The sequence below is a fragment of the Pseudoduganella sp. GW821-FHT05F09 genome, from assembly GCF_059419605.1.
This window is the reverse complement of the sequence record NZ_JBWKSD010000003.1, coordinates 449,454-505,607: the sequence shown is the minus strand read 5'-3', so window position 1 is coordinate 505,607 and position 56,154 is coordinate 449,454. Positions and strand designations below refer to the sequence as shown.

The 56,154-nt window shown below is 66.5% G+C and carries 53 protein-coding genes (2 of these 53 running past the window's edge); 23 read left to right on the top strand and 30 right to left on the bottom strand.

What is annotated here, in order from left to right; all coding sequences use genetic code 11:
* Positions 1–527 carry the 3' portion of an argininosuccinate lyase gene (gene argH, locus AC07S4_RS12105; RefSeq protein WP_494986886.1) on the top strand. It extends 871 nt beyond the left edge of the window, so 527 of the gene's 1,398 nt are visible here — the last part of the coding sequence; the start codon falls outside the window, past its left edge; the stop codon is at positions 525–527.
* A gap of 7 nt (positions 528–534) precedes the next feature.
* Here argH and AC07S4_RS12100 read toward each other — a convergent pair whose 3' ends face one another.
* Positions 535–1,164 carry a hypothetical protein gene (locus tag AC07S4_RS12100; protein ID WP_494986885.1) on the bottom strand — a complete coding sequence of 210 codons (630 nt, stop codon included), beginning with the start codon at positions 1,162–1,164 and terminating at the stop codon, positions 535–537.
* On the opposite strand from AC07S4_RS12100, the gene AC07S4_RS12095 reads away from it, so the two are divergent.
* The 9 genes from AC07S4_RS12095 to AC07S4_RS12055 all read left to right on the top strand — a co-directional run bounded on the left by AC07S4_RS12095 (position 1,163) and on the right by AC07S4_RS12055 (position 16,802).
* Positions 1,163–1,315, top strand: a complete 153-nt coding sequence (locus AC07S4_RS12095) for a hypothetical protein (protein ID WP_494986884.1) — start codon at positions 1,163–1,165, stop codon at positions 1,313–1,315. The two genes, AC07S4_RS12100 and AC07S4_RS12095, sit on opposite strands and share 2 nt — an antisense overlap.
* 503 nt (positions 1,316–1,818) lie before the next feature.
* Positions 1,819–4,089: a M4 family metallopeptidase gene (locus AC07S4_RS12090; RefSeq protein WP_494986883.1), complete on the top strand. Its 2,271-nt coding sequence runs from the start codon at positions 1,819–1,821 to the stop codon at positions 4,087–4,089.
* A 57-nt stretch (positions 4,090–4,146) separates the two neighbouring features.
* Positions 4,147–5,397, top strand: coding sequence for a M24 family metallopeptidase (locus AC07S4_RS12085; RefSeq protein ID WP_494986882.1), 1,251 nt, complete (start codon positions 4,147–4,149; stop codon positions 5,395–5,397).
* 78 nt (positions 5,398–5,475) lie between these two features.
* Positions 5,476–7,140, top strand: coding sequence for a DUF1800 domain-containing protein (locus AC07S4_RS12080; RefSeq protein ID WP_494986881.1), 1,665 nt, complete (start codon positions 5,476–5,478; stop codon positions 7,138–7,140).
* Positions 7,140–8,489 (top strand): DUF1501 domain-containing protein, encoded by a 1,350-nt coding sequence (locus AC07S4_RS12075; RefSeq protein WP_494986880.1) that lies wholly within the window; start codon positions 7,140–7,142, stop codon positions 8,487–8,489. The genes AC07S4_RS12080 and AC07S4_RS12075 overlap by 1 nt, the downstream gene beginning before the upstream one ends.
* A 6-nt stretch (positions 8,490–8,495) precedes the next feature.
* Positions 8,496–11,102: a DUF4214 domain-containing protein gene (locus AC07S4_RS12070; protein ID WP_494986879.1), complete on the top strand. Its 2,607-nt coding sequence runs from the start codon at positions 8,496–8,498 to the stop codon at positions 11,100–11,102.
* Positions 11,103–11,186: 84 nt separating this feature from the next.
* Entirely contained in the window at positions 11,187–12,851 is a 1,665-nt protein-coding gene (locus tag AC07S4_RS12065) for a DUF1800 domain-containing protein (protein WP_494986878.1), read from the top strand.
* Positions 12,848–14,179 carry a DUF1501 domain-containing protein gene (locus tag AC07S4_RS12060; RefSeq protein ID WP_494986877.1) on the top strand — a complete coding sequence of 444 codons (1,332 nt, stop codon included), beginning with the start codon at positions 12,848–12,850 and terminating at the stop codon, positions 14,177–14,179. Before AC07S4_RS12065 ends, AC07S4_RS12060 begins: the two co-directional genes overlap by 4 nt.
* A gap of 4 nt (positions 14,180–14,183) precedes the next feature.
* Positions 14,184–16,802, top strand: coding sequence for a DUF4214 domain-containing protein (locus tag AC07S4_RS12055; protein ID WP_494986876.1), 2,619 nt, complete (start codon positions 14,184–14,186; stop codon positions 16,800–16,802).
* 5 nt (positions 16,803–16,807) lie between these two features.
* Here AC07S4_RS12055 and paaZ read toward each other — a convergent pair whose 3' ends face one another.
* From paaZ to paaA, 17 genes are read right to left on the bottom strand one after another with little or no spacing between them, the layout of a single operon-like run.
* Positions 16,808–18,853, bottom strand: a complete 2,046-nt coding sequence (paaZ, locus tag AC07S4_RS12050; protein WP_494986875.1) for a phenylacetic acid degradation bifunctional protein PaaZ — start codon at positions 18,851–18,853, stop codon at positions 16,808–16,810.
* Positions 18,854–18,872: 19 nt separating this feature from the next.
* Positions 18,873–19,484 carry a phenylacetic acid degradation protein PaaY gene (locus AC07S4_RS12045; RefSeq protein ID WP_494986874.1) on the bottom strand — a complete coding sequence of 204 codons (612 nt, stop codon included), beginning with the start codon at positions 19,482–19,484 and terminating at the stop codon, positions 18,873–18,875.
* A 10-nt stretch (positions 19,485–19,494) separates the two neighbouring features.
* Positions 19,495–20,232, bottom strand: a complete 738-nt coding sequence (locus AC07S4_RS12040; RefSeq protein WP_494986873.1) for an ABC transporter ATP-binding protein — start codon at positions 20,230–20,232, stop codon at positions 19,495–19,497.
* Positions 20,233–20,240: 8 nt separating this feature from the next.
* Positions 20,241–20,996: an ABC transporter ATP-binding protein gene (locus AC07S4_RS12035; protein WP_494986872.1), complete on the bottom strand. Its 756-nt coding sequence runs from the start codon at positions 20,994–20,996 to the stop codon at positions 20,241–20,243.
* Positions 20,989–21,990, bottom strand: coding sequence for a branched-chain amino acid ABC transporter permease (locus AC07S4_RS12030; RefSeq protein WP_494986871.1), 1,002 nt, complete (start codon positions 21,988–21,990; stop codon positions 20,989–20,991). Before AC07S4_RS12030 ends, AC07S4_RS12035 begins: the two co-directional genes overlap by 8 nt.
* On the bottom strand, positions 21,987–22,862 hold the full coding sequence (locus tag AC07S4_RS12025) for a branched-chain amino acid ABC transporter permease (protein WP_494986870.1): 876 nt from the start codon (positions 22,860–22,862) through the stop codon (positions 21,987–21,989). Before AC07S4_RS12025 ends, AC07S4_RS12030 begins: the two co-directional genes overlap by 4 nt.
* Positions 22,863–22,878: 16 nt before the next feature.
* On the bottom strand, positions 22,879–24,030 hold the full coding sequence (locus AC07S4_RS12020; RefSeq protein WP_494986869.1) for an ABC transporter substrate-binding protein: 1,152 nt from the start codon (positions 24,028–24,030) through the stop codon (positions 22,879–22,881).
* Between the two features lie 34 nt (positions 24,031–24,064).
* Positions 24,065–25,270 carry a 3-oxoadipyl-CoA thiolase gene (gene pcaF / locus AC07S4_RS12015; RefSeq protein ID WP_494986868.1) on the bottom strand — a complete coding sequence of 402 codons (1,206 nt, stop codon included), beginning with the start codon at positions 25,268–25,270 and terminating at the stop codon, positions 24,065–24,067.
* 9 nt (positions 25,271–25,279) lie between these two features.
* Positions 25,280–26,605: a phenylacetate--CoA ligase PaaK gene (paaK, locus tag AC07S4_RS12010; RefSeq protein ID WP_494986867.1), complete on the bottom strand. Its 1,326-nt coding sequence runs from the start codon at positions 26,603–26,605 to the stop codon at positions 25,280–25,282.
* Positions 26,606–26,651: 46 nt separating this feature from the next.
* Positions 26,652–27,125 carry a hydroxyphenylacetyl-CoA thioesterase PaaI gene (paaI, locus tag AC07S4_RS12005; RefSeq protein WP_161072799.1) on the bottom strand — a complete coding sequence of 158 codons (474 nt, stop codon included), beginning with the start codon at positions 27,123–27,125 and terminating at the stop codon, positions 26,652–26,654.
* Positions 27,118–28,683 carry a 3-hydroxyacyl-CoA dehydrogenase PaaH gene (gene paaH / locus AC07S4_RS12000; protein WP_494986866.1) on the bottom strand — a complete coding sequence of 522 codons (1,566 nt, stop codon included), beginning with the start codon at positions 28,681–28,683 and terminating at the stop codon, positions 27,118–27,120. Before paaH ends, paaI begins: the two co-directional genes overlap by 8 nt.
* A 2-nt stretch (positions 28,684–28,685) precedes the next feature.
* Positions 28,686–29,477, bottom strand: a complete 792-nt coding sequence (gene paaG, locus AC07S4_RS11995; protein ID WP_494986865.1) for a 2-(1,2-epoxy-1,2-dihydrophenyl)acetyl-CoA isomerase PaaG — start codon at positions 29,475–29,477, stop codon at positions 28,686–28,688.
* Between the two features lie 21 nt (positions 29,478–29,498).
* Positions 29,499–30,575, bottom strand: a complete 1,077-nt coding sequence (gene paaE / locus AC07S4_RS11990; protein ID WP_494986864.1) for a 1,2-phenylacetyl-CoA epoxidase subunit PaaE — start codon at positions 30,573–30,575, stop codon at positions 29,499–29,501.
* Positions 30,576–30,588: 13 nt separating this feature from the next.
* Complete coding sequence (gene paaD / locus AC07S4_RS11985) at positions 30,589–31,140, bottom strand: 1,2-phenylacetyl-CoA epoxidase subunit PaaD (RefSeq protein ID WP_494986863.1); 552 nt, start codon at positions 31,138–31,140, stop codon at positions 30,589–30,591.
* The gene (gene paaC / locus AC07S4_RS11980; RefSeq protein ID WP_494986862.1) at positions 31,141–31,893 is read right to left on the bottom strand and encodes a 1,2-phenylacetyl-CoA epoxidase subunit PaaC; all 753 of its coding nucleotides are present in this window, start codon (positions 31,891–31,893) and stop codon (positions 31,141–31,143) included. It abuts the gene before it with no gap.
* Between the two features lie 13 nt (positions 31,894–31,906).
* Entirely contained in the window at positions 31,907–32,191 is a 285-nt protein-coding gene (gene paaB / locus AC07S4_RS11975) for a 1,2-phenylacetyl-CoA epoxidase subunit PaaB (protein ID WP_161072805.1), read from the bottom strand.
* Positions 32,192–32,202: 11 nt separating this feature from the next.
* A complete protein-coding gene (gene paaA, locus AC07S4_RS11970) occupies positions 32,203–33,192 on the bottom strand; it encodes a 1,2-phenylacetyl-CoA epoxidase subunit PaaA (protein ID WP_161072806.1) in 990 nt (329 codons plus the stop codon).
* A gap of 202 nt (positions 33,193–33,394) precedes the next feature.
* Here paaA and paaX point away from each other — a divergent pair, with 202 nt between their 5' ends.
* Entirely contained in the window at positions 33,395–34,321 is a 927-nt protein-coding gene (paaX, locus tag AC07S4_RS11965; RefSeq protein ID WP_494987139.1) for a phenylacetic acid degradation operon negative regulatory protein PaaX, read from the top strand.
* On the opposite strand, the gene AC07S4_RS11960 is transcribed toward paaX, so the two are convergent.
* The 6 genes from AC07S4_RS11960 to AC07S4_RS11935 all read right to left on the bottom strand — a co-directional run bounded on the left by AC07S4_RS11960 (position 34,318) and on the right by AC07S4_RS11935 (position 39,405).
* A complete protein-coding gene (locus AC07S4_RS11960; protein ID WP_494986861.1) occupies positions 34,318–36,171 on the bottom strand; it encodes a hypothetical protein in 1,854 nt (617 codons plus the stop codon). The genes paaX and AC07S4_RS11960 overlap by 4 nt on opposite strands.
* Entirely contained in the window at positions 36,168–37,112 is a 945-nt protein-coding gene (locus tag AC07S4_RS11955) for a glycosyltransferase family 2 protein (protein WP_494986860.1), read from the bottom strand. The genes AC07S4_RS11960 and AC07S4_RS11955 overlap by 4 nt, the downstream gene beginning before the upstream one ends.
* A gap of 74 nt (positions 37,113–37,186) precedes the next feature.
* Complete coding sequence (locus tag AC07S4_RS11950) at positions 37,187–37,648, bottom strand: cache domain-containing protein (protein ID WP_494986859.1); 462 nt, start codon at positions 37,646–37,648, stop codon at positions 37,187–37,189.
* A 92-nt stretch (positions 37,649–37,740) separates the two neighbouring features.
* Positions 37,741–37,995, bottom strand: a complete 255-nt coding sequence (locus AC07S4_RS11945) for a DUF2442 domain-containing protein (protein WP_494986858.1) — start codon at positions 37,993–37,995, stop codon at positions 37,741–37,743.
* Entirely contained in the window at positions 37,964–38,137 is a 174-nt protein-coding gene (locus AC07S4_RS11940; protein WP_494987138.1) for a DUF4160 domain-containing protein, read from the bottom strand. Before AC07S4_RS11940 ends, AC07S4_RS11945 begins: the two co-directional genes overlap by 32 nt.
* Before the next feature lie 179 nt (positions 38,138–38,316).
* Positions 38,317–39,405, bottom strand: a complete 1,089-nt coding sequence (locus AC07S4_RS11935) for a TRAP transporter substrate-binding protein (protein WP_494986857.1) — start codon at positions 39,403–39,405, stop codon at positions 38,317–38,319.
* Between the two features lie 139 nt (positions 39,406–39,544).
* Between AC07S4_RS11935 and AC07S4_RS11930 the strand changes: the two genes are divergently transcribed.
* From AC07S4_RS11930 to AC07S4_RS11900, 7 genes are all read left to right on the top strand, one after another.
* A complete protein-coding gene (locus AC07S4_RS11930) occupies positions 39,545–40,672 on the top strand; it encodes a M14 family metallopeptidase (RefSeq protein ID WP_494986856.1) in 1,128 nt (375 codons plus the stop codon).
* 60 nt (positions 40,673–40,732) lie between these two features.
* Positions 40,733–41,038 (top strand): hypothetical protein, encoded by a 306-nt coding sequence (locus AC07S4_RS11925; protein ID WP_494986855.1) that lies wholly within the window; start codon positions 40,733–40,735, stop codon positions 41,036–41,038.
* Positions 41,039–41,042: 4 nt separating this feature from the next.
* The gene (locus AC07S4_RS11920; RefSeq protein WP_494986854.1) at positions 41,043–41,519 is read left to right on the top strand and encodes a DUF4351 domain-containing protein; all 477 of its coding nucleotides are present in this window, start codon (positions 41,043–41,045) and stop codon (positions 41,517–41,519) included.
* Positions 41,520–41,806: 287 nt separating this feature from the next.
* The gene (locus AC07S4_RS11915; RefSeq protein ID WP_494986853.1) at positions 41,807–44,008 is read left to right on the top strand and encodes a TonB-dependent receptor plug domain-containing protein; all 2,202 of its coding nucleotides are present in this window, start codon (positions 41,807–41,809) and stop codon (positions 44,006–44,008) included.
* 90 nt (positions 44,009–44,098) lie between these two features.
* Positions 44,099–44,272: a type II toxin-antitoxin system HigB family toxin gene (locus AC07S4_RS11910; RefSeq protein WP_494986852.1), complete on the top strand. Its 174-nt coding sequence runs from the start codon at positions 44,099–44,101 to the stop codon at positions 44,270–44,272.
* 10 nt (positions 44,273–44,282) lie between these two features.
* Positions 44,283–44,660 (top strand): helix-turn-helix domain-containing protein, encoded by a 378-nt coding sequence (locus AC07S4_RS11905; protein ID WP_494986851.1) that lies wholly within the window; start codon positions 44,283–44,285, stop codon positions 44,658–44,660.
* 86 nt (positions 44,661–44,746) lie between these two features.
* Positions 44,747–45,877: a hypothetical protein gene (locus AC07S4_RS11900; RefSeq protein ID WP_494986850.1), complete on the top strand. Its 1,131-nt coding sequence runs from the start codon at positions 44,747–44,749 to the stop codon at positions 45,875–45,877.
* A 40-nt stretch (positions 45,878–45,917) separates the two neighbouring features.
* Here the strand turns inward: AC07S4_RS11900 and AC07S4_RS11895 are convergent, their stop codons facing one another.
* Positions 45,918–47,006 (bottom strand): TRAP transporter substrate-binding protein, encoded by a 1,089-nt coding sequence (locus AC07S4_RS11895; RefSeq protein WP_494986849.1) that lies wholly within the window; start codon positions 47,004–47,006, stop codon positions 45,918–45,920.
* A gap of 72 nt (positions 47,007–47,078) precedes the next feature.
* Positions 47,079–48,431, bottom strand: a complete 1,353-nt coding sequence (gene pmbA, locus AC07S4_RS11890) for a metalloprotease PmbA (RefSeq protein ID WP_494986848.1) — start codon at positions 48,429–48,431, stop codon at positions 47,079–47,081.
* 92 nt (positions 48,432–48,523) lie between these two features.
* Between pmbA and yjgA the strand changes: the two genes are divergently transcribed.
* The 4 genes from yjgA to AC07S4_RS11870 are packed head-to-tail and all read left to right on the top strand — an operon-like array spanning position 48,524 to position 51,321.
* Positions 48,524–49,129 (top strand): ribosome biogenesis factor YjgA, encoded by a 606-nt coding sequence (gene yjgA / locus AC07S4_RS11885; protein WP_494986847.1) that lies wholly within the window; start codon positions 48,524–48,526, stop codon positions 49,127–49,129.
* Entirely contained in the window at positions 49,119–49,742 is a 624-nt protein-coding gene (gene mog, locus AC07S4_RS11880) for a molybdopterin adenylyltransferase (protein WP_494986846.1), read from the top strand. Before yjgA ends, mog begins: the two co-directional genes overlap by 11 nt.
* A gap of 9 nt (positions 49,743–49,751) precedes the next feature.
* Complete coding sequence (locus AC07S4_RS11875) at positions 49,752–50,420, top strand: alpha/beta hydrolase (protein WP_494986845.1); 669 nt, start codon at positions 49,752–49,754, stop codon at positions 50,418–50,420.
* A 13-nt stretch (positions 50,421–50,433) separates the two neighbouring features.
* Positions 50,434–51,321 carry a M14 family zinc carboxypeptidase gene (locus AC07S4_RS11870; RefSeq protein WP_494986844.1) on the top strand — a complete coding sequence of 296 codons (888 nt, stop codon included), beginning with the start codon at positions 50,434–50,436 and terminating at the stop codon, positions 51,319–51,321.
* A gap of 10 nt (positions 51,322–51,331) precedes the next feature.
* Here AC07S4_RS11870 and AC07S4_RS11865 read toward each other — a convergent pair whose 3' ends face one another.
* On the bottom strand, positions 51,332–51,883 hold the full coding sequence (locus AC07S4_RS11865; RefSeq protein ID WP_494986843.1) for a carboxymuconolactone decarboxylase family protein: 552 nt from the start codon (positions 51,881–51,883) through the stop codon (positions 51,332–51,334).
* Between the two features lie 84 nt (positions 51,884–51,967).
* On the bottom strand, positions 51,968–52,591 hold the full coding sequence (locus AC07S4_RS11860) for a PEP-CTERM sorting domain-containing protein (protein ID WP_494986842.1): 624 nt from the start codon (positions 52,589–52,591) through the stop codon (positions 51,968–51,970).
* 278 nt (positions 52,592–52,869) lie between these two features.
* Here AC07S4_RS11860 and AC07S4_RS11855 point away from each other — a divergent pair, with 278 nt between their 5' ends.
* On the top strand, positions 52,870–54,192 hold the full coding sequence (locus AC07S4_RS11855) for an aspartate aminotransferase family protein (RefSeq protein ID WP_494986841.1): 1,323 nt from the start codon (positions 52,870–52,872) through the stop codon (positions 54,190–54,192).
* Between the two features lie 64 nt (positions 54,193–54,256).
* Here the strand turns inward: AC07S4_RS11855 and AC07S4_RS11850 are convergent, their stop codons facing one another.
* The gene (locus AC07S4_RS11850; protein WP_494986840.1) at positions 54,257–55,108 is read right to left on the bottom strand and encodes a fumarylacetoacetate hydrolase family protein; all 852 of its coding nucleotides are present in this window, start codon (positions 55,106–55,108) and stop codon (positions 54,257–54,259) included.
* Positions 55,053–56,154 carry the 3' portion of an MFS transporter gene (locus AC07S4_RS11845; protein WP_494986839.1) on the bottom strand. Its footprint extends 293 nt past the window's final position, so 1,102 of the gene's 1,395 nt are visible here — the last part of the coding sequence; the start codon falls outside the window, past its right edge; its stop codon occupies positions 55,053–55,055. The genes AC07S4_RS11850 and AC07S4_RS11845 overlap by 56 nt, the downstream gene beginning before the upstream one ends.

Sequence of the window (56,154 nt, the reverse complement as noted above, 5' to 3'; positions counted from 1 at the left end):
AAAACCCGGACGTGCCGGAACTGGCGCGCGGCAAGACCGGCCGCGTGTACGGCCACCTGATGGGCCTGCTGACCCTGATGAAAGGCCAGCCGCTGGCCTACAACAAGGACAACCAGGAAGACAAGGAACCGCTGTTCGACACCGTGGACACGCTGATGGACACGCTGCGCATCTTCGCCGACATGGCCGGCGGCATCACCGTCAAGCCGGAGAACATGCGCGCGGCGGCCCTGCAGGGCTACGCCACCGCCACCGACCTGGCCGACTACTTGGTGAAGAAGGGCCTGCCCTTCCGCGACGCGCACGAAGCCGTGGCGCACGCGGTGCGTGCCTGCGTGGACCTGGGCATCGACCTGTCCGAGATGTCGCTGGAGCAGCTGCAGGCCTTCTCCAAGCTGATCGAGCAGGACATCTTCCAGGTGCTGACCCTGGAAGGCTCCGTGGCCGCGCGCGACCACGTGGGCGGCACCGCGCCGAACCAGGTGCGCGCAGCCATCGCCCGCGTGCGCGGGCAGCTGGCCGGCTAAGCCGCCGTCACTGCGCCACCAGGCGCGACAGCACCGCAATGGCGGCGCCGGTCTGGCGCTGCTCCAGCAATATCGTCAGCTCGGTGTGGGTGCAGATCATGTTGACCAGGTTGATCTTGTCCCACGCCAGCTTCTTCAGGATGCCGTGGTAAATCCCCGGCATGTTGAAAGTCTCCGGGTCCAGGTGCAGCGTCACCGCGTTCAGGCTTTCCAGCCGCGCCAGCTGGCGCTCGGTGACGAAGACTTCATCTATGGCGCTCGTCAGCGAGCGGCTGCACACCACCATCACCTCATGGATGCCGCGCGTGACCGACACGAAGGCGCCCTGCCTGGGCGCCACTTCCGCCAGCAGCCTGCGGTGGCATTCGTAGGTGTTCTCCGAATAGCGGAAGGTGTACATGGTCAGGTCGGTGCGGGTGGTCAGCTCGCCCGTCTTGCGCGCCAGCGACAGCTCGCCGTGCGCGGCCGCCTCCTGCTGCGGCAGGCGCTCCGCCACGCGCCGCAGCGCCATCACCACGGCCGCCTGTCCCACAGGCTTCCACAGGTCCGTTTCCAGCTGCGGCTGCAGCTGCCGCGCGAGTTCCGACAGGTTGATCAAGCCGCGTCCCAGCCCCTCCGTGAGGAAGGGAGACTCCATGACGATCCGCTCAACTTTGGTAGATATCGAGAGCATGGCAAACCAGATAAAAAAAGCTGTCCCTGCGCACCTGGCCACGGGTTGGGCGAAGGCGCGCGACGGCGCCGCGCATGCCGGGTTGCGGCAGGCGGCGAATGGATGTGCTGGATGAGGCTGCGGGGCTTTGTGCGGTCCGGTCCTGCCGGTCCATGCCCTCTCTTGCCCTGGGGATGTTGGCCTAAGTCGGCGGTGGTGGCGCTGTGCGTTTGCTCATGTTCTCTGCTCCCTGTGGTTCCCGGTGCGCATCGTTTTTATCGGGTCTGGCCCTGCGCTTTATGCTCCTAGTGTAGATCGCAACATTAAGAAATTGCAACCCGCGCACGCTGCGGAAGCGGGCAATGTGTCGCGCCGGTGACGAAAATAGAGTGTTACATCTAGTTCGTTGTAAGCGCCACACAGTATCGGGCCCAAACCCGCCTATCGTGCGCCATCACTAGCAATTGCTAAGCTAATTCGCCGCTGGTTCAACACCCGGCGCGCGTGCAACTTTGTCCCAAATTTAACAAATTCCGCCGGCGCGACTCATTTCTCAAGTTTTTTGACTTGCCCCCCGGCCCAGGAATAGTGTCGCAGCGCTGGCCCATGCCAGAACCAATTACGCCCCCTGGAGACAAGATGAATCTACGTAAGAACCTGCTTGCCGCATCCATCGCCACCCTGCCGATGATGCTTGCCCACGCCGCCGGCCCGCAAATGATGGCCGCCCCCGTCGCCCAGACCTCTCCACAAGAGAGCGCGAGCCTGGCCGCCAAGCTGGCCAGCCGCCCCGGCTCGGCTGGCCTGGGCATGCAGCACGGCTTCGCCATCGCCGGCCAGCATCCCGGCGTGGCCGGCACCAAGATCACCCGCGCCCAGCACACCTACAACGGCCTGCGCGTGTTCGGCTCCGAGTCCGTGGTCGTCACCGACGCGGCCGACAACATCGTCAGCGAATCCGTGTCCGACCGCCGCGCGGGCCTGAACGCGGCGCGCGGCGTGGCCGCCAACGGCGCGCGCACCGGCGCGCCCGACCTGGCGCCGGCGCTGAGCGGCGCCGACGCCATCGCCGCCGTGGTGCGCAGCGTGGCGCCGAACGGCGTGCACCGCTGGGCGCCCCAGGCCGAACTGCTGATCTATCCGGTCATGAAATCGGTGCGCGTGGCCGCCGCCGTGAACAAGGCCGAAGCGGCCCTGAACGCCACCGACCTGGAAGAGGTGGTGGACCACTACGAGCTGGCCTACCTGGTGAAAACCCGCATGGCCGACAGCCGCAAGCGCGTGCTCTACCACGACACCGTGGTCAACGCGAAAACCGGCGCCGTCATCGCGCAGTGGGAAGCGCTGCAAACCGTGGTCGGCTCGGGCAAGAGCCAGTACAACGGCACCGTGCCGATCAACACCACCCTGTCCGGCAGCACCTACCAGATGAAGGACGCCACGCGCGGCGTGGGCGGCACCTTCGGCGGCATGGCCATCACCAACGCCAACCACGCGCCGGAAAGCAATCCAACGCCGGGCACCATCTACACCAACAGCACCAACACCTGGGGCGACGGCCTGCAGTACGTGAGCGGCGGCAGCACCACCAGCGCCAACGGCCAGACCGCCGCCGTGAACGCGCTGTGGGGCCTGATGAACACCTACGACACCATGAAGAACACGCTGGGCTGGCAGTCGCTGGACGGGAACAACACCGCCACCTACATCGCCGTCCACGTGGACAACAACTACGACAACGCCTTCTTCGACCCGAACTGCAAATGCATGTACATCGGCGACGGCGGCACCTCCTTCAACAACCTGGGCTCGATCGACGTGATCGGCCACGAGATGGGCCACGGCGTGATCGACGCCACCTCCAACCTGACCTACTCGGGCGAGTCCGGCGGCCTGAATGAATCGGGCGCCGACATCGCCGGCGAAATGACCGAGGCCTATGCGCGCGCGGGCGGCACCGGCACGGTGATACCGGCCACCGGCAACGACTGGGTGATGGGCAAGGAGATCTCGAAAAGCGGCCAGCCGCTGCGCTGGATGTACAAGCCGAGCAAGGACGGCAGCAGCCCGAACGCGTGGAGCAGCACGCTGAAGAACCTGAACGTGCACTACAGCAGCGGTCCGAACAACCGCATGTTCTACTTCCTGTCGCAAGGCTCGAACGCCACCTCGAGCAGCGACTACTACAGCTCCTACCTGACCAAGCAGCCGCTGGCCATGACGGGCGTGGGCAACGACAAGGCCTACCGCATCTGGTTCAAGGCCGTGACCACCAAGTTCACCTCGTCCACCAACTACGCCGACGCGCGCACCAAGATGATCGCCTCGGCCGAGGAACTGTACGGCGTGGGCAGCAAGGAGGCCACGGCCGTGAAGCGCGCCTACGCGGCCATCAACGTCGGCACCGACGTGGATGAAACCACCGGCGGCGGCGGCGGCACCAGCGTCGAGCGCATCACCAACGGCGGCTTCGAGTCGGGCACCACCGGCTGGGCCGGCAGCACCGGCGCCATCGGCGCCTTCAGCGGGCAGACCGCCTATGAAGGCACGCGCTTCGCCTGGCTGGGCGGCAACGGCACCACCGCCACCGAAACGCTGACCCAGGCAGTGGCCATCCCGTCGGCCGCCACCGCCGCCACGCTGACCTTCGCGCTGCATATCGACACCGCTGAAACCACCACCACCAGCGCCTACGACAAGCTGACGGTCACGGTGAAAAACAGCAGCGGCGCGGTACTCGGCACGCTGGCCACCTACTCCAACCTGAACAAGGCCAGCGGCTACCAGACCCGCACCTTCAGCCTGCTGCCGTACAAAGGCCAGACGGTGACGCTGTCCTTCGCCATGACGGAAGACTCGTCGGCCCAGACCTCCTTCGTGGTGGACAAGGTCAGCGTACTCACCCAGTAAGCGCCCCCTCCTCCAGAACTGATATCATCGCCGCCATCAATTCTGGAGGACTTCGGCATGACCATAGGCGTAGGCGGTAAAACAGCGGAGCAGGCACTGGCTAGCCTGTCGGACATGACGGCGGGCGCGGTTCCGATCGCCAGGCAGGAGCACCTGGAGCGCATCGCCCGCGCCCAGGCCTTCATGCGCGGCCAGGGCATCGCCGCCGTCTATATCAACGCGGGCGCCAACCTGCTCTACTTCACCGGCACGCGCTGGCACGCCAGCGAGCGCATGGTGGGCGCCATCCTGCCGGCGCAGGGCGCGCTGGAATACATCGCCCCCGCCTTCGAGGAAAGCACGCTGCTGGACTTCATGCTGGTGGAGGGCAAGGTCAACGGCTGGCAGGAGCACGAAAGCCCCTACCAGCTGTTCATCGACACCCTGGCCCGCATGGGTATCGCGGCCGACGCCGGCGCGCCGCCGCGCGTGGGCGTCTGCGAAAGCGCGGCCTTCTTCATCTACGACGGCATCCGCCCGCTGGCCGCCGGCTACGCGCTGGAGAACGCGCGCACGGTGACGGCGCACTGCCGCAGCCGCAAGTCGGCCGCCGAAATCGCGCTGATGCAGCGCGCCAAGGACATGACGCTGGCGGTGCACGTGGCCACCGCCAGCATGCTGCGCGAGGGCGTCACCACCACCGAAGTGGAACAGTTCATCGCCGCCGCGCACCGCAAGGTGGGCGCGCCCGGCTCCTATTTCGTCATTGTGCTGTTCGGCGAGGCCACGGCCTATCCGCACGGCGTGAGCTATGTGCAGACGCTGAAACAGGGCGATACGGTGCTGATCGACACCGGCTGCAAGCTGCACAACTACATCTCCGACATCACGCGCACTTATGTGTACGGCGAGCCGAGCGCGCGCCAGCGCAGCGTGTGGGACAGCGAGAAGAAAGCCCAGGCGGCCGCCTTCGCGGCGGCGCAGCTGGGCGTGCCCTGCGAACAGGTGGACCAGGCGGCGCGCCGCTCGCTGGAGGCGGATGGCTACGGCCCCGGCTACAAGCTGCCCGGCCTGCCGCACCGCACCGGCCACGGCATCGGCCTGGACATCCACGAATGGCCCTACCTGGTGGGCGGCGACGCCACCCCGCTGGCGCCGGGCATGTGCTTCTCGAACGAGCCCATGATCTGCATCCCCGGCGAATTCGGCGTGCGCCACGAGGATCATTTCTACATGACCGATAGCGGCCCGCGCTGGTTTACCGAGCCTGCGCACAGCGTCGACGATCCCTTCGGCCTGAGGCGGGAAAACCACGCATCCCCCAAGTAGTGGATGTTTTATTGACAATCATGCCTTATCCTTGGCGGGTGCCTGCGGTTACGAACCGCCTTCTGCCTAAGGATATGCATGAACGCCCTGACCCGCGCCGCGCGCTGCGCTGCGGCGGCATTGCCGCTGCTGCTGGCCGCCTGTAACAACAGCCCGGACGACGGCAGCGCCGCCGCCCCCACCCTGCTGGCCAGCACCGGCCAGGTCACCGTCAAGACCAGCAGCCCGGTGAGCCACTACGCGGCGGCCCGCTTCGCCGACCAGGTCAGCTTCGGCGCCACGCCGGCGCTGGTGGCCGACATAGAAAAACTCGGCTTCGAGGCCTGGATAGACGCGCAGTTCGCGCTGCCGGTGCCGCACCACGATACCGCGCCCGTGGCCCACTACGACGACCAGGTCCGGGCGCAGGCCGAAGCGGCCAATCGCTACTTCGAGAGCGCCAACCTGACGGCCATGATCGCGCGGCCGGACCAGCTGCGCCAGCGCGTGGTGTGGGCCATGTCGCAGTGGATCGTGGTATCGAGCAACAAGGTGCAGGAGTACGCCACCCTGACCTGGATCAATCTGCTCAACGACAACGCCTTCGGCAACTATGGCGCCTTGCTGCGCGCCGTCACCACCAGTCCGCCGATGGGGGTCTACCTGGACAACCTGTCGAACCGGCCCAAGTCCGACGAATGCCCCTGGTGCGCGCCAAACGAAAACTACTCGCGCGAACTGCTGCAGCTGTTCTCGCTGGGGGTGGTCAAGCTCAACCTCGACGGCAGCACCCAGCGCGACGCCGCCAACCGCCCGCTGGAAACCTACACCCAGCAGGACGTGGAGGCGATGACGCGCGCCATGACGGGCTGGCAGATGACCAAGAACACGCCCAAGGGCGACTACACCAACTTCGACGGCGTGCTGATACCGGAAACCTGGGCGCCCGCGCACGACCGCGAGGCCAAGACACTGCTCGGCACCACCATCCCGGCCGGCCAGAGCACCACCCAGGACATGGAGGCGGCGATCGCCGTCCTGATGGGGCACCAGAACATCGCCCCCTTCGTCAGCCTGCGCCTGATCCAGCACCTGGTCACCAGCAACCCGTCGCCGGCCTATATCCGCCGCGTGGCCACGGTGTTCCGCGACAACGGCAAGGGCGTGGCCGGCGACATGAAGGCGGTGCTCAAGGCGGTGCTGCTCGACGCCGAAGCGCGCAAGGGCGACACCCTGGGCGCGGACTCGCTCTCCTTCGGCAAGATGCGCGAGCCGGTGCTGTGGTACACCGGCCTGCTGCGCGGCATGGGCTGCACCGGGCCGCTGCGCTGGGACGCCACGCCGGAGTACCCGCTGCCCGGCATCGCCAAGCCCAGCGTGCAATCCCCCTTCATGCAGTCCAGCGTGTTCAGCTACTACATGCCGACCGACCGCGCCCCCGGCAGCAACCTGCTGGCGCCGGAGCAGCGCCTGCTCAACGCCGAGGAGCTGTCGGGCCGGATCGGCGGCTACGGCCTGCAGACGGCTTCGCGCCTGAGCAATGCCGGCTGCCAGGTCGATCCCTTTGTCAAGGCGCTGAGCAGCTCGCCGCGCGCCTTCATCGACCTGATGAGCGAACGCTATTTCAGGGGCGCCATGCCGCAGACCCTGCGCCAGAATCTGCAGGACCTGTCCACCACCCCCAACGGCAATACGCCGCTCGAGAGAACCATGCCGCTGCTGCAATACGCGCTGGCCACCCCCTATTATGGAGTGATACGCTGATGGACCGCCGCCACTTCCTGCGCCTGGGCGCAGCCGCCCCCACCCTCGGCCTGCTGGGCGGGGCCAGCCTGCTGGGCGCCAGCGCCAGCGCCGCCGCCGACGACTACCGCACGGTGGTCTGCCTGTTCCTCACCGGCGGCAACGACGGCTTGAACAGCCTGGTGCCCACCGACGGCGCCTACGGCGACTATGCCACCGCCCGGCCCGCGCTGGCGCTGCCCAAGGACAGCCTGACCGCGCTGTCCGGCTCCACCGCCGGCCACAGCTTCGGCATGAATCCCGCGCTGGCGCCGCTGGCGCCGCTGTACAACCAGGGCCGCCTGGCCTGGATACTGAACGCCGGCCCGCTGGTCAAGCCGGCCACCGCGCGCCAGGTGCTGGACCACAGCGTGGCGGTGCCGTCCTTCCTGCTCTCGCACAGCGACCAGGTGATGTGGCAGCAGGGCTGGCTGGGCGACACCGACGGCAGCGGCTGGGCCGGACGCTCGCTTGAGCTGCTGCCCTCGTCGCTGCGCAATCCGGTCAACGCCATCACCATGAACACCGAACGCACCCTGGTGCTGGGCCGCAATTCGCCGGTGTCCTACCTGAGCGCCTGGGACTCGCGTTGGTGGGGCACGGCCGACCTGGCGCAGCCGCAGCTGCCCGGCACGCAGTCGCTCAACCGCATGGCGCAATGGCAGTTCGCCAACCAGTACGAGGCCGAATACGCGCGCACCTTCGGCCGCAGCGTCTCCGAATCCACCATCTTCACGCAGGCGGCGCTGAACGCGCCCGCGCCCTCGGCCAACTTCGACGACAACGACCTGGGACGCATGCTGCGCAAGCTGGCCACGCTGCTGCCGGTGTTCAAGAAGCAGGGCTACAAGCGCCAGGTGTTCCTGGTGCAGTGGGGCGGCCTGGACACGCACAGCGGCCAGCGCGGCAGCGCGGCCACCAGCCAGGACGCGCAGCTGGCCATTGTGGCCCGCGCACTGGCCGCCTTCGACAAGGCCAACCAGGCCTCCGGCGTGGACCAGAGCGTGGCCACCGTCATGATGTCCGACTTCGGCCGCACCTTGCGCCAGGCCTCCGGCGGCGGCAGCGACCACGCCTGGGGCAACCACTGGTTCGTGATGGGCGGGCCGGTGGCCGGCGCCCAGGCCTACGGCACCCTGCCCACGCTGACCCTGGGCGGCCCGGACGACGGCGACGCCAACGGCGACGGCCGCTTCGTGCCCACCACCTCGACCGACCAGGTGGGCGCCACGCTGATGAAGTGGATGGGCGTGCCCGCCGCACAGCTGACCAGCGCCTTCCCCAACCTGGCCAATTTCAGCACCCAGACCCTCAACTTCCTGCACGGCTGACACGCCATGGATATCAAACTCACGGACGGCAAGGACAACTACACCCAGACCGACAAGGAAGCCTGGGACACGTACTGGGGCCTGGAGGGCGACGACACCATCAAGGTCTACCAGGGCGGCGTGGTGGGCGGCCCCGGCAACGACAGGATAGAACGCATCGCCACCACCGACACCTGGCGCAGCGTGGCCGTCAACTACTGGGACACCTGGCAGTCCATCTATGTGGACCTGACGGCCGGCTACGCCAACGACAACTGGGGCGGACGCGACACGCTGATCGGCATCGACAGCGTGGCCTTCGGCTGGGAGGGCGGCATCGGCATTGGCAATGCCAACCAGAATACGTTCTGGCTGGGCGGCGGCGGCCTGCACACCATAGACGGCCGCGCCGGCGACGACACCTTCTGGCTGCCCCAGTACGACAACGGCAGCCGCGCCGACTTCATCTTCGAGGTCTCCATCGACGGCAAGACGGCCACCATCACCAACTCGGCGCAGCCGCAGTTCATGGCGGTGGTCAGCAATTTCGAGCGCTTCGGCTATGGCGGCGACTGGAACGTCACCTATGAGCTGAGCAGCCTGATCAAACCATCCGACACCGCCATCAAAGGCCTGGTGGCGGCCGACGCCAACCGCTGGAACGTGGCCGGCGCGCTCGGCACCGCAACGGAAGTGAGCTACAGCTTCGTCGCCAAGGCGCCCGCCAGCGGCGTGGGCGCGAGCGGCTTCCGCACCTTCTCGGCCAGCGAACGCGCCGCCGTCAAGGCCATCCTGGACGCGGCCGCAGCCGCCACCGGCTTGAGCTTCAAGGAGGTCGCCGAAGACGGGGGCACGGTGGGGCAGCTGCGCTTCGGCGCCAGCCAGCAGACGGCCACCAAGGGCCTGGGCACGCTGCCGGGCGTGAACGGCGACAGCGCCGGCGACGTCTGGCTCGACCTCGAAACGCTGCTGCTGCTGCAGCCCGGCCAGGAAGGCTACGCCGTGCTGCTGCACGAAATCGGCCACGCCCTGGGCCTGCGCCATCCGCGCAATGTGGAGGCGGGCGACAACTACGCGGACCAGATGCTGGCCGCCAACGACGTCACCGGCCTGACCGTGATGTCGCAGACCGCCTCGCCGGACGGCCTGTATCCCTCCTCCTGGGGCGCCTACGACATCGCCGCGCTGCGCTACCTGTACGGCGCCAGGCAGGTCGCCACCGGCGACAACGTCTACCTGCTCGGCACCGCCGACTTCCAGTCCCAGCGCGGCCTGGTGGACGACGGCGGCGTCGACACGCTGGACGCCTCGGCCGCCAGCACCGGCGCCACCATCGACCTGGTGGGCGGACACCTGAACAGCGTGGGCGTGACGGCCGGCGGCGTGGGCGCCAGCGGCAATCTGTCGCTCGGCATCGACACGCTGATCGAAAACGCGGTGGGTTCGCGCTACGACGACGTCCTGCTGGGCAATGCGCTGGCCAACCGCCTGACCGGCGGCAAGGGCAATGACTGGATCGACGGCGCCGGCGGCGAGGACACGGCGGTCTTCGCCGGCCTGCGCGGCGACTACCTGATCAGCACCGGCTACGGCAAGGTCTTCGTCACCGCGCGCGACGGCGCCTCCGGCTTCGACACGCTGCTCAACACGGAAATCCTGGCCTTCGGCGACCAGACCATCACGCTGGGCAAAAGCGCGCTGGGCGCCGACCTGGCGCTGGCGCTGGACCAGAACACCAGCAGCAGCGGCCAGCTGCCCGACCCGAGCGACCAGGCCCGGGCCCAGGTGTCCTACGCGCTGTCGAAAACCCCGGCCAACGGCACCGCCGTGGTGAAGGCGGACGGCAGCTACACCTACACCCCCAAGGCCAACTTCAGCAGCACCGACAGCTTCGACTACATCCTCACCGACCAGCAGGGCGGCAACAACACCTACACCGTGTTCGTGACGGTGCGCGGCCAGGGCGGCCTGCAGGCCGGCGGCGAAGGCAACGACACGCTGGGCGGCCTGGCCACCAGCGACATCATCAACGGCGAAGGCGGCAACGACCGCATCGTCGCCAGCGCCGGCTATGACGAGATCGACGGCGGCGCCGGCACCGACAGCATCGTCTACGCGGGCAAGGTGGCCAGCCACGTGGTGGAGCAGGACGGCCTGCGCTGGACCCTGCGCAAACCGGACGGCCAGGGCACGGACACCATCGCCAACGTGGAGCGGCTGATCTTCTCGGACGGCGCGCTGGCGCTCGACCTGGACGGCATGGCGGGACAAACCTACCGGCTGTACCAGGCCGCCTTCGACCGCAAGCCCGACATGGCGGGCCTGGGCTACTGGCTGGCGGTGCTGGACGGCGGCGCAGGCATGCAGAGCGTGGCGCAGGGCTTCCTGCAGTCGGGCGAGGCGGTCACGCTGTACGGCGCCAACCCCAGCAACGCGGCCTTCGTCGACAAGCTGTACCAGAACGTGCTGCACCGCCCGGCCGACGACGCCGGCAAGACCTACTGGACCGGCGTGCTGGCCAATGGCTGGGCCACCCGCGAGGGGGTGCTGACGGGCTTTGCGGAAAGCCCGGAAAACCAGGCGCAGGTGATCGCCGCGATTTCGCACGGCATCGCCTACACGCCCTTCGGCTGAAGCAAACCGGAGCGTGACAAAGCCCCGTTCGTGTCCTAATCTTATTGCTTACAGGAAGGCGGTGCGGACCGCCGGGAGGTCGGAATGGGATGCTGGCGCTACTGGTGCCACCGGGGCCTGCGGGTCGTGTTGCCGGCTTTGCTGGCCGCGTGCGGCCAGCACGGCGGCAGTAGCGCGCCGCCCGCCGTCACGCTGGCCTCGACCAGCCAGGGCGCCCCGGCCGTCGGCCAGGTCACCCGCTTCGCGGCCGCGCGCTTCGCCGACCAGGTGAGCTTTGGCGCCACGCCCGAGCTGGTGGCGGCAATCGAGCAGCAAGGCTTCGAGCCCTGGATAGACGCGCAATTCGCCCTGCCCGTGGTGCACCTGAACGCCGAGCCCAACCGGCGCTACGGCATCAGCGAGGCGGAAAACAGGCGCGCCATCATCTACAGCGACAGCCAGATCGTCGGCGCCATGCTGCACTACCCGGACCAGCTGCGCCAGCGGGTCAGCTGGGCGCTGGCGCAATACATCCCGGTCAACGCCGACCGCGTGCTGCAATTCGGCACCATGGTGTACGCCAATTTCCTGCAGGACCATGCGTTCGGCAACTACGCCACCCTGCTGCGCGACCTGGGCACCAACCCGCCCATGGGCGTTTTCCTGGACAACCTGAGCAACCGGCCCAAGTCCGACGAATGCCCCTGGTGCGCGCCCAATGAAAACTACTCGCGCGAATTGCTGCAGCTGTTTACGCTGGGCGTGGTCAAGCTCAATCCGGACGGCAGCACCCAGCGCGACGCCGCCGGCAGGCCGCTGGAAACCTACGACCAGGCCGACGTGGAAGCGCTCACGCGCGCCATGACCGGCTGGCAGGTGGCGGTGCAGTCGCCGCAATACGACTACAGCTCGCTGGAGGGCGTGCTGGTGCCCGACAGCTGGAACGGTGCGCACGACCGCGGCGAAAAGCGCCTGCTGGGCGCCACGCTGCCGGCCGGCAATGACGCGCCCGCCGAACTGGACGCCGTGGTGCAGGTGCTGATGCAGCATCAGAACATCGCGCCCTTCGTGGCGCTGCGCCTGATCCAGCACCTGGTCACCAGCAATCCCACCCCGGCCTACGTGGCGCGGGTGGGCGCGGTGTTCCGCAACAACGGCAGCGGCGTGGCCGGCGACATGAAGGCCGTCGTCAAGGCCATCCTGCTGGATACGGAGGCGCGGCGCGGCGACGTGCAGGGCGCGGACACGCTCACCTTCGGCAAAATGCGCGAGCCCATCCTGTGGTACACCGGCCTGCTGCGCGGCCTGGGCTGCAGCATGCCCATCAAGACCGCGCCCGACCCCGCCACCGGCACCGGCATGTACGCCCTGCCCGACATCCAGCATCCCTACGCGCCGCCCAGCGTGTTCAGCTTCTACCTGCCGACCGACCGCGCACCGGGCAGCAATCTGCTGGCGCCGGAGCAGCGCCTGCTGACCTCGGGCGAGCTGGCGCTGCGCCTGGCCGGCTACTACGCGTCGCGGCGCGAATCGGCCTTCGCCGACGCCGGCTGCAAGCTCGACGCCTTCGGCCAGGCGCTGAGCGACTCGCCGCGCAACTTCATCGACCTGGTCAGCGCGCGCTACTTCGGCGGCGCCATCCCCTACACGCTGCGCCAGAACCTGATCGACATGGCGGCCGTGCTGCCGCCCGACGGCACGCCGTCCGGCAATGCCCTGCTGCTGCTGTCCTTCGCCCTCTCCACCCCCTACTACGCGGCCATGCAATGATGAAGCGGCGACATTTTCTGCAACTGGGCGGCGCGGCGCCGCTGCTGGGCATGCTGGGCGGCGCCGGCGCCGCCGAGGACGACTACCGCGCCCTGGTCTGTCTCTACATGCGCGGCGGGAACGACGGCCTGAACAGCCTGGTGCCCACCGACGGCGCCTACAGCGACTACGCCGCCGCGCGCCCGGCCCTGGCCCTGCCCAAGGACAGCCTGGTGGCGCTGGCGGGCAGCAGCGCCGGCCACCGCTTCGGCGTGAACCCGGCGCTGGCGCCGCTGGCCGCCCTGTACAACCGGGGCCGCCTGGCCTGGCTGCTCAACGCCGGGCCGCTGCTGCAGCCGGTGACGGCGCGCCAGGTGCTCGAACACAGCGCGGCCGTCCCCTCCTTCCTGCTCTCGCACAGCGACCAGTCCATGTGGCAGCAGGGCTGGAGCGGGGACAGCGACCCCAGCGGCTGGGCCGGACGCGCGCTGGAGCTGCTGCCGTCGGCGCTGCGCAACCCGGCCAGCGCGGTCACCATGACCACCGAGCGCACGCTGGTGCTGGGGCGCAAATCGGCGGTGGCCTACCTCAGCCCCGACGAGTCGCGCTACTGGGGCACGGCCGACCTGGCCCAGCCGGCGCTGGCCGCCACCCAGACCCTGAACCGCATGGCGCAGTGGCAGTTCGCCAACCAGTACAAGGCCGAGTATGCGCGCACTTTCGGCCGCAGCGTGCAGGAGTCCGCCCTGTTCACCCAGGCCCTGCTCAGCGCGCCGGAACCCAAGGCCGCCTTCGACGGCTCGGCGCTGGGGCGCAGCCTGCGCAAGCTGGCCATGCTGATGCCGGTGTTCCGCCGGCAGGGCTACCGGCGCCAGGTTTTCCTGCTCAACTGGGGCCAGGTCGATACCCACAGCCAGCAGCGCGGCAGCGCCGCCGGCAGCCAGGACTGGCACCTGGACCAGGTGGGCCGCATGCTGGCGGCCTTCGACCAGGCCAACCTGGCGTCCGGCCTGGACGCCAGCGTGGCCACCCTGCTGCTGAGCGACTTCGGCCGTACCCTGCGGCAGGCGTCCGGCGGCGGCAGCGACCACGCATGGGGCAACCACCTGTTCGTGATGGGCGGGCCGGTGGCCGGCGGCCAGGCCTACGGCGTGCTGCCGACGCTCACCCTGGGCGGGCCGGACGACATGGACCCGGGCCAGGACGGCCGCTTCGCGCCCACCATGGCCACCGACCAGATCGGCGCCACGCTGATGCAGTGGATGGGCCTGCCCACGGCCAGCCTGGAGACCGTGTTCCCCAGCCTGGCCAATTTCCCGCAGCGCACCCTGAATTTCCTGAAGGCCTGAGGCCATGGAAATCGCACTCACCAGCGGCAACGACGTCGTCATCGACACGCCGGCAACCGCCGTCCCCAACCATTACTACGGCCTGGCTGGCGACGACATCATCCGCATCTACAGCCACGCCGCCACGGGCGGCCAGGGCAACGACATCATCGAACAGCTGGCGCCGCCGGACGGCGTCTACGCCTGGGTCATCGCGGCCTACGGCGACAGCCCCGCGCCCATCAACGTCAACCTGGCCGAGGGCTGGGCCGAGGACGGCTGGGGCACGCGCGACACGCTGATCAACATCAGCAACATCGCCCTGGGCGGCGCCGGCGGCAGCGTGCTCGGCACGGCGCGCGCCAACCTGGTCCACATCGGCGGGCAACACAACCTGGTGGACCTGGGCGGCGGCACCGATACGGTCCTGCTGCCGCCGCTGCCCGGCGCCAGTTCCTTCGCCCAGTTCGCCATCAGCGTCAGCAGCGACGGCACGCGCGCCACCGTCACGTCGCCGCTCGACCCCGGCTTCCAGGCCACGCTGCTCAACGTCGAGCGCATCGGCCTGAACCAGGTCGACCAGCAGCTGCGCGACCTGGCCGAGTTCATCAATCCGGCCGACGCCGCCATCCATACCCTGCTGGCGGCCGACGCCAACCGCTGGAACGCCGGCGCGCCATTGGGTACGCCGGCAGCGCTGACCTTCAGCTTCGCCGCGTCCGCGCCCGCCAGCGGGGCCGGCGCCGGCGGCTTCCGCCCTTTCACCGACAGCGAGCGCGGCGCCGTGCGCGCCATCCTGGCTGCCACGGCTGCCGCCACCGGCCTGTCTTTCACCGAGGTGGCCGACAGCGCGCAGCAGCACGGCCAGCTGCGCTTCGGCGCCGCCGCGCTCGGCGGCCCGGACGGCCTGGCCACGCTGCCCGGCAGCGGCGACGCGGCCGGCAGCATCTGGGTCGACACCGGGGTGCTGGCGCAGGCCGCCCCGGGCCAGCAGGGCTACGCCGTGCTGCTGCATGAAATCGGCCACGCGCTGGGTTTGCGCCACCCGCGCAACGGCGAGGCTGGCGACCATTACGCCGAGCAGCTCATCGAGGCGCAGAACGTCACCGGCCTGAGCGCCATGGCGCTCACCGTGTCAGCCGACGGCTTGCACCCCTCGGCATGGGGCGCCTACGATCTGGCCGCGCTGCGCCAGCTGTACGGCAGCCGCGCGGTCAATCCGGGCGACACCGTCTACGTCCTCGGCCAGGCCGATTTCCAATCCCAGCACGGCCTGCTCGACGATGGCGGCAACGACACCCTGGATGCCTCGGCCGCCAGCAGCGGCGCCGCCATCAGCCTGCTGCCCGGCCGCCTCAGCAGCGTGGGGGTGACGGCGGCCGGCGGCAGCGCGCTGGACAACCTGTCGCTGGGCGTGGACAGCTGGATAGAAAACGCGGTCGGCACCCGCTTTGACGACGTCATCACCGGCAACGCGCTGGACAATGTGCTCACCGGCCTGGAGGGCAACGACTGGCTGGACGGTGGCGCCGGGGCCGACACCGCCGTGTTTGCGGGGCCGCGCAGCGCCTATCTCCTGAGCAGCGGCTACGGCAAGCTGTACGTGGCGGCGCGCGACGGCGCCAGCGGCTTCGACACCCTGCTCAGTATGGAAACGCTGCAGTTCAGCGACCAGCGCGTGCAACTGGGCGCCAGCGCCGTCGGCGCCGACCTGGCCGCCGTGCTGGACCAGGACACGGTGCTCGCCGGCCAGCTGCCCGATCCCAGCGACCAGGCGCGCAGCGGCGTGTCCTACCGCCTGCTGCAGGCGCCGGCCAACGGCAGCCTGGACATGACGGAGGCCGGCGCGTTCCGCTATACGCCCAACCCCAGCTTCGCCAGCGCGGACGGATTCAGCTACCGCATCAGCGACCAGAAGGGGGGCAGCAATGTCTACCAGGTGTATTTTTCAGTGCTGGCCACCGGCGGGCTACAGGCCGGCGGCAGCGGCAACGACGTGCTGGCGGGGCTGGACAGCGCCGACACCATACGCGCCGGCGCCGGCAACGACGTGATCATGGGCAGCGCTGGCAGCGACAGCATCGATGGCGGCAGCGGCAACGACAGCGTGCGCTACGAGGGCGCACGCAGCGCCTATGCGGCCAGCCCCGCACCGGACAAGGCAGGCCAATGGAGCGTGGCCAAACCCGGCGGCGCGGGCGCCGACACGCTGGTCGGCGTGGAGCGGCTGATCTTCTCGGACGGCGCGCTGGCGCTCGACCTGGACGGCATGGCGGGACAAACCTACCGGCTGTACCAGGCCGCCTTCGACCGCAAGCCCGACGTCGGGGGGCTGGGCTACTGGCTGGCGGTGCTGGACGGCGGCGCAGGCATGCAGAGCGTGGCGCAGGGCTTCCTGCAGTCGGGCGAGGCGGTCACGCTGTACGGCGCCAACCCCAGCAACGCGGCCTTCGTCGACAAGCTGTACCAGAACGTGCTGCACCGCCCGGCCGACGACGCCGGCAAGACCTACTGGACCGGCCTGCTGGCCAATGGCCTGGCCAGCCGCGAGACGGTGCTGACCGGCTTTGCGGAAAGCCCGGAAAACCAGGCGCAGGTGATCGCCGCGATTTCGCACGGCATCGCCTACACGCCCTTCGGCTAGCCTGCTCAGGCTTTCTTGGACACCAGCGTGAGGATGTCGTAGCTGGCCACCAGCTCCTCGTTCTGGTTGGTCACCTGCACGTCCCACGCCACCACGCCCTGGCCCAGGCCCTTGTCGTCGGTGCGGTTGCGGTCCACCTTGCGCTTGCAGGTCAGGCGCGCGCGGATGGTGTCGCCGATGGCGACCGGCGTGATGAAGCGCAGGTTGTCCAGGCCGTAGTTGGCCAGCACCGGCCCCGGCGCGGGCGACACGAACAGGCCGGCGGCGGCCGACAGCACGAAGTAGCCGTGCGCGATGCGCTTGCCGAACTGCGTGTCCCTGGCGGCGATGTCGTCGAAGTGCATGTAGAAATAGTCACCCGACACGCCGCCGAAGTTGACGATGTCCGCCTCGCTCACGGTGCGGCGGTGCGTCAGCAGCGAATCGCCGATTTTCAGGTCCTCGAAATGGCGGCGGAAGGGATGCACTTCGCTTTCGTTCACGGCCGCGCCGCGCACGTACTCGCCCGTCACCGCGGCCAGCATGGTGGGCGAGCCCTGCACGGCTGCGCGCTGCAGGAAGTGGCGCACCGCGCGGATGCCGCCCAGTTCCTCGCCGCCGCCCGCGCGGCCGGGGCCGCCGTGCTTCAACTGCGGCAGCGGCGAACCGTGGCCGGTGGAGTCCACCGCCGACTCGCGCTCCAGGATGTGCACGCGGCCGTGCGAGGCGGCGGCCACCGGCACCGCGTAGGCGGCCGTCTTCGTATCCTTGGTCACCAGGGTGCTCACCAGGCTGCCCTTGCCGCGCGCGGCCAGTTCCAGCGCCTCGTCTATGCCCTCGTAGGTCATCATGGTGCTGACCGGGCCGAAGGCTTCCACGTCGTGCACCGCGTCGTTGCTGCCGGCGTTGCGGCACAGGACCAGCGTGGGCGAGAAGAAGGCGCCTTCCGCCACGCCCTCGCCCACCAGCTTGTAGCCGTCCTTCTCGCCGAACACGATCTCGTTGCCCGCCGCGAGCAGGGCCAGGCGTTCGCCCACGTCGCGCTGCTGGTCTTTCGAGGCCAGCGCGCCCATGCGCACGCCTTCCACCGACGGATCGCCGATGGTGACTTTGGACAGGCGCTCGCGCAGGCGCTCGGCCACGGCATCCACGCGGTCTTTCGGCACGATGATGCGGCGGATGGCGGTGCACTTCTGGCCGGCCTTGCCGGTCATCTCGCGCGCCACTTCCTTCACGAACAGGTCGAACTCGGGGTCGTCCGGCGTGACGTCCGGCGCCAGGATGGCGCAGTTCAGCGAGTCCGCCTCGGCGGTGAACGGCACCGAGTTGGCGATCAGGTTGCGGTTGGTGCGCAGCTTGGCGGCGGTGTCGGCCGAGCCGGTGAAGGTCACCACGTCGGCCCCGCCCAGGCGGTCCAGCAGGTCGCCGGTGCTGCCGATCACCAGCTGCAGCGCGCCTTCCGGCAGCAGGCCGGATTCATGCGCCATGCGCACCACGGCTTCGGTCAGGTAGCTGGTGGCGGTGGCGGGCTTGCCTATGCAGGGCATGGCGGCCAGGAAGCTGGGCGCGAATTTCTCCAGCAGGCCCCAGATCGGGAAGTTGAAGGCGTTGATGTGTACCGCCAGGCCGCCGCGCGGCACCAGGATGTGGGTGCCGGCGAAGCCGCCGCGCTTGCCCAGCGCAATGGCCGGGCCTTCGTGCAGCACATTGGACGACGGCAGCTCGCGGCTGCCCATGCTGGCGTAGGCGAACAGGGTGCCGATGCCGCCCTCCACGTCCACCCAGCTGTCGGCGCGGGTGGCGCCGGTGAGGTGGGAAATCTTGTACAGCTCTTCCTTGCGCTCCATCAGGTACATGGCCAGCGCCTTCAGGCGCGCGGCGCGCTGCTGGAAGTCCAGCTTCATCAGGCCGGGCACGCCGGTCTTGCGGGCGTAGGCGACGGCTTCGCTGAAGTCGATGGCTTCGGCGTGGGTATGGTAGATCAGGCTGTTGTTCAGCGCGCTGTGCAGCGGGGTGGCCGCTTCCTTGCCGTGCCAGCGGCCGGCGATCAGGCTTTGCAGAGTTGGTGCCATTCGATTTCTCCAGTCTATTTTATTCGGTTGCGTTCTTGTGCAGATGCAGCGGCAGCGAGGACTCCCACTGCATGCGCTGGCGGTCCGGCTCCACCTCGGTCAGCGCCACGGTCTCGCGCATGGTGGCGAGCGAGCGCTCGCTCAGTTCCTGGTACTGGGCCGTGCCGGACGTCTTCCAACTGATTTCGTTGTCGCTCACCTGGCGGATGATGCGCGCCGGCGTGCCGACCACCATGGAGCGCGGCGGCACCACCATATTGGCCTTGACGAAGCTCATCGCCGCGACGATGCTCTCGGCGCCGATGACGGCGTTGTCCATGATGACCGAGTTCATGCCCACCAGCGCGTTGCGGCCGATGCGGCAGCCGTGCAGCACGGCGCCGTGGCCGATATGGCCGTCCACTTCCACCACCGTGTCTTCGCCGGGGAAGCCGTGCATGATGCAGCCGTCCTGCAGGTTGGCGCCCTCCTCCAGGATCAGGCGCCCGAAGTCGCCGCGCATCGATGCGTGCGGGCCGACGTAGCAGCGCGGTCCGACGATCACGTCGCCGATCAGCACCGCGCTTGGATGCACATAGGCGGTGGGATGGACCACCGGCGTGATGCCGTTCATTTCATATACTTTGACCATGGCCGCTCCCTTACATGCCCAGATAGGCGCTTTGCACTTGTTCGTTTTTCAGCAGCTCCGGCCCGGGACCGGACAGGATGATGGCGCCGGTTTCGATCACATAGCCCACGTCCGCGATCGACAGCGCCGCGTGCGCGTTCTGCTCCACCAGGAAAATGGTGATGCCCTGGTCGCGCAGGCTGGCCACGATGCGGAAGATCTCGGCGATCAGCAGCGGCGCCAGGCCCATGCTGGGTTCATCGAGCAGCAGCACCGACGGCCTGCCCATCAGCGCGCGCGCCATGGCCAGCATCTGCTGCTGTCCGCCGGACAGCGTGCCCGCCAGCAGCAGGCGCTTCTCTTTCAGGATAGGGAACAGCTGGTACATGCGTTCCATGTCCGCCGCCACCTCGCCCTTGGGCCGCGTGTAGGCGCCCAGCAGCAGGTTGTCCTCCACCGACATAGGGCCGAACACCTGGCGCCCTTCCGGCACCTGGCAGATCCCGGCGCGCACGCGCTTGTCCGCGCTGGCGCGGCTCACGTCCTGGCCGCTGAAATGGATGCTGCCGCCGCTGATGGGCTGCACGCCGGAGATGGCGCGCAGCAGCGTGGTCTTGCCCGCGCCGTTGGCCCCCACCAGCGCCACCAGCTGCCCCTGGCGCACTTCGATGTCGATGCCGTGCAGCGCCTGGATGCGGCCATAGTGGCTGGTCAGCCCTTTGATTTCAAGCACCAGCGGCTTCACCGTCACGTCGGTAGTATTCGTCATGGCATCCCTCATGCTGCCGCTCCCAGATAGGCCGCCACCACGTCCGGATTGGCGCGCACTTCGGCCGCCGTGCCTTCGGCCAGCTTCTTGCCGTAGTCCAGCACCAGGATATGGTCGGATAAATTCATCACCAGCTTCATGTCGTGCTCCACCAGCACCACCGTCACGCCGGATTGCGCCACCTTGCGGATCAGCGCTTCGATCTCGCCGGTCTCGGTGTGGTTCAGGCCTGCGGCCGGTTCGTCCAGCAGCAGCACTTTCGGCCGCGCCGCCAGCGCGCGCGCAATCTCCAGCCGCTTCAGCGCGCCATACGGCATCTGGCTCGAGTCGGCGTCCACGTACTGGCCCACGCCCACGAAGTCCATCAGCTGGGCCGCCTCGTCGCGGCACACCTGGTCGGCCTTGCGCACCGACGGTAGGCGCAGCATGGAGGCGAACAGGTTCTGGTTCAGGCGCAGGTGCGCGCCCACCATCACATTGTCGATCGCCGTCATGTTCAGGCAGATCTGCAGGTTCTGGAAGGTGCGGCTCATGCCGCGCCGCGCCAGCTGGTCCGGCGACAGGCCGGCCACGTTCTCGCCGCGCAGCAGGATCTCGCCCTTGCTGGGCGTGTAGACGCCGGTGATCAGGTTAAACAGCGTGGTCTTGCCCGCGCCGTTGGGACCGATCACCGAATGGATGGAGCCCTCCTTGATGGCGAAGCTCACGTCCTGCACGGCGTGCACGCCGCCGAAGCTCTTGCTCAGGTTGCGGATCTCAAGCATGGCCGCCTCCCGCCTTCTTCACCAGTTTCAGCGGGGCCGTGCCAGCGCCGCCGCCCGCCGCAGGCTTGCTGCGGCGGCGCGCCAGCGACGGCACCAGGCCGCGCGGCAGGAAAATCATGGTCAGCATCAGGATGGCGCCGAACACCACCACTTCCCAGCCCTCGAAGGCGGACAGCAGCTGCGGCAGCACGGTCAGCAGCGCGGCGCCGAGGATGGAGCCGAACACGGAAGCCATGCCGCCCACCACCACCATGGTCACCAGCTCGATGGAGTGGAAAAAGCCCGCCATATTCGGCGTGATGAAGCCGATGTAGTGCGCGCTGATGCTGCCCGCAATGCTGGCCACCACGGCGGACAGCACGAACACCCGCACCTTGAAGCGCGTGGTGTCGATGCCTGCCACGCGCGAGGCGACCTCGGAGCCGTGGATGGCCTGCAGCGCGCGGCCGACCGGGGAATCGATCAGGTTGAGCGCGAACCAGGTCACCAGCAGCAGCAAGGCCGCCGCCACCGCGTACCACGATTTCTCGCCCGTGATTTCAAAGCCGAACACGGCGAAGCCCGGCACCGCGATGCCGTCCGGTCCGCCGGTCCACTGGCCTTCGTTGTTGATGACGATGGAGATGATGATGCCCAGCCCCAGCGTGGCCATCGCCAGCGTATGGCCCTTGAGCTTGAGCACCGGCCGCGCCAGCACGAAGGCCAGCAGGCCGGTCGCGGCGGCGCCCGCGGCCAGCGCAGCCAGCGGCGGCCAGTTGTGGTGCGTGGTCAGCACGGCGGACGCGTAGGCACCCATGCCGAAAAAGCCGGCGTGGCCCAGGCTGATCTGGCCGGTGTAGCCCATCAGCAGGTTCAGGCCTATCACCACCATCGCATTCAGGGCGATACGGATCGCCACGTCGTAATAGTAGGAGTTGGGCAGCGCCAGCGGCAGCAGGGCCAGCACCAGCGCCAGGATCAGCAGGCCGGAGTGACGGGAAGCGAAGGTCTTCATACGCGCTCCGACACTTTGGCGCCGAACAGGCCGCGCGGCATGAAGAACAGGATCAGCAGGATCAGCACGAAGGGCACGGCGTCCTTGTAGGCCGACGAGATGTAGCCCGCCGTCATGGCCTCGGCAATGCCCAGTATCAGCCCGCCCGCGATGGCGCCCACGCCGCCGCCCAGGCCGCCCAGCACCGCCGCCACGAAGCCCTTCAGGCCCAGCATGATGCCCGCGTCGTAGGAGGTGTAGGTGATGGGCGCGAGCAGCGCGCCGCCGACGGCGCCCAGCAGCGCGGCCAGGCCGAAGGACAGCAGCAGCACGCGGCGCGTGTTGATGCCCACCAGCTGCGCGGCCAGCTTGTTGTGCGAAGTGGCCAGCATGGCCTTGCCCAGCAAGGTGCGGCCGAAGAACCAGCCCAGCGCCGCCACGATGGCGATGGTCACGCCCAGCACCCACAGGCTTTGCGGCAGCAGGCTGGCGCCCAGGAACTGGATCGGCGCGTCGCCGGAGAACGCGGGCAGCGTGTGAGTGCCCTTGCCCAGCCAGATCTGCACCAGGCCGCGCACCACGAGCGAGGCGCCGATGGTGATGATGATGAGCGTGACCACCTGCGCGTTCTGCGCCGGTTCGATCACCGCCTTTTCCATCAGCAGGCCCACGATGGCGGTGAGGATGACGGCGCCGATGATGGCCAGCGGCAGCGGCACGCCCGCCCCCGCCATCATCGCCGCCAGCATACCGCCCAGCATGATGAATTCGCCCTGGGCGAAATTGATCACGCCGCTGGTGTTGTAGATGATGGTGAAGCCGAGCGCCGCCAGTGCATAGGCGGAACCGACCGTCATTCCCGAGTACAGGAATTGCAGGAATTGGGCGAGCATGATGATGGGCTCCGTCTTACTTGGACAGCAGCTGCCAGTCGCCGTTCTTCACTTCAACCATGCGGAACGCCGACAGGTCGAGGCCCATATGGTCGGCCGCGCTCATATTGAACACGCCGGTGGTGGACACGAAGCCCTTGGTGGTCTCCAGCGCGTTGCGCACCTTTTCCTTGTCGGTGCCGCCGGCGCGCTTGATGGCGTCCACCGACAGGTTCAGCGCGTCCAGCGCGTAGCCGCCGAAGGTGGACGGGTCGACCTTGTAGCGGTCCTTGTAGGCCTTGTCGTAGCCGACCACGATGGCCTTCTGCGGATCGCTGGCCGGCAGCATCTGGCCGATCAGCAGCGCAGGCGTAGGCAGGCGCACGCCTTCCGCAGCCTTGCCGGACAGCTTCAGGTATTCGTCCGAGGCCACGCCGTGCGACTGGTACATCGGCAGCGCGGTCATGCCCAGCTGGCCGTAGTTCTTGGTGACGACCGCCGGCCCCTGGCCCAGGCCGAACACAAACACCGCCTGCACGCCGGCGGTGTTCTTGATGCGGGTCAGCTGCGCGGTGACGTCGGTGTCTTTCGGGCCGTAGGTTTCATCGGCCACCAGGGTGATGCCGTACTTGGCCGCGACGGTCTGCGATTCCTTGCGGCCCGATGCGCCGAAGCCGCTGGTCTCGGACAGCAGGCCCACCTTGCTGATGCCGCGCTTCTTCATGTCCTCGAATACCTTTTCAGCGGCCATGCGGTCGGTGTGCGGGGTCTTGAAGACCCATTTTTTCACCGGGTCGATAATGACCACCGCGCCCGCCAGCGAAATGAAGGGCAGGCCCGCCTTGTCCACCAGCGGCGCCATGGCCATGGTGGCGCCGGTGGTGGTGCCGCCTATCAGCACGTCCACCTTGTCGGACTCGATCAGGCGCTTGGTGAAGCCGTTGGCCTTGGCGGCGTCGCTGCCGTCGTCGTAATGCACCAGCTCCAGCTTGCGGCCCAGTACGCCGCCCTCGGCGTTGATCTTCTCGACGTACATCTGCAGCGTTTTCAGCTCGGGGTCCCCCAGGAAGGCGGCCGGGCCGGATACGGACAGCACGGAACCGATCTTGATGTTCTGCGCCATGGCGCTGCCGGCGGCGAGGACGAGGGATGCGGCGATAACGGTCTTCTTCAGGATATTCGTGAACATTTTTTGTCTCCGTGGTTTTAATTTTGGATCGTGTTCAAACGCGTTCGATTACCAGTGCAATACCTTGTCCCACGCCGATGCACATGGTGCACAGCGCGTAGCGGCCGCCGGTGCGCTCCAGCTGGTTCAGCGCGGCCGTGACCAGGCGCGCGCCGGATGCGCCCAGCGGGTGGCCGATGGCGATGGCGCCGCCGTTCGGATTGACGTGGGCCGCGTCGTCCGCCAGGCCCAGGTCGCGCGTGACGGCCAGGCCCTGCGCGGCGAATGCCTCGTTCAGTTCAATCACGTCCATCTGTTCTATGGTCAGGCCCAGCTGCGCCAGCACCTTCTTCGACGCGGGCGCGGGACCGAAGCCCATGATGCGCGGCGCCAGGCCGGCGGTGGCCATGCCCAGCACCTTGCCGCGCGGCTTCAGGCCGTATTTGTCCACCGCCGCGCCGGAGGCCAGCAGGATGGCGCAGGCGCCGTCGTTCACGCCGGAGGCGTTGCCCGCCGTGACGCTGCCGTCCGGCTTGACCACGCCCTTCAGCTTGGCCAGCATCTCGATGGTGGTGTCCGGACGCGGATGTTCGTCGGTGTCCACGATCTTGGGATCGCCTTTTTTCTGGGCGATGGTGACCGGCACGATCTCGCTCTTGAAATGGCCGGCCGCATGCGCGGCGGCCCAGCGCTGCTGGCTGCGCACGGCGAACGCGTCCTGGTCGGCGCGGCTGATGTTGAATTCATTGGCCACGTTCTCCGCCGTTTCCGGCATGGAGTCGATGCCGTACTGCTGCTTCATCAGCGGGTTGACGAAGCGCCAGCCTATGGTGGTGTCCTCGATTTTCGCCGCGCGCGAGAAGGCGCTGTCCGCCTTGGCCATGACGAAAGGCGCGCGCGTCATGCTTTCCACGCCGCCGGCAATGACCAGGTGCGCTTCGCCGGACTTGATGGCGCGCGCGGCGATGCCCACCGCGTCCAGGCTGGAGCCGCACAGGCGGTTGATGGTGTTGGCCGGCACTTCCACCGGCAGGCCCGCCAGCAGCACCGCCATGCGGCCGACGTTGCGGTTGTCCTCGCCCGCGCCGTTGGCGCAGCCGTAGTAGACGTCGTCCACTGCGGACCAGTCGACGCCCGGGTTGCGCTGCTTCAGCGCGGCGATGGGCATGGCCGCCAGGTCATCGGCGCGCACGCCGGACAGGGCGCCGCCGTAGCGGCCGAAGGGAGTGCGTACCGCGTCGCAGATAAAAGCTTCGTTCATCTTCGTTCCTCAAACTGATTTGGGTCGTTTATCGATTACACGCTTGGCCTTGCCAGTCATCGTGCGTTCGATGCTGTTGGCTGCCAGCAGGCTAACACGGGTGCTCACGCCCACATAGGTCTTGATGGCGTGTTCCAGCTCGCGCGCCAGCGCTTCCACCTCGTTGGAGGTGAGCTTGCCGCTCCACTCGGGGCGCACTTCGCCTATCACGTCCAGCTTGTCCAGGTGGCCGTCGCGGCTCACCACCAGCTGGTATTGCGGCGCCAGCTTGGGCATCTTGCAGATCAGTTCTTCGATCTGCGTGGGGAACACGTTCACGCCGCGGATGATCATCATGTCGTCCGAGCGGCCGGTGATCTTGCCGATGCGGCGCATGGAGCGCGAAGTGGGCGGCAGCAGGCGCGTCAGGTCGCGCGTGCGGTAGCGGATAATCGGCAGCGCTTCTTTCGACAGCGAGGTGAATACCAGTTCGCCGTCCGAGCCGTCCGGCAGCACTTCGCCGGTTTCGGGGTCGATGATCTCGGGGTAGAAATGGTCCTCCCAGATCACCGGGCCGTCCTTCGACTCGATGCATTCGCTGGCCACGCCCGGCCCCATCACTTCGGACAGGCCGTAGATGTCCACCGCGTCGATGCCGGCGCGCGCTTCGATCTCGCCGCGCATGGCGTCGGTCCACGGCTCGGCGCCGAAGATGCCCACCTTCAGCGAGGAGTCGGCCGCATCCATGCCCTGGCGCTGGAATTCCTCGATGATGTTCAGCATATAGGACGGCGTGACCATGATGATGGAGGGCTTGAAGTCCTGGATCAGCTGCACCTGCTTCTCGGTCTGGCCGCCGGACATGGGGATGACGGTGCAGCCCAGGCGCTCGGCGCCGTAGTGCGCGCCCAGGCCGCCGGTGAACAGGCCGTAGCCGTAGGAGATGTGCACCATGTCGCCGGCGCGGCCGCCCGCTGCGCGGATGGAGCGCGCCACCACATTGGCCCAGGTGTCGATGTCGTTCTGCGTGTAGCCCACCACGGTGGCCTTGCCGGTGGTGCCGCTCGAGGCGTGGATGCGCACCACTTTCTCGCGCGGCACGGCGAACAGGCCGAAGGGATAGTTGTCGCGCAGGGTCTTCTTGTCGGTGAAGGGGAACTTGGCCAGGTCGGCCAGCGTCTTCAGGTCGTCCGGATGCACGCCTTTTTCGTCGAAAGCGGCGCGGTAGTGCGGCACGTTTTCATACGCATGCTTGAGCGTCCACTTCATGCGTTCCAGTTGCAGCGCCTGCAGTTCGTCCTTGCTGGCGCGTTCGATAGGCTCCAGGTCAGCTGGGGCGGGATTGCGTTGAACCATTGCTGTCTCCTCGTGTTCGAGTTCTGCTGATTTTTTGCTTAACTGCCTAGCCCTGCTGCGGCGCCACTTCACCGCTGACGCGGTGCGATTTGCCACGGAACAGGGCGATGATGCGTCCGTCCTGATTGCTGACCTTGACGTCGTAAATGCCGCTCTTGCCGGCCAGCGCCTGCTCCACGGCTTCCGCCGTCAGCAGGTCGTGATGGCGGCCGGGGGCCAGGTACTCTATCGTGCAGCCGGCGCCCACCGTGTTTTGGTTGTGGCTGTTGCACGCGAACGCGAAGGCGCTGTCCGCCAACGCGAAAATAAAGCCGCCGTGGCAGGTCTGGTGCCCGTTCAGCATATCGTCCCGCACCGGCATGGTCATGCGCGCGTAGCCGGGCCGGATCTCGGCCAGCAGCATGCCCATGGCCTGGGTGGCGCGGTCGCGCGAGTACATCGCGTCGCCGGCCGCCTGGGCCAGGGCCTGCGCTTGGGCAGGATCATGGGCGGCGGATAAAACTGGTGCGTCTTTATGCATGGAATTTGGCTCCCGATGCCTGTTTGCGGCGCAGCAGCGGCGACACGCGGTAGCGGTCTTCGCCATACGCGGCTGCGAGGTTGGTCAATACGGCGGCGATGCGCTCGACGCCCACGGCGTCCGCCCAGGCCAGCGGGCCGCGCGGATAGTTCACACCCTTCTGCATGGCGGTGTCCGCGCCCTGCGCGCTGCACACACCCTGGTTGACCGCGTCCGCCGCCTCGTTGGCCAGCATGGCCACGGTGCGCATCACGGCCAGGCCGGGCACGTCGTCCAGCCTGGTCACCGCGAAGCCGGCGGCCTGGAACAGGCCCACCACCGCGCTGTACGCTGCGGCGCTGCACTGGTCGGCGGCGGCGATGGCGATACGGGTGGCTTTGCCGTAGTCCAGCGCCAGGTCGAACAGCACCGTGTCCGGATGCTTGTTGTCGGCCGCGCGCTGGGTGGCCGTGCGGCCGTCGGTCAGATAGACGGCGGCCCCGTTGCAATGGAAGGCCGGTGCGTGCTCCTGGCTTTGGGCGTGCGCCTCGCCGCTCTTGCGCAGCGTGACGGCAACGCCGCGGTCCTGGAAGCGCGCCAGCACCGCGTCCGTCACGGCCGACGCGCCGCTGGCGCCGGGTTCCACACTGTAGCTCACGTACTCGGGCCTGGCCTGCGCAGCTTCGCTCCGGGCGGCCGGCACGCTGGCGCCTTCGCCGTAGGCATAGAAGCCACGGCCGGACTTGCGGCCCAGGAAGCCGGCGTTCACCAGCTCCTGCTGGATCACCGACGGCGTGAAGCGCGGGTCGTTGTAATAGGCGTTGAAGACGGACTGGGTGACGGAGTAGTTCACGTCATGCCCGATCAGGTCCATCAGCTCGAATGGCCCCATGCGGAAGCCGCCCGCTTCGCGCATCACCGCGTCGATGGTGGCGGCGTCGGCGGCCTGCTCGTTGAGCAGGCGCAGGCCTTCCGCGTAGTAGGGGCGCGCCACCCGGTTGACGATGAAGCCGGGCGTGGACTTGGCGTGCACCGGGTTCTTGCCCCAGGCGATGGCGGTGTCGTACACCGTTTCGGCCACGGCCGCATCGGTCGCCAGACCGCTGATCACTTCCACCAGCGCCATCAGCGGCACCGGATTGAAGAAGTGCATGCCCACCAGGCGCTGCGGACGGCGCAGCTTGGCGGCGATGGCGGTGACGGAAATCGAGGAGGTGTTGGTGGCCAGGATGCAGTCGTCGCCGACGACGCCTTCCAGGTCCGCGAACAGGGAGCGCTTCACGTCCAGGTTCTCGACGATGGCTTCCACCACCAGCGCGGCATCGGCCACGCCGGCCAGGCCGTCGGCGGCCTGCAGGCGCGCGGTGGCGGCCTGCGCCTCCGCCGCCGTCATGCGTTCCTTTTCCACCAGCTTCTGGTAGACCTTGGCGATGTCGGCGATGGCTTTCTGCACCGCCTCGGCGCGCGTGTCGTACAGCTTGACGGTGTGGCCGGCGGCCGCCGCCACCTGCGCGATGCCCGCGCCCATGGCGCCGCTGCCGATGACGGCGACGACGCTGGCTTTATCCAGAGCGGCCATGTTTATTCCCCCTTGAATTCAGGCGCGCGCTTGGCGATGAAAGCGGCCACGCCTTCGCGGTAGTCGTGGCTGTAGCCCAGCTCGCGCATCATTTCGCCTTCCAGCTTGAGCTGCTCCGGCAGCGAGTTGCAGTGGCTGATCTGCAGCGCCTTCTTGGTGTAGGCCAGGCCCTTGGTGGGCGCGGTGGCGAAGTGTTCGGCCATGGCGGTGGCTTCGGTCATCAGCAGTTCGTCGGGCACGGACTTCCAGATCAGGCCCCATTGCTCGGCGCGGTCCGCGGTGAGTTTCTCGCCCAGCATAGCCAGGCCGGTGGCGCGCGCCATGCCGATCAGGCGCGGCAAAATCCAGGTGCCGCCGGTGTCCGGTATCAGGCCGAGGCGGCAGAAGGCTTCCACGAAACTGGCCGACTTGCCGGCGATGACGATGTCGCAAGCCAGCGCCAGGTTGGCGCCCGCGCCGGCGGCCACGCCGTTCACGGCGCAGATGACGGGCATGGGCAGGCTGCGCAAGGTCAGCACCAGGGGGGCGTAGAATTTCTCGACCGAGTCGCCCAGGTCCACGCCTTGGGCGCCGGGTTCCACGGCGCGGTCGCCCAGGTCCTGGCCGGCGCAGAAGCCGCGTCCGGCGCCGGTGAGCAGGAGCACGCGCACGGATTTGTCGGCCTGCACCTTGGCCAGCGCGTCGCGCACCTCCAGGTGCATGGCCTGGGTGAAGCTGTTCAGTTTATCGGGGCGGTTCAGCGTCAGTTTCGCGATGCCGCCTTTGATTTCAAACAGGATGTTCTGGTAGCTCATGGGGTGTCTCCTCCACTTGTTTTATTCAGCCTGGTCGAAATCGACCACCACTTTGTCGGTCACAGGGAAGCTCTGGCAGCTCAGCACGAAGCCGCGCGCGATCTCGTAGTCTTCCAGCGCGTAGTTCACGTCCATGTCCACTTTCCCGTCCAGCACCTTGCAGCGGCAGGTGGAGCACACGCCGCCCTTGCACGAGTAGCGCATGTCTATGCCGGCGCGCAGGCCTGCGTCCAGGATGGATTCCTTGTCGCGGTCCATGGTGAACATGGTGTGGTTGCCGTCCATGACCACGGTCACTTCGGTCAGGCCGGCGCCGGCGTCGGCCTGCGCGCGCGGCTTGTGCTGGTGCTTGGGTATGCTGGCCGCGAACAGTTCGATCTTGATGTTCGCCTTCGGCATGCCCGCTTCCTGCAGCGCTTCGGAGACGCCGTGCATCATGTCTTCCGGGCCGCAGATAAAGGCGTTGTCGTAATCTTCCACGCGCACCCAGTGCTGCAGGAACTGCTGCGCCTTCTCTTTCGTGATGCGGCCGTTGAACAGCTCGATGTCCTGCTGCTCGCGGCTCATCACGTAGGCGATGTTCAGGCGGTCCGTGTAGATGTCCTTCAGGTCCGCCAGTTCGTTCTTGAAGATCACCGACGACGAGGCGCGGTTGCCGTAGAACAGGGTGAAGCGGCTGTTCGGCTCCGTCAGCAGCGTGGTCTTGATGATGGACAGGATGGGCGTGATGCCGCTGCCTGCCGCGAAGGCCATGTAGTTCTTGCGGTTGGCCGCGTCCAGCGCCACGTTGAAGTGGCCCATGGGCGGCATGACTTCGATCACGGCGCCGGCCTTCAAGGTGTCGTTGGCCCAGCTGGAGAACATGCCGCCGGGCGTGCGCTTGATGGCCACGCGCAGCGCGCCGTCCTGCACGGCGGAACAGATGGAGTAGGAACGGCGCACGTCCTCGGCATTAATGTGGGTGCGCAGCGTGAGGTGCTGGCCTTGCTGGTACTTGAAGCTTTCTTCCAGTTCGGGCGGCACGGCGAAGGTGACGGCGATGCAGTCGCGCGTTTCGTTGCTCACCTTGGCGACGGACAGCGGATAGAATTTGCTCATAATGGTTATGCTCTCAGTGGCACTTGAAGTAGTCAAACGGCTCGCGGCAGTCCAGGCATTTGTACAGCGCCTTGCACGGAGTGGAGCCGAACTGGCTGGTGTTTTCGGTATGGCTGGAGCCGCAGTTGGGACACACGACCTGGGGCTTGGCGACGGCGCCACGGCGCACTCCTGCGGCCAGGTCCGGTGCGCCGGACGCGGTGCGCCGCAAGCCGCTGATGTCGATCACCTGCTGCGCGGGCGGGGCGATGCCATAGCCTTTCAGCTTGGCCTTGCCCTCCTCGCTCATCCAGTCCGTGGTCCAGGCGGGCGACAGCTGCGTGCGCAGCTCCACCTGTGCCATGCCGCGCTCGCGCAGCGCACCGGTGACGGCGTCCGCGATCACCTGCATGGCCGGGCAGCCGGAATAGGTGGGCGTGATGGTGACGGTGCAAGCGCCATCGTCCGCCACGGCCACGCCGCGCACGATGCCCAGGTCCACCACGGAGATCACGGGGATCTCCGGGTCGGCCACCTCGGCGAGCCACGTCCAGACCTGTTCAGCAGTGACGGCGGCGGCTGGCATTTACCACTCCGAACCGGGGTAGGCGCGCTGCAGGAACTGCATCTCGGCCAGCAGATAGCCCAGGTGCTCGCTGTGCACGCCCTGCTTGCCGCCCTTCTGCATCCACGCGTCCGGCGACGGCATCGTCAAGGTGGCTTCGCCGAAGATGTCGCTCACGTGGGCCAGCCACTGCGCGCGCAGCGGCCCGGAAGCCGGGGCCACGCCCGCAGCCACCATGGCCTCGTCCACCGCGTCGTACTTGAAGAACTCACCCGTGTACATCCACAGCTCGTCGGCCGCCGCCTGCGTCTTGGCGTGGCTCACTTCGGTGCCGTCGCCCAGGCGCACGATCAGGTCGCCGCTGCGGCGCAGGTGGTAGGTCACTTCCTTCAGCGACTTCTCGGCAATCTCGCGGATGCGCTCGTCGCCGCACTTGGTCAGCGCGCCGATGAAGAAGTAGTGCCAGGTATCGAAGTAGAACTGGCGCATCATGGTGTCGGCGTAGTTGCCGTTCTTCTGCTCCACCAGCAGGCAGTTCTTGAAGTCGTGCGCGTCGCGGTGGTAGGCCAGCTTGTCCTCGTCGCGGCCCGCGCCTTCCAGTTCGGCGGCGTAGCTGTACCACATGCGGGTCTGGCCCAGCAGGTCCAGCGCCACGTTGGTCAGCGCCATGTCCTCCTCCAGCGCTGGGCCCTTGCCGCACAGCTCGGACAGGCGCTGGCTCAGGATCAGCGCGTTGTCGCCCTGGCGCAGCAGGTATGCAATCTTGTTGTCCATGCTCGCCTCGCGCTTACAGGTTCTTCACTTCTTCCGGCATCGGGAAGAAGGTGGGATGGCGATAGACCTTGCTGTTGGACGGCTCGAACAGCGCGTCCTTGTCGCCCGGGCTGCTGGCCACGATGTCGGTGGCGCGCACCACCCAGATGCTCACGCCTTCATTGCGGCGGGTGTACACGTCGCGCGCGTTGTTGACCGCCATGCCGGCGTCGGACGCATGCAGGCTGCCCACGTGCTTGTGCGCCAGGCCGTGCTGGCTACGGATGAAAACTTCCCACAATGGCCATTCTTTGCTCATCTTATGTCTCCTCAGGCCGCAGCCTTGTCCTCTTGGTGTTTGTCGGCGTAGGCCACCAGCGCGTCGCGGAACCACTCGCCCTCTTCCCAGGCCTGCACGCGGGTGCGCAGGCGCTCGCGGTTGCACGGGCCGTTGCCCTTCAGGACGGCCTGGAACTCGCTCCAGTCGATTTCGCCGAATTCATAGTGGCCGGTTTCGGCGTTGAACTTCAGGTCCGGGTCGGGCACGGTCAGGCCCAGGTATTCGGCTTGCGGCACGGTCTGGTCGACCATGCGCTGGCGCAGCTCGTCGTTCGAGAACAGCTTGATGCGCCATTGCGCGGACTGCGCGCTGTTGACCGACTCGGCGTCCGATGGGCCGAACATCATCAGCGACGGCCACCACCAGCGGTTCAGCGCGTCCTGCGCCATGGCTTTCTGTTCCGGCGTGCCCTTGGCCAGCGACATCATGATGTCGTAGCCCTGGCGCGCGTGGAAGGACTCTTCCTTGCAGACGCGGATCATGGCGCGCGAATACGGGCCGTAGGAGCAGCGGCACAGCGGGATCTGGTTGATGATGGCCGAGCCATCCACCAGCCAGCCGATGGCGCCCATGTCGGCCCAGCTCAGCGTGGGGTAGTTGAAGATGCTGGAATACTTGGCTTTGCCGCTGTGCAGGGCGGCCAGCAGCTCGTCGCGCGACACGCCCAGGGTCTCGGCGGCGCTGTACAGGTACAGGCCGTGGCCGGCCTCGTCCTGGATCTTGGCCAGCAGGATGGACTTGCGTTTCAGCGTGGGGGCGCGGGTCACCCAGTTGCCTTCAGGCAGCTGGCCGACGATTTCGGAGTGGGCGTGCTGGGAGATCTGGCGTATCAGCGTCTTGCGGTACGCGTCCGGCATCCAGTCCTTGGCTTCGATCTTCACGCCGGCGTCGATACGGGCCTGGAACTCGCGCTCGTCGGCGCTCATGTCCTCGTTCGTCTGAACTTTCTTCAGGCCGGTTTCAACCATCTGTGCGTACATGTTTTGTCTCCTTGGTCAAGGGTGTGAAATCATCATACGATACAAAAATTCGTTTGCATACTGATTTTTTGACTCAAATCAAAAAACTGTATCCCTTTGGGGTGAAATGGTGCCAGAATGGGCAGATACAAAAAAAATAATGCTGCGCCGAAGCCACGGCAAAGTAAACTCCCGGCTTGAGAGAACATCACCCGTGCGCAAGATGAAGACCCTGAACAGCAACGAATGGATCACCCACTTCCTGGCCAGCGACCCGCCGCGCTCGAAATCGCTGGTGATGACCATCTTCGGCGACGCCATCGTGCCGCATGGCGGCATGGTGTGGCTGGGCAGCCTGATCGAGCTGCTGGGTCCCTTCGGCGTGAACGACAGGCTGCTGCGCACCGCCGTGTTCCGGCTGGCGCAGGAAGGCTGGCTGGTGTCGCAGCGCGACGGGCGGCGCTCGTCCTATTCCATCGCGCCCGAGGCGCAGGCCCGCTTTGCGCGCGCGCAGCGCCGCATCTACGCGCCGCTGCAGGTGCACTGGGACGGCGACTGGACCCTGGTCATGAGCGGCAACAGCCTGGGCGCGGCCGAGCGCACGCTGCTGCGCAAGGAGCTGGTGTGGGAGGGTTACGGCCTGGTGTCGGCCGGCGTGTTCGGCCATCCGGCCGGCAATCCGGACACGCTGGACGAGCTGCTGGCGCGTACCGGCATGCGCGACAAGCTGTTCATCTGCCACGCGGCGGAAATGCCGGGCGCGCGCAACGGGCGGCCGCTGCGGGAAATGATAGACGAGGGCTGGGACCTGAGCGGCGTGAGCGGCGGCTACCTGCAGTTCATCGCCCAGTTCGAGCCGCTGCTGGCCCTGCTGCGCGGCGGGCACCAGCCTGAGCCGGAGCAGGCCTTCGTGATCCGCTCGCTGCTGATCCACGCCTGGCGCCGGGTGCAGCTGCACGATCCGCAGCTCCCGGTGGAACTGCTGCCCGAACCGTGGCCGGGCGCCTCCGCCTACGCGCTGGCGCGCGAGCTGTACCGCCTGGTGGCGGCGGCGGCCGAGCAGCACGTGCTGGCCGTGCTGCGCCGCGAGGACGACAGCGCCGCCGAAGCCGGCGGCGACTTCCGCCAGCGCTTCGGCGGGCTGGACTAGTTCCCAGCCAGCGCCGCCACTGTGCACATCCGGTACGGATAAGGCTCCGTGCCCACCGACGCGCGGTAAGCCACGCACGTGGCGGGATCATACGCCAGGCCGATCAGGCGCAAACGGCGCGCCGCCTCCGCTTCCATCGCCCGGTCCTCAGGCGCCGTATCCTTGCGGTACTGCGCCTGCAAGGCCAGCGTGCACAGCTGGCCCGAAGAGGCCGCCGTGCGGTCGACCTGGGCCTTCATGCGCACATGGCTGGCCAGCCATTCCAGCGCGCGGCAGCCCGATTCGCTGCCGGTCAGCCCCAGCGAGCCGGCCAGCTGCGCCTTGCGCTCCATGCCGGTGGCGCGCTTGTCGGTGGCGATGGGGAACATGATGTAGTGCGGCCCGCCGCGCGTGGCGATCAGCTGCTGCATGCGCTCCCGGTAGGCCTGCGACTCGGGGAAACCGGAACCCAGGCCAACCACCGCCGCCTCGGGCGGCATGAACTGCGCCAGCCATCCCATGGGACTGTCCGACGAGGCCTGGAACACCACGGCGCGCGCGGGCTGCGCGATGCGCGGCGCATCGGCCGCGAAGGCGCGTTCGGTCCAGCCAGCGTGGCCCCAGGTGGTGAACGGCAGCACCGCCAGCGTGGCGGCCAGCAGCAGCCAGCCGCCCAGGCGGGCCGCCAGCGCCTGCGGCACCATGGCCTGCAGCAGCAGCCAGAACAGCAGCGGGGCCAGCAGCTCCATCGGCACCACGTAGCGGTAGATGCTGAACAGGCGCACCCACACCACATACGACACCGCGAAGAACACCAGCAGGAACAAGGCGCGCGGCGCCAGCACGGGCAGCGCGGCGAGCTTGCCCTGCGTTCCCTGCACGCGGCGCAGCAGCGCCATCACCGCCCACGCCGCCACCGCCGTGTACAGCAGCGGCCAGATGATTTGCTGGATGGGCACTTCGGCGATGCGGCCGATATTGCGCGTGAACACGAAAGGCCACAGCAGGGCTTCAGCCGGGCCGCGCGGCAAGTGCCCCTCGTCCAGCACGCCCAGTTCGGCCGCCATCGGGCCGTGGAAGATGTTGTTAAATTGCGGAAACAGCGGGTTGCCGTAGCTGCTCCACATGCGGAACATCCAGTAGCCCGACGTCGCCGCCATGCCGGCCAGCACGCCCACGCCATACAGGAAGGCCGCCAGCACGCGCTGCCGCAGCGGCGCGGCCAGGACCAGCAGCGCGGCGCAGGCGCCCACCGCGAAGCTCACATTGGTCAGCTTCAGGCCAAGGCCCAGCCCCATGACGGCGCCCGCGCCCAGCAGCGCGCGCAGGCCCGCTCCGGCGCAGGACGGCAGCTGTTCCCAGCGGCGCAGCAGCCAGTACAGCGACCACAGCACCAGCAGCGCCGTCACGTTGTCGCCCATGGAATTGCCCAGCTCGGACAGGAAGGCCGCGCTCATCATGCCTGCGATGGCCAGCAGCAGCGCGGTGCGGCCGTTGGCGACGAACTGGCGCACGATGGCGGCCACCAGCACAAAGGCCAGGCCGTGCAGCACGCCGAAGGCAAAGCCGGCCACCGGCGCGGGCAGCCATTGCGTCAGCAGGAAATACGGCACGTCGAGCAAGGGGTTGAAATAGCTCTGGAAGCCGGCCGGCGACATGTCCAGCGCCATGCGCCCGTTCAGCAGCGCATGCACGTTGTAGAGGTGGTAGTTGCGCATGTCCCAGCCGTCGTCCTGCCCCATGGCCAGGGACAGCAGGCCGCACAGCAGCGGCACGATGAAGGCAGCGCGCCGCGCAGCGCGCGGATGCGACAGCGGCGCGGCCCAGCGCAGCAGCCAAGCTTCCAGGCGCCCCAGCACACCCGCGCTCATGGCGCTTCCCGGCTGAATACCGGCACCGCCATGTAGGCAAAGCGTTTTTGCTCGATGCGGGCCTTGGTCACCGCGTCCAGTATCAGGCCGCAGACCAGCAGGATAATCCCCAGCAGCATCAGGGAGGCGCACAGCACGGCGGTCGGCAAACGGGGCACCAGGCCGGTTTGCAGATAGGTCGCCAGCAGCGGCACGGACAGGCCAGCCGAAAGCAGCGTACACAGCAGGAAGCCGATGCCGAAGAAGGCCAGCGGCCGTTCCGATTTGAACAGGCGCAAGATGGTCATCAGGATGCGCGCGCCGTCGCGGTAGGTGTTGAGCTTGCTGAACGAGCCTTCCGGACGCGACTTGTAGACGGTCTCGACCTCGGCCACCGGCAGGCGCAGCTCCAGCGCGTGCACGGTCAGCTCGGTTTCGATTTCGAAACCGGCCGAATGCGCGGCGAAGGACTTGACGTAGCGGCGCGAGAACACGCGGTAGCCGGACAGGATGTCGTTGAAGGTGCGGCCGAACACAGCGGACAAACAGCCCGTGAGCAGGCGGTTGCCGAAGCGGTGGCCGAAGCGGTAGGCGCTCTGCTCTTCGGTCACGCGGCTGCCCACCAGCATGTCCAGCCCCTCGTCGAGCAGGCGGTCGACCAGCACCGGCGCCACCGAGGCGTCGTAGGTGTCGTCGCCGTCCACCATCACATAGGCGTCGGCCTCCACGTCGGCAAACATGCGGCGCACCACGCTGCCTTTGCCCTGCGCCGGCACGTGGCGCACGATGGCGCCCGCCTCGCGGGCGATGCGCACGGTGTCGTCGGTGGAGTTGTTGTCGAACACAAAAATCTGCGCCGACGGCAGATAGCGCTTGAAGTCGCGGATAATCGCGGCGATTGTCGTGGCTTCGTTGTAGCAGGGAACGAGCACCGCAATACGCACAGGGGATGGATCAGGCATCGTAGCAGACAGGAATGACAATTGAGCATTATAGCTGCTCTCAATCAACATTCCCGCCGCGATGCGGGGGCGGGCTAGCCTTTATAGATGCCGCAAATGATGACCAGGTCGCCGGCCTTTTCCACATAGGTGGATTTCTTTTCGATGGCCTTGCTGACCGGGTTGGGCCATTTGTAGTCCACCCAGCCGCTGCCCTTGGTGGCGGCCACGTCGAGGAAGGCCTTGATGAAGTGCTTGTCGTCCACGTCCTTCAGGTCGATCATGGATTTGCCGATCAGCTTGGGGTTGCCGCCGTGGGCCAGGGTCAGGCCGGTCTTGTCCAGCACGGCGATGTAGAGGTCGCGGTCCTTGAACTGGCCGCTGGGGTTGCTGATTTCGGCGAAGGCCTTGTCCTTGCCGTTGGCGGCGATATAGGCCGCCGCCTTCTTCACCATGGCCACCGCCTCGTCGGCCGTGCCCACATTGGCCGCCGACGCGCCCTGCACCAGCGAACAGGCCAGCAAGGCCGCAAAGACTACCCGAAACAGCTGCTTCATCTTGGTCCCCTTTTAAATTGAAAGTGCGCCGCACCAGCCCGGGCCGGCGGCCAAGGCAGTGTAGCGCACATTTTCCGCACTAAAAGGTTTTGTCAGCGCGACGCAACAAGGGGAAAGGCGGCAGGGTCTCGGATGGAATCGAACGATAAATCGATATCCAGCTCGGGCCAATACAAATGCCCTTCAGCCGGACGCTCAATTGCCTGTAACTGCTGCCGCGACACGCCGTCGAACCACGGAAAATCGGCGAGCCGCAAATGCAGCGTTTCACCATCCACCAACAGCGAAAAGCCGTGCGGGGAGACGTCCAGGATCTCAACAAGAGAAATGTTTTCGCCATGCATCATCGATCTCCATTCGACGCGCAGTAATAAGCTGCACAATGTACGCAAGTTGCTTCGCCTTCAAGCCTTGGGAAGTGGCCAACTCAAGCTGGGGCTCCAGCCAAAACTTCGCTTCACCGTCAGGGTGAGACACATGCACATGCATTCTAGTTTCCTCCCGCGAGAAGAAAAAGAATCGGAAGGCATCTTGCCGAAAAATAGTAGGCGCCATGATGATGCTACTCCGGTAGCGCGGCGCGGCCGCACAATGCGGAGGGCCGCAAGCCAACATAGCAAGTCGGTGTGCGGCCCGTTTTGATCTGGCGCAGAGTTGGCTTACTTGGCTTATTTCCGGCCGGCGTTGATCAGGTAGTTCTGCATGGTGGCTTCGGCCACCGAGGCCCACTGGTTCTGGTCCTGGCGGAACTTCTTCCACGGCTCGTAGATCTTCTTGAACTTGGCGTTCTTCGCGGCCTCCTCCTCCATCACGGCGGTGGACAGCTTGTACGACGCGTCCATAATCTCCTTGGAGAAGGTGTGCAGCTTGGCGCCGTTCTTCAGCAGGCGCGCCAGCGCGGCGGGGTTCTTGGTGTCGTACTCGGCCTGCATGACGACGTGGCACTCGTAGCTGGCGCACTCCACCGCGGCCTGGTACTCCTTGGGCAGCTTCTCCCATTCCTTGATATTGACGTAGAACGACAGCTGCGGCCCCGCTTCCCACCAGCCCGGCGCGTAGTAGTGCGGCGCCACGCGCTGCAGGCCCAGTTTCTCATCGTCGTAAGGGCCGACCCACTCGGCCGCATCGATGGTGCCCTTCTCCAGCGCGCTGTACACATCGCTGGCCGGGATCTGCTGCGGCACCGCGCCCATGCGCTCCATCACGCGCCCGGCGAAACCGGCGATGCGGATCTTCAGGCCCTTCATGTCCGCCACGGTCTTCACTTCCTTGCGGTACCAGCCGCCCATCTGGGTGCCGGTGTTGCCGGCCATGAAGTTGATGATGCCGTAGCCCTTGTAGAACTCGCGCATCAGCTCGCGGCCGCCGCCCTGGTCGTACCATGCGGTCTGCTGGCGCGACGTCAGGCCGAAAGGCACGGCGCAGTCGAAGCAGAAGGCCGGGTCCTTGCCGAAGTAATAGTAGGAAGGCGTATGGCCCATTTCCACCGTGCCCGCCTGCACCGCGTCCATCACCTGCAGGCCGGGCACGATCTCGCCCGCCGCGTGCTGGCGGATGGTGAACTTGCCGCCGGTCAGCTCGGCCACGCGCTTGCAGAAATGCTCGGCCGAGCCGTAGATGGTGTCCAGGGTCTTGGGGAAGCTGGAAGCGAGGCGCCAGGTCACGGCGGGCTGCGCCTGGGCCAAGGCCGGGGCTGCCGCCAGCGCGCCGGCGCCAGCGCCCAGGGTGGCATTCTTCAGGAAGGAACGACGCTGCATAGGTTCAGTCTCCGGTATTGTTTTCGTGAGGAATCCCGGCCTAGTGTATGACCGAATTGGCAAGCTTGCAATCCCAAGCTTGTGCATAAAACTAGTATCATGTCGGCACACCCGATTTTTTACCGTCAGGACCGACGCAATGCCTATCAAAATCAGCCACCAATTCGATGCTGGCGCCATCGACGTTCTGCGCGCGGACGACCCTTCCGCGATCGACCTGAACATCCGCAAAGACTCCGCTGCCGACATCATCCAGTGGTTCTATTTCCGCGTGCAGGGCGCCAAGGCGACCCCGCTGACGATGAACTTCCTGAACGCCGGCCAGGCCGCCTATCCGGACGGCTGGAAGGACTACCAGGCTGTGGCCAGCTACGACCGCGACACCTGGTTCCGCGTGCCCACCTCGTATGACGGCAAGACCATGGTCATCGAGCACACGCCGGAATACGACAGCGTCTACTACGCCTATTTCGAACCCTACTCGTGGGAACGCCACCTGGCCCTGCTGGACAACGCCCAGCTGAACGACTACGTGCGCATGGAAGACCTGGGCAGCACCCTCGACGGCCACGACATGAATCTGCTGGTGATAGGCGAGCCGGAAGAAGGCAAACCCAAGGTGTGGGTCATCGCGCGCCAGCACCCGGGCGAGACCATGGCGGAATGGTTTGTGGAAGGCATGGTAGACGCCCTGCTGGACGTGGCCAACCCCTTCGGCCGCCAGCTGCTGCAGGAAGCCGTGTTCTACGTGGTGCCGAATATGAACCCGGACGGCTCCGTGCGCGGCAACCTGCGCACCAACGCCGCCGGCGCCAACCTGAACCGCGAATGGTTCAAGCCGACCATGGAGCGCAGCCCGGAAGTGTTCCTGGTGCTGAACAAGATGAAGGAAGTGGGCTGCGACCTGTTCCTGGACATCCACGGCGACGAAGGCCTGCCCTATGTGTTCACGGCCGGCAGCGAAGCGCTGGAGACCTGGAGCAAGGCCGACGCCGAGCGCCAGCAGGACTTCATCGACGCCTTCAAGATCGCCAGCCCGGACTTCCAGGACGAATTCGGCTACGGCGAAAGCCCGCTGACGCCGGAAACCCTGTCCATGGGTTCGCCGCACATCTCGCACGCCTTCGGCTGCCTGTCGCTGACGCTGGAAATGCCGTTCAAGGACAACGCCAACGACCCCGACCCGGTCACCGGCTGGGACGGCGCCCGCAGCGCCCGCCTGGGCGCGGCCATCCTGCAGCCTGTTCTACAGTTTCTCAGGCAGTAAACCGACTGGTCATGTCCGATATCAATACGGCCGGGCATGACCTCCGCATAGACTGGGCGGATGCTAAACACCGCCCCGCCTGCCCGCTACGATTTACCCTGGAAGACTGCGTTGACGCATGCTTTGCATGCCTTCATGGTCTTCTTTTTCCCCGATCTTTCCGCCCAAATCGACTGGTCGAAGCGGCCGATCTTCCGTGACAAAGAGCTGGCGGGTATCAGTTTCGGCGATGCGCCGGACAGCATGGTGGCCGACAAACTAGCCGAGGTGCGCCTGCGCGACGGCAGTGCGCAATGGGTGCTGATCCATATCGAGGTTCAAGCGCAACGCGACACCTCCCTGGCGCGCCGCCACCAGGTGCGATGATTTGATGGCCTCGCATAACCCGTTTGCCTGGGTCACGCTGGCTCACCTGCGCACGCAGCAAGCCCGTCACGATCCGGATCAACTCTACGCGGCCAAGTGGCAATTGACCACGCTACTGTATGAACATGGGTGGAGCAACCGGCGCATAATCGTTTTGTTCAAGGTGATTAATTGGATGATGACCTTGCCGGCGCCACAGCAGGGGCACTACTGGCGAGGTGTCTTCCAGCTGCGAAAGGAGCACAAAATGGAACTCAATATGAGGCGTCCACTTGAATGGGTTACACCGTTGGAGGAAATGTTCATGGAGAAAGGCCGGCAGGAAGGCGCTGCCGCGCTGTTGCAACGGCAACTCGCACGCCGTTTCGGGCCGTTGTCGCAAACTAACCGGAAAAAACTTGCCAAAGCCAGTCTGGAACAATTGGAAGCATGGAGCGACGCCCTGCCGGAGGCGCAATCGCTAAAGCAAGTGTTTGGATAGCAAACTCCCCGACAGTGCCGCGACTGTCGCTGCGCGCCAACGCCTGAGTAATTATTTTTTCATCGCCGCGCCAGACCCAATGGCGGCATATGGCAGCGAATCCCCGTAATATGCGCATATAGGCGCCAACTGCGCGCAATTGCAGCCCATGCTCGGCGAAATCGCGTTTTGGGCGCCGCATGTAGCAATTGAAACTCAGCAACATTCCTATTACCATGCTAGCAAAGTGGAAAAGCCCGCCTTGAGCGGGCTTTTCCTTGTGTAACTTTTCCCTATCGGTAAACACCATGACCCAACGGCTCCGCCCGTCCCCTACCCTGCTGCGCCTGCTGAAGTTGCTCGGCACGGCGCCCATTTTGATCGGCTCGGCCCACGTTTACGCGGCTGAAGAACCCGTCAAGCCCGCCAAAGAACCGATCCAGAAAGTGGAGATCAAGGGCGCCGCGGAGACCTATGACGCGCGCCGCAACGATACCGCTACCAAAATCGTCGTGACGCAGGAAGAGATACTGAAGAACGGCGACACCACCATCGCCGAGGTGCTCAAGCGCCTGCCCGGCATCACCGTGGGCGGCGTGCAGGGACGCGGCGGCGACATCCGCATGCGCGGCCTGGGCAGCGGCTACACCCAGATCATGCTGAACGGCGAACCGGCGCCGCCGGGCTTCTCGCTCGACTCGCTGTCGCCGGACATGATAGAACGCATCGAAGTGATGCGCGCGGCCACGGCCGAGTTCAGCACCCAGGCCATCGCCGGCGGCATCAACATCGTGCTGAAGAAGGCCATCGTCACGGCGCAGCGCGAAATCAAGGTCGGCCTGCAGGACGACAACGGCAAGCTGGGCACCAACACCAATTTCCAGATCTCCGACCGCAAGGGCGCCATTTCCTACGCGGTGGGCGGCGGCGTCACCTACGGCAAGTTCAACCGTCCCGCCGAGATCGTCACCACCGGCACCAACCCGGCCGGCGTGCAGAACCTGTCGCGCCGCACCGAGCAGACCAGCAGCGGCTCGTTCGAGGCGCTGAACCTGTCGCCGCGCGTGAACATCAACCTCGGCCCGAACGACATCATCACCTCGCAAAGCTTCGTCAACGTGAACCGCTTCCGCGGCGACACGGACGAACGCGTGAACACCCTGCAAGGCGCCCTGCCGCGCTACAGCGCCACCAGCGTGGACATCGATTCCGACGTGGCCCTGCTGCGCACCGACCTGACCTGGACCCGCAAGCTGGCCGCGGGCGCCAAGCTGGAAGTGAAAGGCGGCGCCAACTACAACAAGCGCTCCACCGAAGCGCCGTCGCTGCAGTACTTCGCCAACAATGTGCTGGCCCTGCAGCGCACGGTGACCTCCGACTCCACCGACAAGGGCTTCACCACCACCGGCAAGTACTCGACGCCGCTGTTCGAAGGCCACGCGCTGGCCACCGGCTGGGACGCCGGCTACAGCAAGCGCGACGAAGACCGCATTCAGCGCGAAAGCAGCCCGGTGGGCGCGCCGGCGGTCAACCTGGACCAGATCTACTCGGCCGACGTGAAGCGCCTGGCGCTGTACGCGCAGGACGAATGGACCGTCACGGACCGCTGGTCGGTGTACTTCGGCCTGCGCTGGGAAGGCATCGAGACCACCAGCGAAGGCAACGACTACGCGCCGGTGAGCAACAAGTCCAGCGTGTGGAGCCCGCTGTTCCAGACGCTGTGGAAAATCCCCGGCAGCAAGGCCGACCAGGTGCGCCTGGGCGTATCGCGCACCTACAAGGCGCCCGGCGTGAACAGCCTGATCCCGCGCCGCTTCGCCTCCAACAACAACACCGCCACCAGCCCGGACCAGACCGGCAATCCGCTGCTCAAGCCTGAACTGGCCTGGGGCCTGGACCTGGCGTTCGAGCACTACCTGCCGGGCGGCGGCCTGATGACGGCCAGCACCTTCGTGCGCCGCATCAAGGACATCACGCGCCAGCAGGTGGCGCTGATCGACGGCCTGTACGTGTCGCGCCCGGTCAACGCCGGCACCGCCAACACGCGCGGCATCGAGCTGGAAGCCAAGCTGCCGCTGCGCTCCATGTATCCAACGGCGCCGGCGATAGAAATGCGCGCCAACCTGTCGCGCAACTGGTCGGACCTGGACTCCGTGCCCGGCCCGAACAACCGCCTGGACCAGCAGACCCCGATCAGCGGCACCGTGGGCGCCGACTGGAAACTGGACACCCTGCCGCTGACCCTGGGCGGCAGCTTCAGCTTCCAGAGCGGCGGCCCGGTGCGCATTTCGGACCGCCAGTACGCCTATTCGATTCCGAAGCGTTCGCTGGACCTGTACGGCCTGTGGAAGTTCACGCCCAAGACCCAGCTGCGCGTCGCCGTAGCCAACGCCCTGCACCAGGACAACTACAACGAATCGGCCTTCGTCGAGTCCACCGGGACCCTGCGCGACGGCACCATCACGCCAACCACCGCCGTGGTGCGCGCCCTGCTGGAAATGAAGTTCTGATGTAGCACAAAGCCGCCGCAGATTCCCCCTTGCGGCGGCGTCCTCTTGCGCAGATGATGGTCTCCAGCCCATTGGCGCTCACCAGCCGATGTGAAAGCGCAATTCGGCACGGCAAGTGTGCTGAAGAATGGCCGCGTGGTGTTCAATATAGCGGGCAACAAATATCGGCTGGTCACAAAAATCAACTTCCCCCACGGCATTGTGTACATCCGTTTCATCGGCACGCACCGGCAGTATAATTTGATCGATGCCCATACAGTTTGAGGAGACCGGCATGGATGTTCAGGCAATCAATTCAGAAAGCGATTATCGTACAGCTCTGCAGGAGGCTGACTCGTTAATGAACGCAGAGGCCGGCTCTCCAGATGGCGACAAGCTCGACGCGCTGGCGACATTGATCGCAGCTTACGAGGCGCGGCATTACCCTCTCGATGCGCCGTCTCCGATTGAAGCAATCAAGTTCAACATGGATCAAAAAGGCCTGCAGCCTGAGGACTTGCAAGCTATTTTAGGGAGTTTGGGCGATGCACACGCCCTGCTCAATGGAGCATTGAAACTAACCCTTCCAATAATCCAGCGCTTGCACGAAGATTTGGGCATTCCTGCAGAAGTTCTTATCGGTCCGGTAAAAGGCGAACCAGCCGCCGCTTGAGGATACTCAAGCAAGCCGGAGATATCTCTTGCTGGCGCGCCTGACGGTCGCGATCATGGACTCCTGAGTCTTGCCCGGAGAACGCCATGAAAAAACCGCTTTCGCTACTGTGCTTTCCGTTGGCGCTGTCTTTGGCAGCCTGCAGCATGCCCTACAGGCCGGCGCATTTCATGGAGCCGGGCGCCGCTTTCCCCGGACTGGCCCATTTCCTTGCGCAGGCGCCCGGCCACCAGGTCGACGTGCTGCTGGTGCATGGCATGTGCACGCACGACGCGAGCTGGGCCACGGAGACCGTGCAGCAGCTGAGCGGCGCGCTAGCCGCCAACCTGCCGCCGCCCGCCCCTGCCGCCCGCGCCCAAGCCGCTCCCGGCGCGCCGCAGATCGAGATCATTCCCGCCGTCGTGCCCGCCGCTGACGGCGCCATCCGCTTCCAGTCGCTGATCTGGTCGCCGCTGACCACGCCGCTCAAGCAGCAGCTGTGTTACGACCAGAGCAGCAAATCCCCCATCTGCCAGGGCAGCCCGCCCTACACGCCGCAGCGCGCCAGCATCAACGCCAAGGTGAAAGACCTGCTGATGGACGACTGCCTGCCGGACGCGCTGATCTACCAGGGCGTGGCGCGCGGCCAGATCCAGCAGCGCATGCGCGAAGCGGTGATGCGCGCCACGGCCGGCGCGGCGCCGGACGCGCCGCTGGTGGTGATCTCGGAAAGCCTGGGCAGCAAGATCCTGTTCGACACGCTGAGCAGCATGCTGGACGACAGCAGCGCAGCACCGGACGCCAGGCGCGCCGCCGACGCCGCGCAGCAGACGCTGGACCGCATGGCTTATCTGGTGATGGCGGCGAACCAGATTCCCATCCTGGGGCTGGCGGACCAGGGCTTGCCGCTGGAAATCGGCCGCCGCGCGCTGCCGCAGGACAGCCTGCAGCGCGTGCTGGAACGGCGCGGTGCGCGGCTTGCGGCGGCGCCGGGCGCGGCCTTGTCGGGGCTGACGCTGGTCGCGTTTACCGATCCGAACGATCTGCTGTCTTACACGCTGCTGAAGGAGAAGTACGAACGCCCTGGGGTGGCGGTGCACAATGTGCTGGTGTCCAACGGCCGCACCTGGTTTGGGGCCCTGGAAAACCCGGTCGAGGCGCATGTGGGGTATCTGGACAACCCGGATGTGGGCCGTCTGATTGCCTGCGGAGAGCCGAAGAGCGGGCTTTGCCGGTAATGGCGGGTTACGCACTGGCGTGCTAACCCGCCAAGCCTGCTTATTTGCCGCGGCCTGCGCTGATGAGGAAGTTCTGCATCGTCGCCTCGGCCACCGAAGCCCACTGGTTCTGGTCCTGGCGGAACTTCTTCCACGGCTCGTAGATCTTGGCGAACTTGGCGTTCTTGGCCGCTTCCTCGTTCATGACGTCGTTGGCCGCCTTGTAGCAGGCGTCCATCATGTCTTTCGGGAAGTTGCGCAGTTTCACGCCGCTCTTCAGCAGGCGCGCCAGGGCGGTCGGGTTGCGGAAGTCGTACTCGGCCTGCATCACCACGTGAGCCTCGTAGCTGGCCGCCTCGATCGCCGCCTGGTATTCCTTGGGCAGCTTTTCCCATTCCTTGATGCTCACATAGAACGAGAACGATGCGCCCGCTTCCCACCAGCCCGGCGCGTAGTAGAACGGCGCCACCTTGTGGAAGCCCAGCTTCTCATCGTCATACGGACCTACCCACTCGGCCGCGTCGATGGTGCCTTTTTCCAGTGCGGGATAGATGTCGCCGCCGGCCAGCTGCTGCGGCACCAGGCCCAGGCGCTCGAGCACCTTGCCCGCGAAGCCGCCCACGCGCATCTTGGTGCCTTTCAGGTCGGCCACGGATTTGACTTCCTTGCGGAACCAGCCACCCATCTGGGTGCCGGAGTTACCGCCCAGGAAGTTGATGATGCCGTAACCCTTGAAGAATTCCCGCGTCAGCTCGCGGCCGCCGCCCTGGTCGTACCAGGCGGTGTGCTGGCGCGAGGTCAGGCCGAAGGGCACGGCGCAGTCGAAGGCGAAGGTGGCGTCCTTGCCGAAGTAGTAGTAGGAGGCGCTGTGGCCGCACTCGACGGTACCGGCTTGCACCGCGTCCATCACCTGCAGGCCGGGCACGATTTCGCCGCCGGCAAACGAGCGGATGTTGAACTTGCCGCCGGTGAGCTGGGAGACGCGCTTGGTGAAGGTGTCGGCTGCGCCGAAGATGGTGTCCAGCGATTTGGGGAAGCTGGACGCCAGGCGCCAGTTGATCGTGGGCAGGGACTGCGCCAGGGCCGGTACGGCGATGACGCCGGCGGTGGCGCCGGCTGCGGCCTTGGTAATGAATGAACGGCGTTCCATACATTGTCTCCTTGGTTTTTTGATATGCCGAAGACAGTGTATGGAAACATGGCTATGCATGCAACGAAAAAATTAGCCTCCCGCAACAACCATTTTCTCAATCAGGATGGAGCCGGTTTGCTTGGTGCCGCGCACCAGCACGTCCGAGCCGATGCCGACGATTTGCTGGAACATTTCCTTCATATTGCCTGCAATGGTGATCTCCTCCACCGGGTACTGGATCACGCCGTTTTCCACCCAGTAGCCGGACGCGCCGCGCGAGTAGTCGCCGGTCACGTAGTTGGTGCCCTGGCCCATCAGCTCGGTCACCAGCAGGCCGGTGCCCATCTTCTTGAGCATGGCCACGAAGTCGTCGTTTTTCTTGGTCAGCGAGGACGTCAGCGACAGATTGTGCGAGCCGCCGGCGTTGCCGGTGGTTTTCATGCCCAGCTTGCGCGCCGAATAGGTGGACAGGAAATAGCCCTGCACCACGCCGTCCTTGACCACGTCGCGGCGCTGGGTGCGCACGCCTTCCTCGTCGAACGGCGCCGAGCCGACCGCGCCGACCACGTGCGGGTCTTCGTCTATCTGTATGTGCGACGGGAACACTTCCTTGCCCAGGCTGTCGAGCAGGAAGGTGGACTTGCGGTACAGCGCGCCGCCGGAAGTGGCTTGCACGAAGGCGCCCAGCAGGCCGGCGGCCAGCGGCGCCTCGAACAGCACCGGGCAGGTGCGGGTGGTCAGCGTGCGCGCGTTCAGGCGCGCCAGCGCGCGCTCGGCGGCGTAGCGGCCGATGGCTTCCGGCGCGGCCATCTTGGCGGCGTCGCGCACGGAGCTGTACCAGTCGTCGCGCTGCATCTTGGCGCCCTTGCCGGCAATCGGCGCCACCGACAGGGTGTGGCGCGAATACGGGTAGCCGCCGATAAAGCCGCGCGAGTTGGCCGATACGAAGTGCGACTGCTGCACGTGCACGCCGGCGCCTTCGCTATTGGTGATGCGCGGATCCACCTCGAAGGCGGCCGCTTCGGCGCGCTGCGCCAGCGCCACCGCTTCCTCGGTGGAGATCAGCCACGGGTAGTACAGCTGCAGGTCGCGTGGGTTCTTCTCCAGCATGTCCTCGTCGGCCAGGCCGGCGCAATCGTCGTCGGCGGTGAAGTTGGCGATGTTGTAGGCAGCGTCCACGGTGGCGCGCAGCGAGGCGGCCGAAAAATCGGAGGTGCTGGCGTTGCCGCGCTTCTGGCCGATGAACACGGTCACGCCCAGGCCCTTGTCGCGGTTCTGCTCGATGGTTTCGATTTTTGCCTTGCGCACCGAGACGGACAAGCCGCTGCCCTCGCTGATCTCGACGGCGGCGTCGGTGCCGCCCTTTTCGCGCGCATACGCCAAAACGTCGCGTGCAAGCTGCTTCAATTGATCCTGGCTGTGGCTGAATGCGGAGTCGCTCATGTGGTGTTTTCTTCGGGTAGCCGGTAAAACAGTTATCATAGCAGTCGTTTACAGTTTTTACAGGCCGGGTTTAGCCCGGCCTCACAGTTATCATGCCAAATGCAAACCGGGGCGCTGTCGGCTTCAAATCGTCCGAATTTGAAGAAGAATACGAGCGCCCGTCCAAAACCGAAATGAAACGCCAGTCCGACGCCCTGCAGGCGCTCGGCGCCGAGCTGGTGGACGCCCCGCGCGACCGCGTCAAGCGCGTCCCCATGCCCGAGGACGTGCTGGAAGCCATCCTGACTTGCCAAAGTGTCACCAACCACGAAGGCCGCCGACGCGCGATGCAGTTCGTGGGCAAGAAGATGCGCACCCTGGACGAGGAAGAAGTGGCCATCATCCAGCGCACCATCGAAGGCTGGAAAGGCGCGTCCAAGGCCGATACCGCCGCCATGCACGCGCTGGAACGCCGCCGCGACAAGCTGCTGGCCGACGACAACGCGCTCACCACGCTGCTGTCGGAGAACCCGGAACTGGACGTGCAGCACCTGCGCACCCTGATCCGCAACGCCCGCAAGGAACAGGCCGAGAACAAGCCGCCCAAGGCTTACCGCGAAATCTTCCAGATCCTGAAGCAGATCGACGCCAAGAACCGCAAGGCCAAGGCCGACGATGCCGACGCCGAGGATGAGGACAGCGAAGAAGATGACGAGTGAAGTCCTGGCGCCGGTGCTGGTGATCGGGCTGGTGTCGGTCTCGGACCGCGCCAGCGGCGGCGTCTATGAAGACAAGGGCCTGCCCGCGCTGCAGGAATGGCTGGCGTCCGCGCTGGCCACGCCCTTCCGCGTCGAAACCCGCTTGATTCCCGACGAGCGCGCGCAGATCGAAGCCACGCTGGTGGAACTGGTCGACACCGTGCGCTGCCACCTGGTGCTGACCACCGGCGGCACCGGCCCCTCTCGCCGCGACGTCACGCCCGAGGCCACCATCGCCATCGGCACCAAGGAAATGCCCGGCTTCGGCGAGCAGATGCGCCAGATCAGCCTGGCCTTCGTGCCGACCGCCATTTTGTCGCGCCAGACCGCCGTGATCCGCGAGACGCCTGGGGAAAACCCTGGCCACGCCGCGCTGGTGATGAATTTGCCCGGCCAGCCGAAAGCCATCAAGGAAACCCTGGAAGGCCTGAAGGACGCCGACGGCAAGCAGCTGGTGGGCGGCATTTTCGCGGCCGTGCCCTACTGCGTGGACCTGATCGGCGGACCCTACATGGAAACCAATCCGGCGGTGTGCAAGGCATTCCGCCCCAAATCGGCAATCAAACCTGCCTGAGGATCTGCAATGACTGCACTGCTGGAAAATATCGAAATCGAATCGGGCGCCAACCCATCCGTGTCCATCATCTGGATGCACGGCCTGGGCGCCGACGGCAACGACTTCGTGCCCATGGTCAATGAGCTGGACCTGGACGGCCTGCCCGCCATCCGCTTCATCTTCCCGCACGCGAACACCATGCCGGTGACCATCAACAACGGCTACGTGATGCGCGCCTGGTACGACATCGTGAACACCGACCTGGGCCGCCAGGAGGACGAAGCCGGCCTGCGCGCCTCGCAGCTGCAGGTGGAAGCCTTGATCGCACGCGAAAAAGCGCGCGGCATTCCGGCCAGCCGCATCATCCTGGCCGGCTTCTCGCAGGGCTGCGCCATGACCTTGCAGACCGGCTTGCGCCATCCGGAAAAGCTGGCTGGCCTGATGTGCCTGTCCGGCTACGTGCCGCTGGCCGACAAGACCGCAGCCGAGCGCAGCGAAGCCAGCCTGGCCACGCCCATCTTCATGGTGCACGGCCGCATGGACCCGGTGATCCCGGTGGCGCGCGCCGAAGCCTCGCGCGACCTGCTCGCCAAGCTGGGCTACCAGCTGGAATGGCACGACTACTACATGCAGCATTCGCTGTGCCAGGAAGAAGTCACGCACATCAGCGCGTGGCTGAAGAAAGTGCTGGCCTGAGTTAAAAAGGGGCATGATGTTTGCGGGCATACGCGTAACGGCGCTGCTGCTTGCAGCCTTGCTGGCTGCATCGCTGGCTGCATCGACTGCAAGTGCCACCGCCGCCGCGCCGAAAGCGGCGCCGACGGCATCGGCCCCCTGGTGCGACCGGCTGGCGGAGCGCTTGCCCAAAGTCTCGGCGGCGGCCTGCCGCGAGAGCGCCGTGGTTCCCAGCGGCGCCAAGTCCAATCTCGGCTTCCCCATACTTGAACGCGACATCGCCGCGAGCGCGCCTGCCGGCGCGGGCGCGGCCCCGCTGCGCGTGCTGCTGCTGGGCGGCATCCACGGCGACGAACTCACCGCATCGGCCCTGGTGTTCCACTGGCTGAAGCAGATGGGCACGCCGGCCGCGCAAAGCCTGCAATGGAAGGTGGCGCCGCTGGTCAATCCGGACGGCCTGCTGGCCGCCAGGCCGCAGCGCGTGAACGCGCGCGGCGTGGACCTGAACCGCAACTTCCCCACGCCAGGCTGGCAGCAGGAGGCGCCGCGCTACTGGGCCAAGGCCACGCGCAGCGATCCGCGCCGCTTCCCCGGCAAGAAGCCGCTGTCCGAGCCTGAAAGCCGCTGGGTCAACGACGCCATCGAGCGCTTCCAGCCGGACCTGATCGTCTCCGTGCACGCGCCCTACGGCGTGCTCGATTTCGACGGCAAGCCCGAACCGCCGCGCAGCTTCGGCCACCTGTCCTACCGCCCGGTTGGCGTCTATCCCGGCTCGCTGGGCAACTACAGCGGCCGGCACAAGCAGGTGCCGGTCATCACCATCGAACTGCCGCACGCGCAGGCCCTGCCGCCGGACGCCGAAATCGAGCGCATCTGGCGCGACATGCTGCTCTGGATACAGCGCAACGTCACGCCGGCCTGACGCCCCTGCGCTACGGCAGCGGCGCCGCGCTGGACGGCGGCGCGGGCGTCTGCGCCGCGTTCATCAGCATCGCCAGCAAGGTGTAGTAGCCGTTCAATCCCATCAGGTCAACCACGCCGTGCTCGCCAAACAGCGCCAGCGCCGCGTTATAGGTCGCGTCGCTGACGCGCTTGTTGCGCTGCAGCTCCACGCAAAAATCATGCACCAGCGCCTCGCCTTCCGTCATGGCGGCGGGACGCCGGCCTGCGGCGATGGCCTCCACCATGGCGGGGCTGATGCCCTCCTCCATGGCGATGGGCGCATGTATCGCCCACTCCACCTGCTGGTCCCACTGCCGCGCCGTCACCAGGATGGCCAGCTCGGACAGGCGCGTGCCGATGGCGCTGCGGTAGCGCAGATACTCGCCCATCTGCTGCGCTGCGGACATCAGCTCCGGGCTGCGTATCAGGGGCACAAACGGGCCGTACAAGGCGCCGCGCGGGCCGTCTATCACGGCCTGCGCCACCGCTTGCTGGGCGGCGTTCAATTGCTCGAAAGGGATGGGAGGCAGGCGATCGGTCATGGCGGCTGTGATGTCATTGCGTTGGACAGAGTGTCCAGCAACTGGCATGGAAACGCAACCGGCCCGCCGCCTCCTGCGGACTGCTTAGCGCCGTGCGCGGCGGCGCAGCAGGCCCACGCCGGCCAGGCCCAGCGCCAGCAAGGCGACGCTCGATGGCTCGGGCACGGTGCCGTACACGTCCAGCTTGGCCGAGATCAGGTTGAAGGTATCGGCGCCCGTACTCTGCTCGGCGAACCAGAGGTAGAAATTGTGGCTGTTGGAAATCAAGCTGAACACATCGCTCTGTGCGGCGGAAATGATGAACGACTGGGTGGTGCTGCCGTTGCCGCTGCCGGTATTGGTCATGTCGAAAAGCGTGGCGCTGCCCAGCGTGCTGGCGGCGGGGCGCATTCTCCAGTCTTCCGCCTGGACATTGCCGGTGTCGCTGAAGCTCAGCGTCAGCGTCAGGTGGTCGAGACTCTTGTAGCCCAGGTTGCTGAAGTTGAACAGGTCGCTGAAACGGTCGCAGCTGGACGGCGACGTGTCCCGCACCGTGATCGAGTTGGTATTGAGGGTGTCGCACGAACCCGCGCCGGTGCTGGCGGCGGAACCGCCAGCCGAGCCGTAGGCCTTGGAAATGCTGCCCAGCTGGATGACGGCAGCGTTGGCGCTCAATGCCGAGCAAGCCAGCAGCAGCGCTGGCAGGGAGAACTTCATGAATTTAAACATGTTGTCATCTTTCAATATTTTTAATGATCGGCCAAGGCCGGCAAATTGTTACTATTGCCTATAAAGCACTTTTCATACCACATCGGCAATATTAATTTCGCAACGGGCATCTTTGTTTTTTGAAGGCATTTCTTGGTGGCTACGGTAGGCCAACGGTGTAAAGAATTCCGACAGTAGCCCCTTGGGAACATTGTTAATTGCGCAGGGCAAGACAAAAATCAACAAGCCCGCGCGCACGGCGTTTTATCGTCGTCTTTCCATTCCACCGCGAGGACGACATGAGCCATATCATTCACCGCAGCCTGCGCCACACTCCCCCCATCGCCGTCAGCGGCAGCGGCATCACCATCCGCGACAGCCGTGGCAACAGCTACATCGACGCCAGCGGCGGCGCCGCCGTGTCCTCGCTGGGCCACGGCCATCCGGACGTGAGCGCCGCCATGCATGCGCAGATCGACCGCCTGGCCTATGCCCACACGGGCTTCTTCACCACCGAGGCTGCCGAGGCGCTGGCCGAACGCCTGGCCCACGACGCGCCCGGCGACCTGAATCACGTCTACCTGGTGTCCGGCGGCTCGGAAGCGATGGAGACGGCGCTCAAGCTGGCGCGCCAGTACTTTGTTGAAAGCGGCCAGCCGCAGCGCAGCGTGTTCATCGCGCGCCGCCAGAGCTACCACGGCAACACGCTGGGCGCGCTGGCCCTGGGCGGCAACGCGTTCCGGCGCAAGCATTTCGCACCGCTGCTGATGGACGTGCGGCGCGTGTCGCCCTGCTACGAATACCGAGACCGCCTGCCGCAGCAGACGCTGGGCGACTACACCGCGTCCCTGCTGTCGGAACTGGAGGCGGAGATCCTGGCGGCCGGGCCGGACAAGGTGATCGGCTTTTGCGCCGAGCCGGTGGTGGGCGCCACGGGCGGCGCCATTCCGCCCACGCCGGGCTATTTCAAGGGCGTGCGGGCGCTGTGCGACAAGTACGGCATGCTGTTCATCGCGGACGAGGTGATGTGCGGCATGGGGCGCACCGGCACGCTGTATGCGGTTGAGCAGGAGAACGTGCTGCCGGACCTGGTGGCGCTGGGCAAAGGCCTGGGCGCGGGCTACCAGCCCATCGGCGCGGTGCTGGCGCGCGAGCATGTGGTGCAGCGCATACGCGACGGCAGCGGCGTGTTCCAGCACGGGCACACCTACATCGGCCATCCGGTGGCGGCGGCGGCGGCGCTGGCGGTGCAGCGCATCATCCAGCGCGACTGCCTGCTGGGCGCGGTGACGGTGCGCGGCGCGGCCTTCAAGCGCATGCTCAAGGACGCGTTCGGGCAGCATCCGCACGTGGGCGATATCCGGGGACGGGGGCTGTTCTGGGCGCTGGAGCTGGTGAAGGACAGGGACAGCAAGGAGCCGTTCCCGTCGGCGGCAAGGCTGCACGCGGCGGTGAAGGAGGCGGCCATGGGACGCGGGCTGATGGTGTATCCGATGGGCGGCACCATAGACGGCGAGCGCGGCGACCATGTGCTGCTGGCGCCGCCGTTCATCGCCACCGAGGGGGAACTGGGGGAGATCGTGTCGCGCCTGCAGGAGGCGCTGGCGAGGGCGCTGGCTTAGCACGGCGGGTTACGGCGTGCCGCCTAAGCCGCCCTACGGCATCGCCATGTCCCCGCCCGTCAGCTCAGTACTGCTGGTAGGCGATGACGTCCTGCTGCTGTTCGCCGAGGCCGGCGATGCCCAGGCGCAGGAAGTCGCCTTTCTTCAGGAAGCGTTTCGGCTTGCGGGCGTTGCCCACGCCCGGCGGCGTGCCGGTGGCGATCACGTCGCCCGGTTCCAGCGTCATGTACTGCGACAGGTAGCTGACGATCTGCGCCACCGAGAAGATCATGTTTTCGGTGCTGCCGGTCTGCATGCGCTTGCCGTTCAGTTCCAGGTACAGGTCCAGCTGGTTGACCTGGTAGACCTCGTCGCGCGTCACCAGCCACGGCCCCACGGGACCGAAGGTGTCGCAGCCCTTGCCCTTGTCCCACTGCGAGCCCTGCTCGAACTGGTACTCGCGCTCGGACAGGTCGTTGATGACGCAGTAGCCGGCGATGTGCTTCTCGGCGTCCTTCTCGCTCACGTAGCGCGCGCGGGTGCCGATGATGATGCCCAGCTCCACTTCCCAGTCGGTCTTTTTCGAACCCTTGGGCAGCATCACCGGATCGTCCGCGCCGGACAGGCAGGTGGTGGCCTTCATGAAGACGATGGGCTCCTTCGGAATCGGCAGGCCCATTTCTTCGGCGTGGTCGTAGTAGTTCAAACCGATGCCGATGAATTTGCCCACCTTCGCCACCGGCACGCCCATGCGCGGATTGCCGCGCACCAGCGGCAGATCCGCGTGCGGGATCTTGGACAGTTTTTTGATGGCCTTGTCGGACAGCTGCTCGGGACCGATGTCATCGATCACGCCGGACAGGTCGCGCAGCTTGCCTTCATCATCTATCAGGCCGGGCTTCTCTTTGCCGGGCCGGCCGTAACGAACCAGTTTCATAATCTTCCTTGGAGTTGATAGCCGCCATTTTACCGGATCGCGCGCGGCCACCCCGGCGGCGCATCAGGAAGCGTACCAGGCCCACGGTTTGCAGCAGCACCAGCACACCGAACGCGGCCCGGTAGGCATTGGCCGGATAGTGCTGCAAGGCGTCCGGCCGCCACAGGCCAACGATGGCGCCGAAGCCCGCCTGCACGGCAAACGCGCCCAGGAAAATCAACAGGTTCAGGCAAGTGGACGCGCGTCCCGTGAGCCCCGGCGGCATGGCCTGCGCGACGATGGCGTACTCGATGCCGGTGATGGTTCCCACCAGCGTAAACAGCACCGACAGCAGCTGGTAGCTCGGCGCCCAGTCCAGCACAAAGCCGCACTGGATGGCGATGTAGAGGGCAATGCCGGCGGCCGCCACGCTGAGCGGCGCAATCTTCTTGCGCGCGGCCCACTCGGTAATCATGCCGACCGAGATGGCGCCGAAGATCACCGCCGCCATGCCGAGGTAAAGCAGCCAGGCGATGGCCTGCTGGTCGAAGTGCGCCACGTCGTTCAGCCAGCGCGCTATCCACAGGCCCTGGATGCCGAAGAACACCGCGTGCGGAACCAGCACCAGGGCGGCGGTGTCGCGGAACACGGGGTGGGCGTAGACCTCGGCCAGCATGCTGCGCAAGGGCAGGCGCTGCGGCTTGCGCGGCGCCTCCGGCGGCGTGGGCGCGAGCAGGTAGATCAGCAGCGCGATGATGGCGCAGCCTGCCGCCAGCGCGATGAACAGCCAGCGCCAGTCCACGTAGTGCAGCGCCAGCCGCACCGGCAAGGTGCCGCTGGCCGCGCCCAGGCCGCCTGCCGCGATCAGATAGCCTTGCACGGACGGCAGCTTGGCGGGCGAGATCCAGGTGGAGATGGATTTGACGGCCGCCATGAAACAGCCCGCCAGCCCCACGCCCATCAGCGCGCGCGCCAGCAGCAGCTGGTTCAGCTCGCGGCTGCCCGCGAAGGCCAGCGCGCCGATGGCGGCCACGGACAGCATGGCGAACTGCACCCGGCGCGGACCG

Bases quoted from the DNA above. Each gene is read 5' to 3' on its own strand.
- AC07S4_RS12095 (WP_494986884.1), top strand. From the start codon at position 1,163: ATGACGATCCGCTCAACTTTGGTAGATATCGAGAGCATGGCAAACCAG.
- AC07S4_RS12100 (WP_494986885.1), bottom strand. From the start codon at position 1,164: ATGGAGTCTCCCTTCCTCACGGAGGGGCTGGGACGCGGCTTGATCAAC.
- AC07S4_RS12090 (WP_494986883.1), top strand. From the start codon at position 1,819: ATGAATCTACGTAAGAACCTGCTTGCCGCATCCATCGCCACCCTGCCG.
- AC07S4_RS12085 (WP_494986882.1), top strand. From the start codon at position 4,147: ATGACCATAGGCGTAGGCGGTAAAACAGCGGAGCAGGCACTGGCTAGC.
- AC07S4_RS12080 (WP_494986881.1), top strand. From the start codon at position 5,476: ATGAACGCCCTGACCCGCGCCGCGCGCTGCGCTGCGGCGGCATTGCCG.
- AC07S4_RS12075 (WP_494986880.1), top strand. From the start codon at position 7,140: ATGGACCGCCGCCACTTCCTGCGCCTGGGCGCAGCCGCCCCCACCCTC.
- AC07S4_RS12070 (WP_494986879.1), top strand. From the start codon at position 8,496: ATGGATATCAAACTCACGGACGGCAAGGACAACTACACCCAGACCGAC.
- AC07S4_RS12065 (WP_494986878.1), top strand. From the start codon at position 11,187: ATGGGATGCTGGCGCTACTGGTGCCACCGGGGCCTGCGGGTCGTGTTG.
- AC07S4_RS12060 (WP_494986877.1), top strand. From the start codon at position 12,848: ATGATGAAGCGGCGACATTTTCTGCAACTGGGCGGCGCGGCGCCGCTG.
- AC07S4_RS12055 (WP_494986876.1), top strand. From the start codon at position 14,184: ATGGAAATCGCACTCACCAGCGGCAACGACGTCGTCATCGACACGCCG.
- paaZ (WP_494986875.1), bottom strand. From the start codon at position 18,853: ATGGCACCAACTCTGCAAAGCCTGATCGCCGGCCGCTGGCACGGCAAG.
- AC07S4_RS12045 (WP_494986874.1), bottom strand. From the start codon at position 19,484: ATGGTCAAAGTATATGAAATGAACGGCATCACGCCGGTGGTCCATCCC.
- AC07S4_RS12040 (WP_494986873.1), bottom strand. From the start codon at position 20,232: ATGACGAATACTACCGACGTGACGGTGAAGCCGCTGGTGCTTGAAATC.
- AC07S4_RS12035 (WP_494986872.1), bottom strand. From the start codon at position 20,996: ATGCTTGAGATCCGCAACCTGAGCAAGAGCTTCGGCGGCGTGCACGCC.
- AC07S4_RS12030 (WP_494986871.1), bottom strand. From the start codon at position 21,990: ATGAAGACCTTCGCTTCCCGTCACTCCGGCCTGCTGATCCTGGCGCTG.
- AC07S4_RS12025 (WP_494986870.1), bottom strand. From the start codon at position 22,862: ATGCTCGCCCAATTCCTGCAATTCCTGTACTCGGGAATGACGGTCGGT.
- AC07S4_RS12020 (WP_494986869.1), bottom strand. From the start codon at position 24,030: ATGTTCACGAATATCCTGAAGAAGACCGTTATCGCCGCATCCCTCGTC.
- pcaF (WP_494986868.1), bottom strand. From the start codon at position 25,270: ATGAACGAAGCTTTTATCTGCGACGCGGTACGCACTCCCTTCGGCCGC.
- paaK (WP_494986867.1), bottom strand. From the start codon at position 26,605: ATGGTTCAACGCAATCCCGCCCCAGCTGACCTGGAGCCTATCGAACGC.
- paaI (WP_161072799.1), bottom strand. From the start codon at position 27,125: ATGCATAAAGACGCACCAGTTTTATCCGCCGCCCATGATCCTGCCCAA.
- paaH (WP_494986866.1), bottom strand. From the start codon at position 28,683: ATGGCCGCTCTGGATAAAGCCAGCGTCGTCGCCGTCATCGGCAGCGGC.
- paaG (WP_494986865.1), bottom strand. From the start codon at position 29,477: ATGAGCTACCAGAACATCCTGTTTGAAATCAAAGGCGGCATCGCGAAA.
- paaE (WP_494986864.1), bottom strand. From the start codon at position 30,575: ATGAGCAAATTCTATCCGCTGTCCGTCGCCAAGGTGAGCAACGAAACG.
- paaD (WP_494986863.1), bottom strand. From the start codon at position 31,140: ATGCCAGCCGCCGCCGTCACTGCTGAACAGGTCTGGACGTGGCTCGCC.
- paaC (WP_494986862.1), bottom strand. From the start codon at position 31,893: ATGGACAACAAGATTGCATACCTGCTGCGCCAGGGCGACAACGCGCTG.
- paaB (WP_161072805.1), bottom strand. From the start codon at position 32,191: ATGAGCAAAGAATGGCCATTGTGGGAAGTTTTCATCCGTAGCCAGCAC.
- paaA (WP_161072806.1), bottom strand. From the start codon at position 33,192: ATGTACGCACAGATGGTTGAAACCGGCCTGAAGAAAGTTCAGACGAAC.
- paaX (WP_494987139.1), top strand. From the start codon at position 33,395: ATGAAGACCCTGAACAGCAACGAATGGATCACCCACTTCCTGGCCAGC.
- AC07S4_RS11960 (WP_494986861.1), bottom strand. From the start codon at position 36,171: ATGAGCGCGGGTGTGCTGGGGCGCCTGGAAGCTTGGCTGCTGCGCTGG.
- AC07S4_RS11955 (WP_494986860.1), bottom strand. From the start codon at position 37,112: ATGCCTGATCCATCCCCTGTGCGTATTGCGGTGCTCGTTCCCTGCTAC.
- AC07S4_RS11950 (WP_494986859.1), bottom strand. From the start codon at position 37,648: ATGAAGCAGCTGTTTCGGGTAGTCTTTGCGGCCTTGCTGGCCTGTTCG.
- AC07S4_RS11945 (WP_494986858.1), bottom strand. From the start codon at position 37,995: ATGATGCATGGCGAAAACATTTCTCTTGTTGAGATCCTGGACGTCTCC.
- AC07S4_RS11940 (WP_494987138.1), bottom strand. From the start codon at position 38,137: ATGCATGTGCATGTGTCTCACCCTGACGGTGAAGCGAAGTTTTGGCTG.
- AC07S4_RS11935 (WP_494986857.1), bottom strand. From the start codon at position 39,405: ATGCAGCGTCGTTCCTTCCTGAAGAATGCCACCCTGGGCGCTGGCGCC.
- AC07S4_RS11930 (WP_494986856.1), top strand. From the start codon at position 39,545: ATGCCTATCAAAATCAGCCACCAATTCGATGCTGGCGCCATCGACGTT.
- AC07S4_RS11925 (WP_494986855.1), top strand. From the start codon at position 40,733: ATGCTAAACACCGCCCCGCCTGCCCGCTACGATTTACCCTGGAAGACT.
- AC07S4_RS11920 (WP_494986854.1), top strand. From the start codon at position 41,043: ATGGCCTCGCATAACCCGTTTGCCTGGGTCACGCTGGCTCACCTGCGC.
- AC07S4_RS11915 (WP_494986853.1), top strand. From the start codon at position 41,807: ATGACCCAACGGCTCCGCCCGTCCCCTACCCTGCTGCGCCTGCTGAAG.
- AC07S4_RS11905 (WP_494986851.1), top strand. From the start codon at position 44,283: ATGGATGTTCAGGCAATCAATTCAGAAAGCGATTATCGTACAGCTCTG.
- AC07S4_RS11900 (WP_494986850.1), top strand. From the start codon at position 44,747: ATGAAAAAACCGCTTTCGCTACTGTGCTTTCCGTTGGCGCTGTCTTTG.
- AC07S4_RS11895 (WP_494986849.1), bottom strand. From the start codon at position 47,006: ATGGAACGCCGTTCATTCATTACCAAGGCCGCAGCCGGCGCCACCGCC.
- pmbA (WP_494986848.1), bottom strand. From the start codon at position 48,431: ATGAGCGACTCCGCATTCAGCCACAGCCAGGATCAATTGAAGCAGCTT.
- yjgA (WP_494986847.1), top strand. From the start codon at position 48,524: ATGCCAAATGCAAACCGGGGCGCTGTCGGCTTCAAATCGTCCGAATTT.
- mog (WP_494986846.1), top strand. From the start codon at position 49,119: ATGACGAGTGAAGTCCTGGCGCCGGTGCTGGTGATCGGGCTGGTGTCG.
- AC07S4_RS11875 (WP_494986845.1), top strand. From the start codon at position 49,752: ATGACTGCACTGCTGGAAAATATCGAAATCGAATCGGGCGCCAACCCA.
- AC07S4_RS11870 (WP_494986844.1), top strand. From the start codon at position 50,434: ATGATGTTTGCGGGCATACGCGTAACGGCGCTGCTGCTTGCAGCCTTG.
- AC07S4_RS11865 (WP_494986843.1), bottom strand. From the start codon at position 51,883: ATGACCGATCGCCTGCCTCCCATCCCTTTCGAGCAATTGAACGCCGCC.
- AC07S4_RS11860 (WP_494986842.1), bottom strand. From the start codon at position 52,591: ATGTTTAAATTCATGAAGTTCTCCCTGCCAGCGCTGCTGCTGGCTTGC.
- AC07S4_RS11855 (WP_494986841.1), top strand. From the start codon at position 52,870: ATGAGCCATATCATTCACCGCAGCCTGCGCCACACTCCCCCCATCGCC.
- AC07S4_RS11850 (WP_494986840.1), bottom strand. From the start codon at position 55,108: ATGAAACTGGTTCGTTACGGCCGGCCCGGCAAAGAGAAGCCCGGCCTG.